At 69.3% G+C, this 56353-nt stretch carries 54 protein-coding genes, 1 tRNA gene, 2 pseudogenes and 1 riboswitch (2 of these 58 only partly in view); of the genes and pseudogenes, 27 read left to right on the top strand and 30 right to left on the bottom strand.

The window, feature by feature from the left end; all coding sequences use genetic code 11:
- The 6 genes and pseudogenes from N1032_RS02915 to pstB all read left to right on the top strand — a co-directional run.
- Nucleotides 1–1265: the 3' portion of an RNA degradosome polyphosphate kinase gene (locus N1032_RS02915; RefSeq protein WP_259537330.1), read on the top strand. Its footprint begins 916 nt before the window's first position; only the last 1265 of its 2181 coding nucleotides appear in the window; its start codon lies off the left edge, out of view; it ends in the stop codon at nucleotides 1263–1265.
- Nucleotides 1262–2191 carry an NUDIX hydrolase gene (locus N1032_RS02910; RefSeq protein ID WP_259537328.1) on the top strand — a complete coding sequence of 310 codons (930 nt, stop codon included), beginning with the start codon at nucleotides 1262–1264 and terminating at the stop codon, nucleotides 2189–2191. The genes N1032_RS02915 and N1032_RS02910 overlap by 4 nt, the downstream gene beginning before the upstream one ends.
- A gap of 182 nt (nucleotides 2192–2373) precedes the next feature.
- The gene (gene pstS / locus N1032_RS02905) at nucleotides 2374–3507 is read left to right on the top strand and encodes a phosphate ABC transporter substrate-binding protein PstS (protein WP_259537327.1); all 1134 of its coding nucleotides are present in this window, start codon (nucleotides 2374–2376) and stop codon (nucleotides 3505–3507) included.
- Between the two features lie 142 nt (nucleotides 3508–3649).
- Nucleotides 3650–4612, top strand: a pseudogene (gene pstC, locus N1032_RS02900) (phosphate ABC transporter permease subunit PstC); the annotation flags it as partial.
- A 194-nt stretch (nucleotides 4613–4806) separates the two neighbouring features.
- On the top strand, nucleotides 4807–5910 hold the full coding sequence (gene pstA, locus N1032_RS02895; RefSeq protein WP_259537326.1) for a phosphate ABC transporter permease PstA: 1104 nt from the start codon (nucleotides 4807–4809) through the stop codon (nucleotides 5908–5910).
- A 29-nt stretch (nucleotides 5911–5939) separates the two neighbouring features.
- Complete coding sequence (gene pstB, locus N1032_RS02890) at nucleotides 5940–6719, top strand: phosphate ABC transporter ATP-binding protein PstB (protein WP_259537325.1); 780 nt, start codon at nucleotides 5940–5942, stop codon at nucleotides 6717–6719.
- 102 nt (nucleotides 6720–6821) lie between these two features.
- Here pstB and N1032_RS02885 read toward each other — a convergent pair whose 3' ends face one another.
- The 3 genes from N1032_RS02885 to N1032_RS02875 all read right to left on the bottom strand — a co-directional run bounded on the left by N1032_RS02885 (nucleotide 6822) and on the right by N1032_RS02875 (nucleotide 9180).
- On the bottom strand, nucleotides 6822–7739 hold the full coding sequence (locus N1032_RS02885; protein WP_259537323.1) for an anti-sigma factor: 918 nt from the start codon (nucleotides 7737–7739) through the stop codon (nucleotides 6822–6824).
- Entirely contained in the window at nucleotides 7736–8335 is a 600-nt protein-coding gene (locus tag N1032_RS02880) for a sigma-70 family RNA polymerase sigma factor (RefSeq protein WP_259537322.1), read from the bottom strand. The genes N1032_RS02885 and N1032_RS02880 overlap by 4 nt, the downstream gene beginning before the upstream one ends.
- 212 nt (nucleotides 8336–8547) lie before the next feature.
- Entirely contained in the window at nucleotides 8548–9180 is a 633-nt protein-coding gene (locus N1032_RS02875; protein WP_259537321.1) for a DNA-directed RNA polymerase subunit beta, read from the bottom strand.
- A 135-nt stretch (nucleotides 9181–9315) separates the two neighbouring features.
- Here N1032_RS02875 and N1032_RS02870 point away from each other — a divergent pair.
- A tRNA-Lys gene (locus N1032_RS02870) sits at nucleotides 9316–9388 on the top strand.
- Between the two features lie 64 nt (nucleotides 9389–9452).
- A complete protein-coding gene (locus tag N1032_RS02865; RefSeq protein ID WP_259537320.1) occupies nucleotides 9453–9680 on the top strand; it encodes a hypothetical protein in 228 nt (75 codons plus the stop codon).
- Nucleotides 9681–9732: 52 nt separating this feature from the next.
- Here the strand turns inward: N1032_RS02865 and N1032_RS02860 are convergent, their stop codons facing one another.
- Nucleotides 9733–9891 (bottom strand): hypothetical protein, encoded by a 159-nt coding sequence (locus N1032_RS02860; RefSeq protein WP_259537319.1) that lies wholly within the window; start codon nucleotides 9889–9891, stop codon nucleotides 9733–9735.
- A 141-nt stretch (nucleotides 9892–10032) separates the two neighbouring features.
- Here N1032_RS02860 and N1032_RS02855 point away from each other — a divergent pair, with 141 nt between their 5' ends.
- Complete coding sequence (locus N1032_RS02855; RefSeq protein WP_259537318.1) at nucleotides 10033–12396, top strand: arylsulfatase; 2364 nt, start codon at nucleotides 10033–10035, stop codon at nucleotides 12394–12396.
- Nucleotides 12397–12434: 38 nt separating this feature from the next.
- On the opposite strand, the gene N1032_RS02850 is transcribed toward N1032_RS02855, so the two are convergent.
- The 3 genes from N1032_RS02850 to N1032_RS02840 form a co-directional block, all read right to left on the bottom strand.
- Entirely contained in the window at nucleotides 12435–13403 is a 969-nt protein-coding gene (locus N1032_RS02850; RefSeq protein ID WP_259537317.1) for a DUF4436 domain-containing protein, read from the bottom strand.
- Between the two features lie 30 nt (nucleotides 13404–13433).
- Complete coding sequence (locus N1032_RS02845) at nucleotides 13434–13736, bottom strand: DUF7882 family protein (RefSeq protein ID WP_259537316.1); 303 nt, start codon at nucleotides 13734–13736, stop codon at nucleotides 13434–13436.
- 153 nt (nucleotides 13737–13889) lie between these two features.
- The gene (locus N1032_RS02840) at nucleotides 13890–14225 is read right to left on the bottom strand and encodes a DUF7882 family protein (protein ID WP_259537315.1); all 336 of its coding nucleotides are present in this window, start codon (nucleotides 14223–14225) and stop codon (nucleotides 13890–13892) included.
- A gap of 124 nt (nucleotides 14226–14349) precedes the next feature.
- Here N1032_RS02840 and N1032_RS02835 point away from each other — a divergent pair, with 124 nt between their 5' ends.
- The 4 genes from N1032_RS02835 (at nucleotide 14350) to N1032_RS02820 (ending at nucleotide 19170) form a co-directional block, all read left to right on the top strand.
- On the top strand, nucleotides 14350–14943 hold the full coding sequence (locus tag N1032_RS02835; protein ID WP_259537314.1) for a TetR/AcrR family transcriptional regulator: 594 nt from the start codon (nucleotides 14350–14352) through the stop codon (nucleotides 14941–14943).
- Nucleotides 14940–16676, top strand: coding sequence for an ABC transporter ATP-binding protein (locus N1032_RS02830; protein WP_259537312.1), 1737 nt, complete (start codon nucleotides 14940–14942; stop codon nucleotides 16674–16676). Before N1032_RS02835 ends, N1032_RS02830 begins: the two co-directional genes overlap by 4 nt.
- Nucleotides 16673–18652 (top strand): ABC transporter ATP-binding protein, encoded by a 1980-nt coding sequence (locus N1032_RS02825; RefSeq protein ID WP_259537311.1) that lies wholly within the window; start codon nucleotides 16673–16675, stop codon nucleotides 18650–18652. The genes N1032_RS02830 and N1032_RS02825 overlap by 4 nt, the downstream gene beginning before the upstream one ends.
- A 143-nt stretch (nucleotides 18653–18795) precedes the next feature.
- Nucleotides 18796–19170 carry a DUF4190 domain-containing protein gene (locus N1032_RS02820; RefSeq protein WP_259537310.1) on the top strand — a complete coding sequence of 125 codons (375 nt, stop codon included), beginning with the start codon at nucleotides 18796–18798 and terminating at the stop codon, nucleotides 19168–19170.
- 23 nt (nucleotides 19171–19193) lie between these two features.
- On the opposite strand, the gene N1032_RS02815 is transcribed toward N1032_RS02820, so the two are convergent.
- The 4 genes from N1032_RS02815 to N1032_RS02800 all read right to left on the bottom strand — a co-directional run bounded on the left by N1032_RS02815 (nucleotide 19194) and on the right by N1032_RS02800 (nucleotide 23692).
- A complete protein-coding gene (locus tag N1032_RS02815; protein WP_259537308.1) occupies nucleotides 19194–20120 on the bottom strand; it encodes an aldose 1-epimerase family protein in 927 nt (308 codons plus the stop codon).
- A gap of 49 nt (nucleotides 20121–20169) precedes the next feature.
- A complete protein-coding gene (locus N1032_RS02810; RefSeq protein ID WP_259537306.1) occupies nucleotides 20170–21051 on the bottom strand; it encodes a bifunctional methylenetetrahydrofolate dehydrogenase/methenyltetrahydrofolate cyclohydrolase in 882 nt (293 codons plus the stop codon).
- Entirely contained in the window at nucleotides 21048–22319 is a 1272-nt protein-coding gene (glyA, locus tag N1032_RS02805; RefSeq protein ID WP_259537305.1) for a serine hydroxymethyltransferase, read from the bottom strand. The genes N1032_RS02810 and glyA overlap by 4 nt, the downstream gene beginning before the upstream one ends.
- A 43-nt stretch (nucleotides 22320–22362) precedes the next feature.
- Nucleotides 22363–22446: riboswitch (ZMP/ZTP riboswitch) on the bottom strand.
- Nucleotides 22447–22453: 7 nt separating this feature from the next.
- Nucleotides 22454–23692: an MFS transporter gene (locus tag N1032_RS02800; protein ID WP_259537304.1), complete on the bottom strand. Its 1239-nt coding sequence runs from the start codon at nucleotides 23690–23692 to the stop codon at nucleotides 22454–22456.
- 215 nt (nucleotides 23693–23907) lie between these two features.
- Here N1032_RS02800 and purU point away from each other — a divergent pair, with 215 nt between their 5' ends.
- The 4 genes from purU (at nucleotide 23908) to N1032_RS02780 (ending at nucleotide 28071) form a co-directional block, all read left to right on the top strand.
- Nucleotides 23908–24765, top strand: coding sequence for a formyltetrahydrofolate deformylase (gene purU, locus N1032_RS02795; RefSeq protein ID WP_259537302.1), 858 nt, complete (start codon nucleotides 23908–23910; stop codon nucleotides 24763–24765).
- Nucleotides 24766–24831: 66 nt separating this feature from the next.
- Nucleotides 24832–26034, top strand: a complete 1203-nt coding sequence (locus tag N1032_RS02790; RefSeq protein WP_259537295.1) for a hypothetical protein — start codon at nucleotides 24832–24834, stop codon at nucleotides 26032–26034.
- Nucleotides 26035–26043: 9 nt separating this feature from the next.
- A complete protein-coding gene (locus N1032_RS02785; protein WP_259537292.1) occupies nucleotides 26044–26982 on the top strand; it encodes a linear amide C-N hydrolase in 939 nt (312 codons plus the stop codon).
- A 72-nt stretch (nucleotides 26983–27054) separates the two neighbouring features.
- Nucleotides 27055–28071: a Gfo/Idh/MocA family protein gene (locus N1032_RS02780; protein ID WP_259537291.1), complete on the top strand. Its 1017-nt coding sequence runs from the start codon at nucleotides 27055–27057 to the stop codon at nucleotides 28069–28071.
- A gap of 393 nt (nucleotides 28072–28464) precedes the next feature.
- On the opposite strand, the gene N1032_RS02775 is transcribed toward N1032_RS02780, so the two are convergent.
- The 7 genes from N1032_RS02775 to N1032_RS02745 all read right to left on the bottom strand — a co-directional run bounded on the left by N1032_RS02775 (nucleotide 28465) and on the right by N1032_RS02745 (nucleotide 36280).
- Nucleotides 28465–29253 (bottom strand): glucosamine-6-phosphate deaminase, encoded by a 789-nt coding sequence (locus N1032_RS02775; RefSeq protein ID WP_259537290.1) that lies wholly within the window; start codon nucleotides 29251–29253, stop codon nucleotides 28465–28467.
- The gene (locus N1032_RS02770; protein ID WP_259537289.1) at nucleotides 29241–30269 is read right to left on the bottom strand and encodes an ROK family protein; all 1029 of its coding nucleotides are present in this window, start codon (nucleotides 30267–30269) and stop codon (nucleotides 29241–29243) included. Before N1032_RS02770 ends, N1032_RS02775 begins: the two co-directional genes overlap by 13 nt.
- Entirely contained in the window at nucleotides 30266–31747 is a 1482-nt protein-coding gene (gene nagZ, locus N1032_RS02765; RefSeq protein ID WP_259537288.1) for a beta-N-acetylhexosaminidase, read from the bottom strand. The genes N1032_RS02770 and nagZ overlap by 4 nt, the downstream gene beginning before the upstream one ends.
- Complete coding sequence (locus tag N1032_RS02760) at nucleotides 31744–32592, bottom strand: carbohydrate ABC transporter permease (protein WP_259537287.1); 849 nt, start codon at nucleotides 32590–32592, stop codon at nucleotides 31744–31746. Before N1032_RS02760 ends, nagZ begins: the two co-directional genes overlap by 4 nt.
- Nucleotides 32589–33578 (bottom strand): carbohydrate ABC transporter permease, encoded by a 990-nt coding sequence (locus N1032_RS02755; protein WP_259537286.1) that lies wholly within the window; start codon nucleotides 33576–33578, stop codon nucleotides 32589–32591. The genes N1032_RS02760 and N1032_RS02755 overlap by 4 nt, the downstream gene beginning before the upstream one ends.
- Before the next feature lie 124 nt (nucleotides 33579–33702).
- Entirely contained in the window at nucleotides 33703–34983 is a 1281-nt protein-coding gene (locus N1032_RS02750; RefSeq protein WP_259537285.1) for an extracellular solute-binding protein, read from the bottom strand.
- A 76-nt stretch (nucleotides 34984–35059) separates the two neighbouring features.
- Nucleotides 35060–36280, bottom strand: a complete 1221-nt coding sequence (locus tag N1032_RS02745; RefSeq protein WP_259537284.1) for an ROK family transcriptional regulator — start codon at nucleotides 36278–36280, stop codon at nucleotides 35060–35062.
- 140 nt (nucleotides 36281–36420) lie between these two features.
- Between N1032_RS02745 and N1032_RS02740 the strand changes: the two genes are divergently transcribed.
- The 5 genes from N1032_RS02740 (at nucleotide 36421) to N1032_RS02720 (ending at nucleotide 39833) form a co-directional block, all read left to right on the top strand.
- A complete protein-coding gene (locus N1032_RS02740; RefSeq protein WP_259537283.1) occupies nucleotides 36421–36750 on the top strand; it encodes a DUF7882 family protein in 330 nt (109 codons plus the stop codon).
- Complete coding sequence (locus tag N1032_RS02735; RefSeq protein ID WP_259537282.1) at nucleotides 36731–37690, top strand: bacteriorhodopsin-like; 960 nt, start codon at nucleotides 36731–36733, stop codon at nucleotides 37688–37690. The genes N1032_RS02740 and N1032_RS02735 overlap by 20 nt, the downstream gene beginning before the upstream one ends.
- 32 nt (nucleotides 37691–37722) lie before the next feature.
- Entirely contained in the window at nucleotides 37723–38076 is a 354-nt protein-coding gene (locus N1032_RS02730) for a YrdB family protein (RefSeq protein WP_259537281.1), read from the top strand.
- A complete protein-coding gene (gene nagA, locus N1032_RS02725) occupies nucleotides 38073–39230 on the top strand; it encodes an N-acetylglucosamine-6-phosphate deacetylase (protein ID WP_259537279.1) in 1158 nt (385 codons plus the stop codon). Before N1032_RS02730 ends, nagA begins: the two co-directional genes overlap by 4 nt.
- Nucleotides 39231–39323: 93 nt before the next feature.
- Nucleotides 39324–39833, top strand: a complete 510-nt coding sequence (locus N1032_RS02720; protein WP_259537278.1) for a hypothetical protein — start codon at nucleotides 39324–39326, stop codon at nucleotides 39831–39833.
- 15 nt (nucleotides 39834–39848) lie between these two features.
- Here N1032_RS02720 and N1032_RS02715 read toward each other — a convergent pair whose 3' ends face one another.
- The 6 genes from N1032_RS02715 to N1032_RS02690 form a co-directional block, all read right to left on the bottom strand.
- Nucleotides 39849–41327: a dynamin family protein gene (locus tag N1032_RS02715; RefSeq protein WP_259537277.1), complete on the bottom strand. Its 1479-nt coding sequence runs from the start codon at nucleotides 41325–41327 to the stop codon at nucleotides 39849–39851.
- Entirely contained in the window at nucleotides 41314–43425 is a 2112-nt protein-coding gene (locus tag N1032_RS02710; RefSeq protein WP_259537276.1) for an Hsp70 family protein, read from the bottom strand. Before N1032_RS02710 ends, N1032_RS02715 begins: the two co-directional genes overlap by 14 nt.
- 24 nt (nucleotides 43426–43449) lie before the next feature.
- A complete protein-coding gene (locus tag N1032_RS02705) occupies nucleotides 43450–43980 on the bottom strand; it encodes a hypothetical protein (protein WP_259537275.1) in 531 nt (176 codons plus the stop codon).
- Complete coding sequence (locus N1032_RS02700) at nucleotides 43980–45311, bottom strand: cysteine peptidase family C39 domain-containing protein (protein ID WP_259537274.1); 1332 nt, start codon at nucleotides 45309–45311, stop codon at nucleotides 43980–43982. The genes N1032_RS02705 and N1032_RS02700 overlap by 1 nt, the downstream gene beginning before the upstream one ends.
- Before the next feature lie 84 nt (nucleotides 45312–45395).
- A complete protein-coding gene (locus tag N1032_RS02695) occupies nucleotides 45396–47246 on the bottom strand; it encodes a dynamin family protein (RefSeq protein ID WP_259537273.1) in 1851 nt (616 codons plus the stop codon).
- Between the two features lie 18 nt (nucleotides 47247–47264).
- Nucleotides 47265–47624, bottom strand: coding sequence for a hypothetical protein (locus N1032_RS02690; RefSeq protein WP_259537272.1), 360 nt, complete (start codon nucleotides 47622–47624; stop codon nucleotides 47265–47267).
- A 130-nt stretch (nucleotides 47625–47754) separates the two neighbouring features.
- On the opposite strand from N1032_RS02690, the gene N1032_RS02685 reads away from it, so the two are divergent.
- Nucleotides 47755–48279, top strand: coding sequence for an RNA polymerase sigma factor (locus N1032_RS02685; RefSeq protein WP_259537271.1), 525 nt, complete (start codon nucleotides 47755–47757; stop codon nucleotides 48277–48279).
- Nucleotides 48280–48422: 143 nt separating this feature from the next.
- Here N1032_RS02685 and N1032_RS02680 read toward each other — a convergent pair whose 3' ends face one another.
- A complete protein-coding gene (locus tag N1032_RS02680) occupies nucleotides 48423–49640 on the bottom strand; it encodes an NADP-dependent isocitrate dehydrogenase (protein ID WP_259537270.1) in 1218 nt (405 codons plus the stop codon).
- Between the two features lie 127 nt (nucleotides 49641–49767).
- Here N1032_RS02680 and N1032_RS02675 point away from each other — a divergent pair, with 127 nt between their 5' ends.
- The 3 genes from N1032_RS02675 to N1032_RS02665 are packed head-to-tail and all read left to right on the top strand — an operon-like array spanning nucleotide 49768 to nucleotide 51002.
- Complete coding sequence (locus N1032_RS02675) at nucleotides 49768–50220, top strand: GNAT family N-acetyltransferase (RefSeq protein ID WP_259537268.1); 453 nt, start codon at nucleotides 49768–49770, stop codon at nucleotides 50218–50220.
- Nucleotides 50221–50232: 12 nt separating this feature from the next.
- Entirely contained in the window at nucleotides 50233–50595 is a 363-nt protein-coding gene (locus tag N1032_RS02670) for an MGMT family protein (protein WP_259537267.1), read from the top strand.
- Nucleotides 50592–51002 (top strand): hypothetical protein, encoded by a 411-nt coding sequence (locus N1032_RS02665; protein WP_259537266.1) that lies wholly within the window; start codon nucleotides 50592–50594, stop codon nucleotides 51000–51002. The genes N1032_RS02670 and N1032_RS02665 overlap by 4 nt, the downstream gene beginning before the upstream one ends.
- 36 nt (nucleotides 51003–51038) lie before the next feature.
- Here N1032_RS02665 and N1032_RS02660 read toward each other — a convergent pair.
- Nucleotides 51039–51728 (bottom strand): annotated as a pseudogene (locus tag N1032_RS02660) (ABC transporter ATP-binding protein); the annotation flags it as partial.
- Here N1032_RS02660 and N1032_RS02655 point away from each other — a divergent pair.
- On the top strand, nucleotides 51625–52623 hold the full coding sequence (locus N1032_RS02655) for a hypothetical protein (RefSeq protein ID WP_259537265.1): 999 nt from the start codon (nucleotides 51625–51627) through the stop codon (nucleotides 52621–52623). The pseudogene N1032_RS02660 and the gene N1032_RS02655 sit on opposite strands and share 104 nt — an antisense overlap.
- A gap of 74 nt (nucleotides 52624–52697) precedes the next feature.
- Here the strand turns inward: N1032_RS02655 and purH are convergent, their stop codons facing one another.
- The 4 genes from purH to sucD all read right to left on the bottom strand — a co-directional run.
- On the bottom strand, nucleotides 52698–54335 hold the full coding sequence (purH, locus tag N1032_RS02650) for a bifunctional phosphoribosylaminoimidazolecarboxamide formyltransferase/IMP cyclohydrolase (protein ID WP_259537264.1): 1638 nt from the start codon (nucleotides 54333–54335) through the stop codon (nucleotides 52698–52700).
- Nucleotides 54332–54925, bottom strand: a complete 594-nt coding sequence (purN, locus tag N1032_RS02645; RefSeq protein ID WP_259537263.1) for a phosphoribosylglycinamide formyltransferase — start codon at nucleotides 54923–54925, stop codon at nucleotides 54332–54334. The genes purH and purN overlap by 4 nt, the downstream gene beginning before the upstream one ends.
- A gap of 2 nt (nucleotides 54926–54927) precedes the next feature.
- Nucleotides 54928–56205 carry a cell division protein PerM gene (locus N1032_RS02640; protein ID WP_259537262.1) on the bottom strand — a complete coding sequence of 426 codons (1278 nt, stop codon included), beginning with the start codon at nucleotides 56203–56205 and terminating at the stop codon, nucleotides 54928–54930.
- Nucleotides 56206–56316: 111 nt separating this feature from the next.
- Nucleotides 56317–56353: the final stretch of a succinate--CoA ligase subunit alpha gene (sucD, locus tag N1032_RS02635; RefSeq protein WP_259537261.1), read on the bottom strand. Its footprint extends 866 nt past the window's final position; 37 of the gene's 903 nt are visible here — the last part of the coding sequence; the start codon falls outside the window, past its right edge; it ends in the stop codon at nucleotides 56317–56319.

Raw genomic sequence — 56353 nt, 5'->3', positions numbered from 1 at the left:
TCGTGCGCGAGCTCGACATCACCGAGCAGGAGGTCTACCGCCTGCCGGCGCCGCTCGACCTCGGCGGCCTGTTCGATCTCACGCGCATCCCGCGGCCCGACCTCAAATACCCCAAGCACGTTCCCACCACGGCGGTGGCGCTGCTGCCGCCCGAGCCGAACGCGAAGCCCGACATCTTCAAGGCCATCTCGCGCGGCGACATCCTGCTGCACCACCCCTACGAGTCGTTCGCCACGAGTGTGCAGGCGTTCCTCGAGCAGGCGGCCGCCGACCCGCACGTGCTCGCCATCAAGCAGACGCTCTACCGCACCTCGGGCGACAGCCCGATCGTCGAGGCGCTCATCGACGCGGCCGAGGCGGGCAAGCAGGTGCTGGCGCTGGTCGAGATCAAGGCGCGCTTCGACGAGCAGGCCAACATCTCGTGGGCCCGCAAGCTCGAGAAGGCCGGCGTGCACGTCGTCTATGGGCTGGTGGGCCTCAAGACCCACTGCAAGCTCGCCCTCGTCATCCGGCAGGAGAAGGGCCGGCTGAAGAGCTACAGCCACATCGGCACCGGCAACTACAACCCCAAGACCTCGCGCATCTACGAAGACCTGGGCCTGCTGACGGCCGACGACCAGGTGGGCAAGGACCTCACGCGTCTGTTCAACGAGCTCTCGGGCTATGCCATCGAGAAGAAGTTCAAGCGTCTGCTCGTGGCTCCGCTCCACCTGCGCAAGGGGCTGCTCAAGCGCATCGCGGTCGAAGAGGAGAACGCCCGCAAGGGGCTGCCCTCCGGCATCCAGATCAAGCTCAACTCCATCGTCGACGAGGCCATCATCGACGGCCTCTACCGGGCGAGCCAGGCCGGCGTTCCGATCCAGCTCTGGGTGCGGGGCATCTGCGCCCTGAAGCCGGGTCAGGAGGGGCTGAGCGAAACCATCACGGTGCGCTCGATCCTCGGCCGCTACCTCGAGCATTCTCGCATCTTCTCGTTCGTGAACAACGGCGACCCCCAGGTCTACATCGGCAGCGCCGACATGATGCACCGCAACCTCGACCGCCGGGTCGAGGCGCTCGTGCGGCTCGTCGACCCCGACCACCTGGCCGAGATCGACAAGCTGTTCGCCCTGGCCATGAGCGACGAGGTCACCTCGTGGGCGCTCGACCAGACCGGCCAGTGGACCAGGCGGGTCGTCGACGCCGAGGGCGACCACCTGATCGACCTGCAAGACCAGCTCATGCAGCAGATCAGCCGCCGCAAGCGACCGGGCACCACGCGGTGACGGTCTTCGCCGCGGGGGCGGTGTGCTGGCGGATCGTCGACGGCAAAGTCAACGTTCTCGTCATCCACCGGTCGGCGCACCGAGACGTGTCGTTGCCGAAGGGCAAGGTCGACCCCGGCGAGACCCTGCCCGAGACGGCCGTGCGCGAGATCTCCGAAGAGACCGGTCTGCGGGTCACCCTCGGGGTGCCGCTCGGCATGACGAACTACACCATGCCCAACGGGCGCGAGAAGGTCGTGCACTACTGGGCGGCCGAAGCCACCGATCAGGCCGTGCTCGCGTCGACCTTCCTGCCCAACGGCGAGGTCGCGGCGCTCGAGTGGCTGCCGATCAAGAAGGCGCTGGCGGCGCTCACCTACGAGCGCGACGCCGAGATCGTGGAACGGTTCCGCATGCTCGTCGACGAGGGGGTCACCCGCACCTTCGCGATCATCGCGCTGCGGCACGCCAAGGCGACACCGCCCTACCAGTTCTCGGGCCCGGATGCCGCCCGACCGCTCACCGAACGCGGCCGCAACGAGGCCAAGAGCATCGTGCAGAGCCTTCGCGCCTTCGGCCCCGAGAAGATCTTCAGCAGCACCGCCAAGCGCTGCCTGCAGACCGTGGAGCCCGTGTCGAAAGCCCTGAAGCTCTCGGTGCGCGAGACCGACCTGATCAGCCAAGACGCCTGGGAGTCGGGCGAGAGCGGCGTGCGCGAGATCATCGGCAAGCGCATCCGCAAGCGTGTGACGGCCGTGGTCTGCAGCCACGGCCCGGTGCTGCCCGACATCGTGCGCGAGGTCGCGCTGGCCACCGGCACCGTGCCCGCCGCCACCGTCTCGCGGGCCGGCGATCTGCCGGTCGCGGGTTTCTCGGTGCTTCACCTCTCGGTCGATCGACCGGGGTCGGGAATCATCGCGATCGAGACGCACGCGCCCATCGCCTGAGCCCGGCATCGCGGCGATCGATGCGCGTCGTTAACCTTCCGTTCACCTTCGTGCGGGTCACTCGTTAAGCACCCCGCTTAGTCTCCTTGTCGGGTCAGCACCGACCCGACCTGCGCGCGCCTGTACCGATGACTCGAATTCACTGAGGGCGTCGCGGGAGAACCTCATTCGAAGGGAACACAGTGAAGCTCAAGAACGTGGCAGCGGTGGGCAGCCTTGCCCTCGTGACCGCCCTCGCGCTCTCCTCCTGCGCGAGCAGCGGCGGCGACGCCGGGAGCACCGACTCGGCGACCCCCACTTCGGCCGCACCGACGATCGACTTCGCGTCGCTCTCCGGCACCATCACGGCCGGTGGCTCCAGCGCCCAGGCCAACGCCGAGGCGGCGTGGATCACGGCATTCACCGCTCAGGCCAAGGGTGTCACCATCAACTACGACAAGTCGCAGGGCTCGGGCGGTGGCGTCACCAACTGGCTCGCCGGCAGCTACGACTTCGCGGGCTCCGACTCGCCCCTGAAAGACGACCAGATCACCCAGTCGCAGACCCTCTGCGGCCCCGGCGGCGCCCTCAACCTGCCCGTCTACCTCGACGGCGTCGCGGTCATCTACAACCTCGCCGGCGTCACCGACCTGAACCTCTCGTCGGCCACCATCGCGAAGATCTTCTCGCTGCAGATCACCACCTGGAACGACCCGGCCATCGCCGCCGACAACCCCGGCGTGACCCTGCCGTCGACCCCGATCACCACCGTTACCCGTTCCGACGGCTCCGGCACCACGACCAACTTCACGAACTACCTCTCGCAGACCCAGCCTTCGATCTGGACGAACGCACCGGGCAACGCCTGGCCGATCGCCGGCTCGAGCGCCCAGCAGGGTGGCTCCGGCGTCGTGAACACGGTCAAGGCCGGCGACGGCACGATCGGCTACGCCGACCACAGCGCCATCGGTGACCTCACCGCGGCCAACGTGCAGGTGGGCACCGGAACCGACTTCGTGGCGTTCAGCGCCGAGGGCGCCTCGAACGCGTTCACGGCTGCGGCCACGACCGTCGACACCGGCGTCGAGGGCGACCTCGCGCAGAAGATCGACTACACGGCGATCACCGACGCTGACGCGTACCCGATCCCGCTGATCTCCTACCAGATCCTCTGCACCACCTTCGCCGACGAGGCGCAGGGTGAGCTCACCAAGGCGTTCGTCAGCTACGTCGCGAGCGACCAGGGCCAGCAGATCTCCGCGAAGAACGCCGGCGCGGCTCCGATCCCCGCCGACATGCTCGCGCAGATCGCGACCAGCCTCGAGCTCGTCAAGTAACACCCCCTTCACAAACCCGTTGCCGTCTGGCTCGTCTACGCCAATACCCTTGAGAAAGAGTGCAGTGAGCGAAAACACAGCTGTTCGATCCGCCGCAAGGAACAACGGCGGAGACGACCAGACGGCAACCGGTAAGGACACGATGAGCAAGCCCGGCCCCTCGAGCCCCCAGCAACGCGCCCCGAAGGGCATGCGGGCCAAGGCCCGCCCCGCCGACCGCATCTTCCTGGGATTGAGCACCGGCTCCGCCGCCTCGATCATGGTGATCCTGGCCGGCGTCGCGCTGTTCCTCATCATCCAGGCCGTGCCGGCCATCATGGCCGACTGGCAGAACAACCCCGAGCTGAACGAAGGCCCCACCAGCGGTTACGCCAACTTCTGGACCTACGTCGGCCCCCTCATCTTCGGAACGCTCTTCGCCTCGGCGATCGCGCTCATCATCGGCGCCCCGATCGCCATCGGCATCGCGCTGTTCATCTCGCACTACGCACCGCGCCGCCTCGCCGGCATCCTGGGCTACCTCGTCGACCTGCTCGCCGCGGTGCCCTCGATCGTCTTCGGCCTCTGGGGCATCATCGTCATCCGCCCGTTCCTGCTGCCCCTGTCGGACTGGCTGAACACCTACCTGGGCTGGATCCCCTTCTTCGGCGGAACCGTGTCGACCACCGGCTCCACCATCCTCGCCGGCGCCGTGGTGCTGGCCGTGATGATCCTGCCGATCATCACCTCCATCTCGCGCGAGATCTTCCTGCAGACCCCGCGTCTGCACGAGGAGGCCGCGCTGGCGCTCGGCGCCACCAAGTGGGAGATGATCAAGATGGCCGTCTTCCCCTACGGCCGCTCCGGCGTCATCAGCGCCACGCTGCTCGGACTCGGACGCGCGCTCGGTGAGACGATGGCGATCGCCCTCATCATCTCGCCCGCCATCCTGGTGTCGGTGCGCATGCTCACCGAGGGTGAGAACTCGCAGACCATCGCCGCCAACATCGCCCTCAACTTCCCGATCGCCACCACGCTCCAGCGTGAAGCGCTGATCGGCACCGGCCTGCTGCTGTTCGTCATCTCGCTCGCGGTGAACATGCTCGCGCGGATCATCGCCGGGCGCGCGGGCAAGAGCGCGCTGAAGAAGCGCAAGAAGATGCTCGCGCAGCTGCCGCCCTCCGACCCCAGCACCGTTCTGGCCGTCGACGACGTGCTCGCCGGCCGCGCCACGGCCGCCCAGGCCACCACCGGGGCTGCGGCCGCCATCGACGGCGACGAAACCGAAACCAGCAAGGAAGAGCGAGAGGGAAACGACGCGTGAGCGCCACGATCAGCCCCACGAGGCAGCCCACCGGGCCCATCGCCAACTCCCTGACCTCGGGTCAGCTCCCCCGCTTCGTCGAGTGGTACGTGCTGGCCGGCTCGCTCGCGCTGAGCGCCGTGCTCCTGCTGCTCATGGGCTTCAACATCGCCGGCTGGCTCGTGCTGGCCGCCGTGATCTACCTGATCGCGCTCGGCATCCTCTCGATCGTGGTCGAGAACCGCCGCAAGGCCACCGACCGGGTGGTGCGCGGTCTCGTCACCGTGGCCTTCCTGCTCGCGCTGGCACCGCTCATCTCGACCCTGTTCACCGTGGTCGCGAACGGCATCGGCGCGGTCAACTGGAACTTCATCACCCAGACCTCGGGTTCGACGTTCAACGCCGACACCCTCGAGGTGACGCAGCAGGTCGGCGCCCTTCAGGCCATCGTCGGCACGCTCATCATCACCGGCATCGCCGCCCTGATCTCGATTCCCATCGGCATCCTGACGGCCATCTACCTGGTCGAATACGCCAAGCCGGGCAACTGGATGGCGCGCACCGTCACCTTCCTCGTCGACGTCATGACGGGCATCCCCTCGATCGTCGCCGGTCTGTTCGCCTTCTCGCTGTTCACGCTCATCGTGGGCCCGAAGGCGTTCAGCGGGTTCTCGGCATCCGTCGCCCTGTCGGTGCTCATGATCCCGATCGTCGTGCGGTCGTGCGAGGAGATGCTGCGGCTCGTGCCCGGCGACCTGCGCGAGGCCTCTTACGCCCTCGGTGTGTCGAAGTTCTCGACCATCACCAAGATCGTGCTGCCCACCGCCATCGCCGGCATCGTGACGGGCATCATGCTCGCCATCGCCCGCGTCATCGGCGAGACCGCGCCGATCTTCATGGCGGCGAGCTTCACCGACAACTTCAACGCCAACCCCTTCGAGGGCCCGATGCAGACCCTCCCGGTCATGGCCTACACCGGCTACAAGTTCCCGGGGCAGGACATCGCGGCCTCGAACGACTCCGCCTGGGGCGCCGCCCTGCTGCTCGTCATCCTCGTCGTCATCCTCAACCTCATCGCCCGGGTCGTCGCGAAGGTCTTCGCGCCCAAGGGCTCACGGTAACCCGAACCACCCACCGAAAAGGACCTTTCGTGTCGAAGCGCATCGAAGTCAACGACCTCAACGTCTACTACGGCGATTTCCTCGCCGTCGAAGGCGTCAACATCAACATCGAACCGCGCACGGTGACCGCGTTCATCGGCCCGTCTGGCTGTGGCAAGAGCACCTTCCTGCGCACACTCAACCGCATGCACGAGGTCATCCCGGGTGCCTACGTCAAGGGTGAGGTGCTGATCGACGGCAACGACCTCTACGCCCCCGGTGTCGACCCGGTGCTCGTGCGCCGCCAGGTCGGCATGGTGTTCCAGCGGGCCAACCCGTTCCCCACCATGACCATCAAGGACAACGTGCTGGCCGGGGTGCGCCTCAACAACAAGCGTCTCTCGAAGAGCGACGGTGACGACCTGGTCGAGAAGTCGCTCAAGGGCGCCAACCTCTGGGAAGAGGTGAAAGACCGCCTCAACCTGCCGGGCTCCGGACTCTCGGGCGGTCAGCAGCAGCGCCTGTGCATCGCCCGCGCGATCGCGGTCTCGCCCGACGTGCTGCTGATGGACGAGCCCTGCTCGGCGCTCGACCCCATCTCGACCCTCGCCATCGAAGACCTGATCGAGGAGCTCAAGCAGGAGTACACGATCGTGATCGTGACCCACAACATGCAGCAGGCCTCGCGCGTGAGCGACAAGACGGCGTTCTTCAACATCGCCGGCACCGGCAAGCCGGGCAAGCTGATCGAGTTCGACGCCACGACGAACATCTTCAGCAACCCCTCGGTTCAGGCCACGGAAGACTACGTCTCCGGCCGCTTCGGTTGATTCTGCGCCGCACTGGCGGCATCGTCAGACCGCACCAGGTCTGACCGCTCTCAGGTCCGAAAAGCGACGTACACGCCGCCGCTTTTCGGGCCTTGGTCGTTCCTAGGCCGTCTCGCCCACGATGATCGGGGTGGTGGTGGGGGCCGGTGAGCCGCCCGCCGGTTCGACGGTGACGCCGATGGTGTCGCCGGGGGTCAGGGCGCCGTCGAGCACGTGCCACGAGGTTCCTTCGGCCGCGGCGGCGAAGGTGCCCGCCGGGGCAGCGCCGTCGGCGTCGATGTACCAGGCCTCGTAGACCTTGCCGTCGGGCAGGGTCGGCAGGCCGTCGACGAGCACCGCCGAGCGGCCGAGTTCGTTCGACCACACGAGCGTGGCGGTGCCGCCGCCGTCGACGGCGACCGTCTGGCGCGCCACGTCGTCGGCCGCGGCGATCTCGGCGAGACCCGACGCGGAGGCATCGGTCACCACCGGGGCACCGGGCTGGTCGGTGAGGGCACTGCCCACGAACCCGCCACCCACGAACAGCGCGGCGGCCGCGGCGACACCGGCCACGAAGCCGACGGGTCGCGAGAACCAGCGGGCACGGGCGCGGGATTCGACGGGACCGGCGAGGGCGGGAGCCGCCTCGGCCGGGGAGACGGTGGCCGGCACCTCGGCCGGGATGACCTCGGCGACCGACGCGGCGGGTGAGTGCGCGGCATCCGGAGCCTGGTCGAGAGACTCGGGGGCATCCGTCGCCGCGTGCCGGGCCGAACCGGCGCCCGAGAGCGGCAGCTGCGGGGTCGACGAGAGCTTCGCCATGAGGTCGGCCTTGAGTCGCGTCGAGGGGGTCACCGGGGTGGCGGCGAGTCCGAGCAGCGTCGCGGTCTCGACCAGTCCGTCGGTCTCGTCGCGCAGGGTGGCCGACGAATCGGTCGCCTTCTCGAAGCTCTCGGCCTCGGTCGCCGAGACCGCGTCGAGGGCGTAGGCCCCGGTCAGCAGGCGGGGGTCGAGGTCGTCGTCGCTGCGTGTGCCGCTCATGAGTGCACCCCCAGTTCGTCTCGAAGTCTGATCATGCCGTCGCGCAACCGCGTTTTCACGGTGCCGACGGGAATGGAGAGGATGCCGGCGATCTCGCTGTGGCTGTAGCCGCCGTAATACGCGAGGGAGATCGCTTCGCGCTGCAGCTCGGTCAACTGCGCCATGGCTCTCTTCACCCTCTCGTGTTCGATGCGGATCTCGACGGATTCGCTGACCTGGTCGTATTCGGGCTCGATGTCCCGCAGGCCGATCCGCTCGTCGCGGTCGTGGCCCGCTTGCGAGGAACGCACGCGGTCGACCGCTCGGCGGTGCGACATGGTGAGGATCCACGACATCGCGCTGCCGCGGTGCGACTCGAACTTCGACGCGGTCTTCCAGATCTCCAGAAAGACCTCCTGGGCGACCTCTTCGGACTGCGCGTGGTCGACGAGCACCCTCTTGACGAGACCGAGCACGCGCGGGGCGGTTCGGTCGTACAGCTCGGAGAAGGCTTCCTGGTCTCCTCGCGAGATGAGTTCAAGCAGGCTTTCGAACGTCACAGCGGCTTCGGCACTCTCTGTGTCCGGCCCTCGGTCGGTGGTCACGAGTTCAAGCATGACAGGTCACACTTGCAAACGGTCGATCACCGTGGGTACTGCGGGTTGCGGTCACATCACGTATTCGGAGCGCACGCCTCGGCGGATTGCCTGGCAACGGATGCCGCGGCGTGAGAACCGGGTCGCGGAACGCCTCTCGGCGGAAGGCCGCTCGTAGCGGCGAATATTGGAGCCCGGGGTTACCGCGACCCGGCTTGATCCATTTTACGCGATCAGTCGAGGTTGTCGTGCCGCCAGAGCGTCGCCGACTGGCTCAGGTCGTCGCCGATGGTCTCGAAGCGCAGCGCGCGGGTGGTGAGGGTCGACGCCGTGTCGGGGGCGCCGAGCTCGGCCTCGTCGGCGATCGCGGCGCATCCGTGGGCCATGATGCGGCAGAACGCCGAAGCCCGATCGAGGGCGATCGCGAAGTCGCCTGTGAAGAGGCCGCGAAGAATCTGATCGGCGAGCTCGGTGATCTCTTTCGGCCCGGTCGGCGACTCTGCGCCGGCGACCACGGGGTCGATGCCCGGGATGCCCTGCGACCCGCGCTCGAAGAAGTAGGCGGCCTGCTCGGGGTCTTGCAGGATGAGGGCGCGCAGCAGGTAGATGCGCCATAGGCTGCCGGGCAGGCTGTGGGCGCTCGCCCGCGACCAGAGTTCGGCGATGGCGTCGATGCCGTGGTCGTCGGTGAAGGCGAGCAGACGATCGATCACGGCGGGATCGGGGTCGTCACGAACGCGGCTGAGCAGCGCGCCGGCGGTCTCGTGGGCCACCCGGTTGATCTTCGCCGGGTCTTCGCCGCCCTGGAAGGCCTCGAAGGCCGAACCGTCGAAGAGTGCCGGCTTGTGGTGGAAGTCGTTGCTCATGCCATCCATTCTGCGCCTGATCGCGTGTCACCCACCTCAACGCCCGGTGGCGGCATCCGTTACCCGCTCCGCTGACGCGCAGAGCGAACGCCCGCGGCTCCGGGGCCGCGCAAATAGCGCTAGATTGGATGCCGAGGGCCTGTAGCTCAGTTGGCAGAGCATCGGACTTTTAATCCGCGGGTCGAGGGTTCGAGCCCCTCCGGGCCCACCTCATCGGGAGTGTTCGCCTGGCGTTCGCTGCCCGTTCGCCTGCGGCGGCTAGCGTTCGCCGCATGGACTTGGTGAATCTGGCCGCCTTCGGCGTGATCGCGTGCGTCATGACGGCGCTGGCGCTCGGCTTCGTGGCCATCGACTCCCGAAGCGACCCCGAGGTGCGCGAGCGCTTCGAGCGCGACCGGATGCGGGTGCAGCATGCCTTCTCGCACGGGCTCACGGTCGACGAGATCGCCGCCGACACGGCGATGGGCGTGCGCCGCGTGCGGAAGCTGCTCGTCGGCTGAGGTCGGGCGCCCCGAAGGCCCCGGACGAGCGGGGGCGCCTCGCGGGCTGAGGTCAGGCGCCTCGGCGGATGTAGCGGATGATCGCCGCGATGACCGCGAGGATCACGATGACGAGCCCGACCCAGAGCAAGAACTTCGCCGCCTCGACGAAGACTCCGATGAGGAGAAGGACGATTCCGATAACGAGTGCGCCAATGGCCAATCCGATCATGGGTCCACTCTGCCATACGGCGGCGACTCCGCCCGCCCGGCAAATCACCCGGTTCGGGTGGAGCATCACCGGCGCCGACCTTCTTGGATGGCAGGAGGGCACGGTCGTCGCCGGGGCGGCCGCCCGAGCCGGAGGACGACCATGACCGAGACCCCGAACGACTGGCAGCGTTCCAGCCTGCCCATTCCCGACCTCGCCTACACGGGCACGGTCACCTACGACGCCACCTCACCCGACACGCACTATCCGCCGATCACGCAGGTGCGACCGCCGGCCGGGGCGCCGAACGTGCTCGTGGTGCTGATCGACGACTGCGGTTTCGGGGCGACGAGCGCGTTCGGCGGGCCGGTGCACACGCCGAACTTCGAGCGCGTGGCCGCCCAGGGCATCAAGTACACCCGCTTCCACACCACCGCGCTCTGCTCCCCCACCCGCGCGGCGCTGCTCTCGGGGCGCAACCACCACACCGTCGGCATGGGCGGCATAACCGAGATCGCCACCAGCGCCCCCGGCTACAACTCGCTGCGCCCCAACAACTGCGCCCCGCTGGCCGAGACGCTGAAACTCAACGGCTACAGCACGGCCCAGTTCGGCAAGTGCCACGAGGTGCCGGTGTGGGAGACCAGCGCCGTCGGCCCGTTCGACCACTGGCCCCACCCGGGCGGCGGCTTCGAGTACTTCTACGGTTTCATCGGCGGCGAGACCAACCAGTGGTACCCCGCGATCTACGAGAACACCTCGCCGGTCGAGCCCTGGGGCACGCCCGAACAGGGCTACCACTTCATGGCCGACATGACCGACAAAGCCATCGACTGGACGAAGCAGCAGAAGTCCCTCGCCCCCGACAAGCCGTTCTTCACCTATTTCGCGCCCGGCGCCACCCACGCCCCGCACCATGTGCCGGTGGAGTGGGCCGACAAGTACAAGGGCCGCTTCGACCAGGGGTGGGACGCCGTGCGGGAAGAGACCTTCGCCGCCCAGAAGCAACTGGGGGTGGTGCCACCGGATGCGGTGCTCACCGAGCGCAGTCGCGGCATCCCGTCGTGGAACGAGATGAGCGACGACATCAAGCCGACCCTGGCGCGCGAGATGGAGGTCTACGCCGGTTACCTCGAGTACGCCGACCATCACGTGGGCCTGCTGCTCGACGCGCTCGACGAGATCGGCGAGCTCGAGAACACGCTGATCTACCTCATCATCGGCGACAACGGCGCGAGCGCCGAGGGCACGATGACCGGCACCACGAACGAGGCCTTCACGATCAACCACATGGAGGACATCGAGACGGATGCCTACAAGATCGCCCACAAAGACGACCTCGGCACCCCGCGCAGCTACAACCACTACGCGATCGGCTGGGCGCACGCCATGGACACGCCCTACCAGTGGACCAAGCAGGTCGCCTCGCACTGGGGCGGCACCCGCAACGGCACCGTCGTGTCGTGGCCGGCGGGCATCCAGGCGCGCGGCGAGGTGCGCAACCAATTCGCGCACGTGATCGACGTGGCGCCGACGGTGCTGGCCGCCGCGGGCATCCCCGAGCCGCACACCGTCAACGGCGTGACGCAGCGCCCCTACGAGGGCACACCGATGAACTACAGCTTCGACGACGCCGAGGCGCCCGAGCGGCACACCACCCAGTACTTCGAGATGCTCGGCAACCGCGCCATCTTCCACCTGGGGTGGACGGCCGTGGCCAAGCACAAGGATCCGTGGCTCGCGTCGTCGCACGGCCTCGACGACGACGTCTGGGAGCTCTACAACGTCGAGGAGGACTGGACGCAGTCGCAGGACCTTGCCGCCGCCGAACCGCAGAAGCTCGCCGAGCTGCAGCGGCTGTTCCTCATCCAGGCGGCCCGGTTCAACGTGTTGCCGATGGACACGCGCTCGGCCGAGCGCTTCAACGGCGAGCTGGTCGGCCGGCCGGAGCTCGTGAAGGGCACCTCACAGACCTTCTACTCCGGCATGAAGCGCATGAGCGAGAACTCGGTGGTGAACGTCAAGAACAAATCGTTCACCGTGACCGCCGCCGTGACACTGCCCGAGGGCGGAGGAGCCGGCGTGATCATCGCCCAGGGCGGCTCCTACGGCGGCTGGAGCTTCTATCTCACCGATGGCCGGCTCGCGTTCGCCTACAACCTCGGCGGCGTCGCCACCGAGTACGTGCGGGCGGATGCGCCGCTCGGCGCGGGCGCGCACGAACTGCGGGTGCACTTCGCCTACGACGGGGGCGGGCTCGGCAAGGGCGGCACGGTCACGCTCTTCGACGGCGACACGTCGCTCGCCTCAGGGCCGATCTCGCGCACGCTGCCGTTCTTCTTCTCGATGGATGAGACCGTCGACATCGGCTCCGACCTCGCGTCGCCGGTGTCGGCGGACTACGGGCCGACGGGCAACGAGTTCACCGGCCGCATCACATGGGTGCGACTCGACGTGGGCGACGACGACCACTCGCACCTGGCCGACCCCGATCACCTGATGCAGATCGCGATGACGCGCCAGTAGGCGGCGCGGGCGCGGCGCGGTGTGCGGGGCGCGCCCGGTCAGGAGCGGGTCGGCTTCACGGCCGGCCCGTTCCACCGCACCCACGCGGCGACGTAGATGACGAGACCGGTGACGAGGGCGGCGATCACCCAGAGCACGATCAAGAAGTCGATCCAGGATCCGATCGGCGGAGACCCGGGCAGGAAGGTGCGCAGCGGGATGGTGGCGAAGAGCATCGCGCCCATCCAGCTCATCAGCGTCGCCTCGACCTTGCGCCGGCCGGTGAAGGCGAGGATCGCGACGGTCAGCACGAGCGCGGGCATCACCACGAGCAGCCCCAGCAGCAAGAAGCCGAACGCCATCGTGCTGCCCGAGCGCGACGCCGTGAGGTCGATGACGTCGAGATTCTGACGCCCGTCGGGCCCGACGACGTAATAGTCGCTGGGGCGCTCGATGGCGCCGAACGACCACCCCGAGACGTAGCCCTCCATCTCGACGACGGTGCGGAGCGGCATCTTCTCACCGTCGACGACCGTGTAGGCGAGAACGACCAGCTCGCTCTGCTGGTAGCGGTCGAACGGCCAGTTCTCGATCGCCCCGGGGGTGTTCACCTCGACGGTCGTGCTCGACGGGATCGCCCCCTCTTCGAGCTCGATGCTCTGGGCGCCGGCGACCGGCGAGATGATCACGCTGAGCGGAGCGTTCAGGGTGATGTCGTCTTTCGTGATGAGCTTCTGGGGCGCCGCGATGTCGACGTCCATGACGATGCGTTCACCCGGTCCGTTCACCGACTGCGGAGCGAGCCGCACCGTCACGACCGACGGGTCGGCGTCGCGGTCGGCGTTCAGCGAAACGGGCCGACCGCTCGCGGCGTAGAGCAGCACCACCACGACGTACACGACCACGGCGAGCGCGATGAGCGCGATCACGGGCCCTCGGAACCGCCAGTGGCGACGCGCGCTCTGCGCCCCGCGCGAGGCGTCGGCCTCGGGCTCGGGGCGGGGTTCCGGTGACGATGCGGCGCTCACGCTCCGAGCATAGCGAGCGCGACCGTCGCCTCAGCCCTCGTCGGGCTCCGGCATGATCCGCAGGTCTCCCCGGCTCGCCGCCGTGCTCATCAGGTCGATCCAGGCCCGGTTGATCGCCGGCGGGCGGCTGCCGAAGAAGCGGAACCGCAGCGGGATGGCCGGATGCACCCAGAGCGACTCGCGACCGCTGCCCCGGTCGGCCTCGACGGTCCACGACAGGGCGAACGACTCCTGGTTGCGCATCTTCGACACGATCACGAGACGCAGGTGCGCGAGGAGTCGGTCGTCGAGCTCGATCTCCGATGAGTTCGGACCGTAGATCAAGAGGCCCAAGCCGATGCTCCCCGCGTGTTCCGGGGCCGATCGGCTCCCGGTTGGGAGCTTAACCGAGCACAAATCACGGCCAAAATCGCGCATTGGGGGTTGACAACGAGGGAGTGGATTCCGAAAAGTCCGGCCGATGGATGCGCCGCGGCATCCGTCGATTCAGCTGAAGTCGGTCAGCGGATGCGGCACCTGCTCGCCCGACGGCGGCTCGGTGCTGAGGCGCAGATCGCCGCGGTTCGCGGCGCGGGCGAGCTGGTCGAGCCAGGCCCGGTTGAGCTGGGGCGGGCGGCTGCCCGAGAAGCGGAAACGGAGCGGGATGGCGGGATGGATCCAGATGGTCTCGCGGCCACTGCCCTGGTCGGGGTCGATGTCCCACGAGATCGTGAACGACTCGGAGCGCCGCAGCTTCGACAGCATCACGACCTTGAGATGGGCAAGCAGCCGGTCGTCGATGTCGATCTCGCTCGCACTCGGCCCATACATCAGCACACCCATACGAACCGCATCCTCGTCTCCTGGCACGCCCTCAAACCCGGCTCGCCAATCCTACGACACCGCCCTCGCACAGGGTCGCCGGATTCGGTTGCGAGTGAGTGCTCACTCAGGTAGTGTTCCGCGCGTGACCACAACCACCTCCGGGCGCCGAGCGCCGGCCCTGCCGCTGCACGATCGGCGAGCGATGATCGTCGATGCGGTGATCCCGTTGATCACCGAGCACGGCGCCGATGTGACATCGCGGCAGATCGCCGACGCGGCGGGTGTGGCCGAGGGCACCATCTTCCGTGCCTTCGGCGACAAGGAGTCGCTCATGCTCGCGGCCGCCGAGAAGTTCTTCGACCCCGAGACGGCGCTCAACAAGCTGCGGGCCATCGACCCCGACGACCCGCTCGAGGCGAAGATCGCCCAGTTGATCGAACTCTTCCGTGGGCGGTTCAAGGGCGCCATGAGGGTGATGGCGGCGGCCGGCCGGCGTGAGCCGCCGAGGGCTCCCGATCAGCAGGCCTACGACACCATCGTGACGCAGATCTTCGCGCCCGAGGTCGCTCGCCTGCAGCTGACACCCCGTCGGGTGACGCACCTGCTGCGGTTGCTCTCGATGGCCTCGGCCCTGCCGGGGGTCAGCGACGCCGACACGCCCTTCACCACCGACGATCTCACGCACATCGTGCTGCACGGCATCCTCCACGACGAGAAAGCAGTCCTCTCCGCATGACCCTCCTGAAACTGCTCGGGCACTACCTGCGGCCGCACTGGAGGCCGATCGTGCTGGTCGTGCTCTTCCAGCTCATCCAGTCGATCGCCTCGCTCTACCTGCCCACGCTCAACGCCGACATCATCGACGACGGGGTGGCGAAGGGCGACACCGCGTTCATCATGACGACGGGCGCCTGGATGCTCGCGATCACCCTCGTGCAGGTGGCCGCCTCCATCACAGCGGTCTACTTCGGGGCGAAGGTCGCCATGGCGCTCGGCCGCGACCTGCGCGCCGCGATCTTCCATCGCGTCAGCGGCTTCAGCGAGCGCGAGGTGTCGGCGTTCGGCGCCCCCTCGCTGATCACCCGATCCACCAACGACGTGCAGCAGGTGCAGATGCTCGCGCTGATGACCTTCACGCTGCTGGTCTCCGCGCCCATCCTCGCGATCGGCGGCGTGGTGCTCGCGCTGCAGCAAGACCTGGAGCTCTCGTGGATCATCGCGGTCAGCGTTCCGGTGCTGCTGATCGCCCTGAGCGCGATCATCGTGCGCATGGTGCCGCAGTTCCGGCGGATGCAGACGCGTATCGACGCGGTCAACCGCGTGCTGCGCGAGCAGCTCACCGGCATCCGGGTGGTGCGGGCGTTCGTGCGCGAAGACGTCGAGACCGAGCGGTTCGCCCGGGCCAACCGCGACGTGACCGATTCCGGGTTGCGGGCGGGCCGGCTGATCGCGCTGATGTTCCCCACCGTGATGCTCATCCTCAACGTCTCGAGCGTGGCTGTGATCTGGTTCGGCGCCTTCCGCATCGACCAGGGCTCGATGCAGGTCGGCACCCTGATCGCCTTTCTCAGCTACCTCGTGCAGATTCTGATGGCGGTGATGATGGCCACGTTCATGGCCATGATGATCCCCCGCGCCTCGGTCTGCGCCGACCGCATCACCGAGGTGCTGCAGACCGACACCTCGGTCGTGATGCCCGCCGACCCGGTGCGGCAGCTGCGATCGCACGGCGTGGTCGAGCTGCGGCACGCCTCGTTCGCCTACCCCGGTGCCGAGCAGCCGGTGCTTCGCGACCTCGACGTGCGGGTGGAGCCCGGTCAGACGCTCGCCATCATCGGCTCCACCGGCGCCGGCAAGACCACGCTCGTCAACCTGCTCCCCCGGCTGTTCGACGCCACGGCCGGCTCGGTGCTGATCGACGGCGTCGACGTGCGCGACCTCGACCCCGATCTGCTCTGGAGCCGCATCGGCCTGGTGCCGCAGAAGCCCTACCTGTTCTCGGGCACGGTGGCCACGAACCTGCGCTACGGCAAGCCCGACGCCACCGACGACGAACTCTGGCACGCCCTCGAGGTGGCGCAGGCCGCCGACTTCGTGCGCGCAATGGACGGCGGCCTCGACGCCCCCGTCGCGCAGGGCGGCACGACGGTCTCGGGCGGTCAGCGACAGCGGCTCGCCATCGCCCGCGCGCTCGTGAAGAGGCCCGAGATCTACGTGTTCGACGACTCGTTCTCGGCCCTCGACCTGGCGACCGATGCTCGGTTGCGGCAGGCCCTCCGAGCGGATGTCGGCGGCGCCACCATGGTGATCGTCGCCCAGCGCGTCTCGACCATCATCGACGCCGACCAGATCGTGGTGCTCGAAGACGGGGCGATCGTGGGGCGCGGCACCCACGACGAACTCCTCGAGTCGTCGGAGACCTACGCCGAGATCGTCGCGTCACAACTCACCGCGGAGGAGGCAGCATGAGCGGCCAGACCACTCAGAACCCCAACCGCGCCGGCATGATGCGCCGTGGGCCGGGCGGCGGAGGCGGCCCGTTCGGCGGAGCGGGCATGCCGACCGAGAAGTCGATGACCTTCGGCCCCTCCGCGCGCCGGCTGATCGGCCGGCTCAGCCCCCACCGCATCCCGGTCGTCGTGGTGATCGTGCTCGGCATCATCAGCGTCGTCTTCACCGTGCTCGGCCCCTGGCTGCTCGGCCAGGGCACGAACATCATCTTCGCCGGCGCCATCGGCCAGACGCTGCCGGCGGGAATGACCAAAGAGCAGGTGATCGAGAACCTGCGCGCCTCGGGCCAGAACATGCAGGCCGACCTGTTGAGCGGCATCGACCTCGTGCCCGGCCAGCACATCGACTTCGACGCCCTCGCGATGGTGCTCGGCACCGTGCTCGTGCTCTACGTTGCGGCATCCATCTTCTCGTGGCTGCAGGCCCGCCTGCTCAACACCGTCGTGCAGCGCACCGTTTTCTCGCTGCGCGAAGAGGTCGAGGCGAAGATCAACCGCCTGCCACTCGGCTACTTCGACCGCATGCCGCGAGGCGAGCTGCTCAGCCGCGTCACCAACGACATGGACAACGTGGCCCAGAGCCTGCAGCAGACCCTGAGCCAGTTGCTCACCTCGGTGCTCACGGTCGCCGGCATCCTGGTGATGATGTTCGTCACGTCGCCGCTGCTCGCCGTGATCTCGCTCGTCACCATCCCGCTGACGATCGGCATCACCGCCGTCATCGCCAAGCGGTCGCAGAAGCTCTTCGTGGCGCAGTGGTCGCACACCGGCGCGCTCAACGCCCAGGTCGAAGAGAACTTCACCGGCCACGCGCTCGTGAAGGTGTTCGGGCGGCAGCGCGAGGTCGAAGAGACGTTCCGGGCCAAGAACGAGCAGCTCTACCAGGCGAGCTTCGGCGCCCAGTTCGTGTCGGGCATCATCATGCCGGCCATGATGTTCGTCGGAAACCTCGTCTACGTCATCATCGCCGTGGTCGGCGGGCTGCAGGTGGCGACGGGCGCGTTGAGCATCGGTGCCGTGCAGGCCTTCATCCAGTACTCGCGCCAGTTCACGCAGCCCCTCACCCAGCTGGGCTCGATGGTCAACCTTCTGCAGTCGGGTGTGGCGTCGGCCGAGCGCGTGTTCGAGCTGCTCGACGCCGGCGAGCAGACTCCGGATGCCGCGCCCGCACAGTCGCCCAGCGCCAGCCAGGGGCGGCTCGTGTTCGAGAACGTCTCGTTCCGCTACACCCCCGACAAGCCGCTCATCGACGACCTGTCGCTCGTGGCGGAGCCCGGCATGACCGTGGCGATCGTGGGGCCGACCGGGGCGGGGAAGACGACGCTCGTCAACCTCATCATGCGCTTCTACGAGCTCGACGGAGGTCGCATCACGCTCGACGGCGTCGACATCGCCCAGATGACGCGGCGCGACCTGCGCTCGCGCACGGGCATGGTGCTGCAAGACACCTGGCTCTTCGGCGGCACCATCCGCGACAACATCGCCTATGGCCGGCCGGATGCCACCGACGACGAGATCCTCGAGGCCGCTCGCGCCACCTACGTCGACCGCTTCGTGCACTCGCTGCCCGACGGCTACGACACGGTGCTCGACGACGAGGCGTCGAACGTGAGCGCCGGCGAGAAGCAGTTGCTCACCATCGCGCGGGCGTTCCTCGCGAAGCCCAGCGTGCTCATCCTCGACGAGGCCACCTCGTCGGTCGACACCCGCACCGAGCAGCTGGTGCAGAAGGCGATGTCGGCGCTACGGGCCGACCGCACGAGCTTCGTGATCGCGCACCGCCTGTCGACCATCCGCGACGCCGATCTCATCCTCGTGATGGAGGCGGGCAGCATCGTCGAGCAGGGCACCCATTCCGAGCTGCTCGCGGCCGGGGGCGCCTACTACACGCTCTACAACTCGCAGTTCGCGTCGGCGCTGATCGACGAGGGGTGATCGGCGTGGGGGCGGGGCTGATCGGCGGAGGCCGGGGCTGATCGGCGGAGGCCGGGGCTGTTCGGGGAGCGCTGACCGGCCGGGGCTGACGGCACGGGCTCGATCGCATCAGACCCCCAGGTGCGCGGGATAGATTCGACCGCATGAGCTTCCTCCCGTCGTCGGGCGCCGTCCCCGCAGGGTGGTATCCCGACCCCGAGGCAGCCGATGTGCTCCGGTGGTGGGACGGCTACCGCTGGACCGACGACTTCGCTCCCCCGGTGATCGACCCGGCCGACAGCCGCAACGGGTATGCCACGGCGTCGCTCGTGTTCGGCATCATCGCCGTCGGTTTCAACCTGCTGTTCCTGCCGAGCGTTCTGGCGCTCGCGTTCGGCGGCGCCGGCCTCGGCAAGGCCCGCCGCATGGGCGAGGGTCGCGGCATGGCCATCGCCGGGCTCGTGCTCGGGGTGGTCGGCGTCGTGCTGATGATCGCGCTCATCGTGATCGTGGTGGTCGTCGGCATCCGGTCGCGCTGACGAACCCGGCGGCGCCCGCGTGATCAGTTCGCGACGTAGCGGATGCCCCACGAGAGCCGCCAGCTCTCGCCCGGGCGCAGCCAGCGCAGTCCTTCGCCCGAGTTCAACGCGTTCGCGGGCGCCGTCATCGGTTCGATCGCCACAGCCCGACGGGGGCCGCCCGGCGCCTGGAAGTTCGTGGGCGTGAACACCTGCACGAAACCGAAGTTCTCGTCGGCCCACAGTTCGACCCGGCGCCCGTCAGGCGCTTCGAGCCGCTGCACGCTGCGGCCGTTCGTGGTGACCACTCCCCCGAAGCCGTGGTCGATCGACACGTCGCCCACCCGGCGCCCCTGCGTGAGATCGAAGTCGGTGCCGGCGACGGGCTCTTCGGAGACCGGGATCTGGTGGTCGTCGGTGAGGAAGCGGGTCGACGCGTCGACCATGAGCACGAGGTCGCCGATCGGCACGTCGCCGAGCGCGAGGTAGGGATGCGCGCCGACGGCGACCGGTGCGGCCGTCTGCGAGCGGTTGACGATGGTGTGAGTCACGGTCAGGCCGTCGTCGACGAGCGCGTGCTCGACCTCGGTCTCGAGCAGGAACGGGTAGCCGTGCTGCGGATAGACGGCCGCCGCCTGCACCACGCGCTGCGGTTCGTGCAGCACGAGCGCGTAGCCCGTGTTGCGGAGCAGGCCGTGGATGGCGTTGCCCTGCTTCGGCTCGGTGATGTCGAGCTGCTGGGCAGCCCCGTCGAGCTGCCATGCCCCCTGGGCCACCCGGTTCGGCCACGGCACCAGCACGATGCCGGCGGCGCCCGGGGGCGTGGATGACTCGGGGAACGTCTCGACGAGCGCCACGCCGTCGACCTCGAGTGCCCGAAGGCCCGCCGCCACCTGGGTGACCACCGCGGTCACCGTGCGGCCGTCGGCCTCGAGTCTCAGCGGGTACTGGTTGCCGGTGGGTGCATGCACGGCTTCAGCCTACCGATGCGGGTTCTGCCGCCGGACAGTCTGCGCGGCGTCAGCCGGCGGCACGCTCGGCGGCGTCGACCACGTTCTTGAGCAGCATCGCGCGGGTCATCGGCCCGACGCCTCCGGGCACGGGCGAGAGAAAGCCCGCGACCTCGGCCACTCGAGGGTCGACGTCGCCCACGAGGCGCGCCTTGCCGGTCTCCTCGTTGACGATGCGCGTGATGCCCACGTCGAGCACGGCGGCGCCGGGCTTCACCCAGTCGGGCTGGATGAGCGCGGGCACGCCGACCGCCGCGACCACGACATCCGCTCGCCTCACCTCGGCGGCGAGGTCGCGCGTGCGGGAGTGTGTGAGCGTGACCGTCGCGTCGACGCCCTTGCGGGTGGCGAGGAGGCCCAGCGGGCGCCCGACCGTGAGACCGCGTCCGACCACCACCAGGTGCTTGCCGGGCAGGGTCACGCCGTAGCGGGTGAGCATCTCGATGATGCCGGCCGGGGTGCACGGCAGCGGCGAATGCAACTCCCCCTCGACCCCGAGCACGAGTCGGCCGAGGTTGGTGGGGTGCAGCCCGTCGCTGTCTTTGGCAGGATCGATCAGCTCGAGCATCGCGTTCTCGTCGATGCCCGCCGGCAGCGGCAGCTGCACGATGTAGCCGGTGACCGCGGGATTGTCGTTGAGCTCGGCGATCGCGGCGCGAACATCCGCCTCGGTCGCATCATCCGGCAGGTCGACCCGGATCGACTCGATGCCCACCTCGGCGCAGTCGCGGTGCTTGCCGGCGACGTACGAGATGGAGCCCGGGTCGGAGCCCACCAGCAGCGTTCCGAGGCCGGGCACGATACCCCGCGCGCGCAGCGCGGCGACGCGTTCGGCCACCTCGGCCTTGATGGCCTTGGCGGTGGCGACCCCGTCGAGCGTGACGGCTGTCACTGCGCCAGTCCCGGGTAGAGCGGGAACGCGTCGGTGAGCGTCAGCACGCGGGCGCGCAGCTCGGCCACCTCGGGCGCGGGCTTCAGCGCGGTGGCGATGATGTCGGCCACCTCGGTGAACTCGGCGTCGCCGAAGCCGCGGGTGGCGAGCGCGGGCGTGCCGATGCGCAGGCCCGACGTCACCATCGGGGGGCGCGGGTCGAACGGCACCGAGTTGCGGTTCACCGTGATGCCCACCTCGTGCAGGATGTCTTCGGCCTGCTGGCCGTCGAGCTCCGAGGTGCGCAGGTCGGCGAGCACGAGGTGCACGTCGGTTCCGCCGGTGAGCACGTCGACGCCGGCCTCACGGGTGTCCGCCGACGTGAGGCGCTCGGCCAGGATGCGCGCTCCGCTCAGCGTGCGCACCTGGCGGTCTTTGAACTCGTCGGTCGCGGCGAGCTTGAACGCGGTCGCTTTGGCGGCGATGACGTGCATGAGCGGGCCGCCCTGCTGGCCCGGGAAAACGTTGGAGTTGAGCTTCTTCGCCAGCTCCAGGTCGCGGCTCACGATGAAACCCGACCGGGGGCCGCCGATGGTCTTGTGCACGGTCGACGACACCACGTCGGCGTAGGGCACGGGCGACGGATGCAGACCTGCCGCCACGAGTCCGGCGAAGTGCGCCATGTCGACCCAGAGCTTGGCTCCCACCTCGTCGGCGATCTCGCGGAACGCCGCGAAGTCGAGCTGGCGCGGGTACGCCGACCAGCCGGCGATGATGACCTGCGGCCTGTGCTCGAGGGCCTTGTCGCGCACGACGTTCATGTCGACGAGGAACGTCTCGGGGTCGACGCCGTAGGCGACCGCGTTGTAGAGCTTGCCCGAGAAGTTGAGCTTCATGCCGTGCGTGAGGTGGCCGCCGTGCGAGAGCTCGAGGCCGAGGATGGTGTCACCCGGGGTGGCGATCGCCGAGAGCACGGCGGCGTTCGCCGTGGCGCCGGAGTGGGGCTGCACGTTGGCGTAGGCCGCGCCGAAGAGCGACTTCGCGCGGTCGATGGCCAGCTGCTCGGCGATGTCTACGAACTCGCAGCCGCCGTAGTAGCGGCGGCCCGGATAGCCCTCGGCGTACTTGTTGGTGAGCACGGAGCCCTGCGACTGCAGCACCGAGCGGGGCACGAAGTTCTCGCTCGCGATCATCTCGAGCGTGCCGCGCTGGCGGCCCAGTTCGAGCTCGAGAACTTCGGCGATCTCGGGATCGACCTCAGCCAACGGGGCATTGAAGGTGTCGGACATGGCGGGCTCCTTTTCGGCGTGACGGACTAGAGAATACGGGATCCGTATCGACCCAGGCGCGCGGCCGAATCCCTGTCCGTCGCTTCCCGATGGTGACCCCATCTGAACGCCAGTTGCGACGCGGTCAGCTTACCTCAGGAGCGCTGTGCGCGGCGAGTGAGAGCCGGGGTCACGGCGAGCAGCGCGATGCCCAGAACGAGGCCGATGAGGTAGATCCAGGGCAGCGACGTGAGCCCGAGTGCGTCGAGGAAGAACCCGCCGACGAGAGCACCCAGGCCGATGCCGGCGTTGAACGCGGTGGAGTAGAACGCACTCGAGGTGTCGCGGATCGCCGGCGACGCCTCGCGCATCAGCTGCGTCGGCAGCAGGGTCGGGATGACGCCGAAGGCGACCCCCCACACGAAGAACGCGGCGATGGCGATCACGGGGTTCGCGGCGAACAGCGCGAGGGCGAGAACGGATGCCCCGGTCACTCCGAGCGCCACCAGCAGCCCTGTGGCCGGCCGGCGCCCGAAAGCGGCTCCCGCAGTCAGCACGCCGATGGCACCGGCCACGCCGTAGACGAGCAGCAGCAACCCGACCTGACCCTCGGGAACACCCATCTCGCCGATCAGGAACGGGGCGATGTAGGTGTAGAACGCGTAGTTGCCGATCATCACCACGGCCACCAGGATGCAGATGAGTGCCACGACCGGGATGGTGGGATCGAGCGGGCCCTTGCGACGCTGGGCCCGGATCGCGGCGGTGCTCGTCGACACCGGCAGGTGCTTGCGGTGGTCGACCCGCGGCAGCAGCAACCAGATGAAGACGGCCCCTACCAGCGCGAGCGCGCCGATGCCGAGGAACGGCGTGCGCCAGCCGAAAGCGTGGCCGACCGTGGTGGCGAGCGGCACGCCGAGCACGAACGCGAGCGTTCCGCCGCCGGTGGTGATGGCCACCGCGCGGCCGATCTGCTCCTTGGGCACGAGGTGCGCCGAGTAGGCGCCGACCACGCCCCAGAACACACCGTGCGCCATCCCGCCGAGCACGCGCGCGCCGGCGAGCACCTCGAAGCTCGGCGCGAGACCGCCCACGATGCTCGAGGTCGCGATGACCACGAGCACGCCGATCACCAGGCGGTGCCGCGGCACCCGGCGGAAGAGGAAGGTCAGCGGCACGCTGGTCAGCACCACCGCGAACGCGAAGAAGCTGATCAGCAGTCCGGTCTGCGACTCGGAGACACCGAGGCTCGAACTCATCTCGGGCAGCAGGCCGGTGGGGATCATCTCGGCGGTCACCGAGAGGAACACGGCGGTGGCGAGAACGATCATCCCGCCCCAGGGAAAACGCGTGACGACCGGCTGGGATCCGGTCTGCGGCAAAGTTGTGGTCACAGAGTGCGCACCATTCGAAGACAACTCGAAATTCGGCGGACAGAGGAGGCTCGAGTGCCTGTCCTGACGACCTGAAGCACCGTGGCGGGTTCGATCCTCAGATCGCGGACTCGCAAGACGGTGACGACTTCGTACATGCCCGTGGCCGAACGATACCCGCGCGACCACTGACTATTCTAGCTGAGAAGCCCTCGCGGGCAAGAGGAGGTTCGCTCGTGGCGTTGCCGCGCAATCACTGGGTGCTCACGTTCGTCTGCGCCGATCTGCCGGGAATCGTGCACGCGGTGAGTGGTGCGGTCGTGGCATCCGGTGGCAACATCACCGAGAGCCAGCAGTTCTCGTCGGCCGACACCGGCCGCTTCTTCATGCGGCTGCAGGTGGAGTCCGAGGCCTCGCGCGGCGAGTTCGAAGCGGCTCTGGCACCGGTGGTCGAGCGCTACGGCATGACCTGGCAGCTCGACGTCGTGGGCCGCCCGCTGCGCACGCTCGTGCTGGTGTCGACCGCCGCGCACTGCTTGAACGACCTGCTGTTCCGGCAGCGGGCCGGTCAGCTGCCGGTGCAGATTCCGCTCGTGCTCTCGAACCACGGGTCGCTGCGCGATCTGGCCGGGTTCTACGACGTGCCCTTCGAGTCGCTGCCGGTGACGGATGCCGCCTCCAAAGCGGCCTTCGAGCAGCGTGTCATCGACGCCGTCGACGAGCACGACATCGAGCTCGTGGTGCTCGCGCGCTACATGCAGATCATCTCGCCCGAGCTGTGCGACCGCCTGGCCGGGCGGCTGATCAACATCCACCACTCGTTCCTGCCCGGCTTCAAGGGGGCGAACCCCTACAAGCAGGCTCACGCCCGGGGCGTGAAGCTCATCGGCGCCACCGCCCACTTCGTCACCAGCGACCTCGACGAGGGCCCGATCATCGAGCAGAACGTGGTGCGCGTCGACCACACCCGCACGCCCGCCGAACTCGTGGCCATCGGGCAGGACGAGGAGAGCCGCACGCTCACCCAGGCCGTGAAGTGGTTCGCCGAAGACCGGGTGCTGCTCGACGGCGCCCGCACCATCATCTTCCGCTGACCGCGCCCGCCCATACGGCCCCATCCGATACTGCATTGCCTCGAGGGCCCTACGTAAGTGGAGTCGATGTCCGTCAAGGACTCCTTCCCGGACGGTACCGTTTTCGAAGCGCATGCCGGACTGACCTCATTTCCCGGCCGCGGAGAGATCGAATTGGCACACAGACGCCGAAAGGATCGCCGAAGCGCGCGAAAGGTCGACCGCCAGCCGGTCCGGCTGCGCAGCAATGATGCGCCCGTGGCCGAGGTCGCCTTGGGTGCCTCTACTCGCATCCGGCTTGTAACGGCGGCTGCCCTGAACGCGCTCGGGGCAGCTACCTTCGTCGCAGCGGACAGATTCCTCGCCTCTCCACCGGCTGCCGTCCTCTCCACAGCTAAGCAGGGGGACGTGGCAGGAATCGAGGCCGGCCGAATCGAGATCAGCTCGTCGACGCGGAAATCCCTCAAGCTCGACTTCGCCTTGGAGATGCATCTGACGGGTTCCCACCGTGAGGCATATGTCCTCGAGGTGCGGGCACCGAAGACGGGATACGTGGACTGCGGAACGGATTGCGAGGCGGATCCGTTGATTGTGCAGCTCGCGTTCAGCGGGTCGGCCGATGGCTCGAACTTCGACATCGCCACCCGGGACCTCAGCGGTGGACCCGATCCTCTGGTCCGGGCCGCCTTCACCTCCTCGACCGGCGCGACCGCGACCATGCTGGAGGATGAATCGCCGACCTCACACGACGACCGTGGTTTCCCGTCAACATCCGGCGCCTCCGTCGTGCAGCTGGAGTTCCTGGAGACCCTCTTCATCACACATCCGGCTGACGCTGGATGGACTGTTCCAGTCGCCCGGATCACGGTCGCGGTCGACGAGGACAACGCTGCGCAGTCAGGCCCTTATTTCGCCGTCCAAGCACCTTCGGTTGCGACGACTGGGAGCAATACCTCTCTGATAGCGTTCACCCCGTTCGCTCTGAACGGCACGGTCGTTCTGGGCGCGATCCCCGACTTCAGTGGGCTGATGGGCGTTGTCGACGAGACAGGCGCAGCGATCCTGACGGGCGGCCTCGAGAGCGAGAGCACCTGGCGCATCAATCCGGGTCTGCTTACCGAAGGGTTCGGACCAGTCGTGTCGTATGTCGATCATCGACTGCTGCAGAAGGCGGAATTCTGGCGACAAGGGCTGGCTCCTGGTCTCGGCGACATTGGTCGGGGCGTCCTTTGGCGTCGTCGCGGAATTGGTCCTCAGCCGACGCCGGGTTCCTCACCGATAGACGGGTAGATTGACCGCATGTGCACCCGAATCTTCTGGAATGACAACGCCGTCGCCAAGACGGTGAGCCGCTGCATGGACTGGGCGGTGAGCGACGAGCCCGAGCTGTGGTTCGTTCCGCGCGGCACGGATCGCACGGGCAACGCCGGCGAGCGCTCGCTCGCGTGGACCTCGCGGTACTCCAGCGTCTCGGTGAGCATGTGGGGCATCGGCACGGTCGACGGCCTCAACGAGAAGGGCCTCGCCGCTCACGGTCTCTACCTCGATCTCGACGAGGTCGAATACCCCGCGCCCGACGAGCGCCCGGTCATCTCGAACGCGATCTGGGTGCAGTACCTGCTCGACAACTTCGCCACGGTGGCCGAGGCCGTCGCCGCCATCGACACCGTGCGCATCCACTCGCAGCAGCTGCGCGACCAGGAGATGGGGGTGCACATCGCGCTTGAAGACGCCTCGGGCGACTCCGCGATCATCGAGCCGATCGGCGGGCGGCTCGTGGTGCACCACGGCCCGGAATACACGGTCATGGCGAACTCGCCGTCGCTCGACAAGCAGCTCGCGAACCTCGCCGAATACCGCCCGTTCGGCGGCGAGCTGCCCCCGCCCGGAGACATCTCGAGCCTCGACCGGTTCGTGCGGGCATCCTATTTTCTGCACTATCTGCCCGAACCCGAGAACGAGGTCGAGGCGGTGGCCGGCGTCTTCCAGCTGATCGCGAACGTGTCGCCCTACGGCGCGCCCTACTCCGACGGCGGCGTCTACCCGACCTGGTGGCAGTCGGGCGCCGATCTCACCAACGGCGTCTACTACTTCGGTTCGACGCGGAGCCCGAGCATCTTCTGGGTGCCGCTCGCCGAGATCGCCGACGGCACCGAGGTGCTGCGCCTCGACCCGCGCGACGTGTCGCTCGTGGGCGACTCGTCGTCGATGCTGCAGCCGGCGACGCTGCCGTATTGACGTCATCCTCTTGTGCAGTGGCACTGAATCTGTAAAGTGACTGTTCACAGATCGAGTTCACAAGGGAGTGACATGACCAACGACGAGCCATTGCGCATCGGGGTGCTGGGAGCCGCGCGCATCAACGACATGACGCTGTTTCCGGCCGCGCGCGACATCGGCGCCCGGGTCGTGGCGGTGGCCGCTCGCGACCGCGATCGGGCTGAGGTCTACGCGCGTGAGAACGGCATCGAGCGCGTGGTCGACGACTACGCCGCGCTCGTCGCCGACCCCGAGGTCGAAGCGGTCTACAACCCCCTGCCGAACGGGCTGCACACCCCCTGGAACCTCGCCGCGATCGCCGCCGGCAAGCATGTTCTCGGCGAGAAGCCGTTCGCGAGCAACGCGGCCGAGGCGGAGCAGGTGCACCTGGCCGCGCAGGAGCATCCCGAGCTCGTGGTGTTCGACGGGCTGCACTACCGCTACCACCCCGTGTTCCGGCGGCTGCAGCAGATCGTGCAGTCGGGTGAGATCGGCGACGTGCAGCACATCCGCGCGGTCATGTCGGTGCCCGTGCCCGACATCTCCGACATCCGCTGGTCGTATCCGCTGGCGGGTGGGTCGCTGATGGATCTGGGGGTCTACTGCATCGACGTGATCCACACGCTCGCCGCCGACCTCGGTGGGGCACCGCAACTCGCGACGGCGAAGACCGGTCACCTCGACGGCACGCATCCCGAGGTCGACGCCTGGTCGGAGCTGACCTACGAACTCCCCGGAGGCGTAGCCGCCACCGCCGAGATGAGCCTGATCGGGCCGCAGCACTTCGTGATCACGGTCGTGGGGTCGAAGGGCACGGTGCACCAGCCGAACCTCAGCTACGTGCACACCGACGACCGCATCATGGTGTTCACGCGCGACAGCACCCGCGTCGAGGAACTTGGCCGCACCAGCAGCTTCATCTACCAGATGCGCGCCTTCGCCGACTCGGTGCGCAACGGCGCCCCCTACGTGACCACCACCGCCTCCGCCCTCACCGACATGCGCGCCATCGACGCCGCCTACGACCTGGCCGGCCTCTCCCCCCGCCCCTCCGCCCCCATCGACTGAACCCACCAGCGGCGCGCCAACGAGCTCGGTGGTGCGGGCGCCGCGAGCCATACCCGCCGGCACTACGCGACACCCGGGGCCGCGAGACGTCAACATTCGGCGCAAAACGGGGCCGAATGCAACGAACAGTGACTTCTCGGCGCGGGATGGGGCACGCGGGGCCAAACCCGCCGACACCGCGAGACACCTGGGCCCGCGAGACGTCAACATTCGGTGCAAAACGGGGCCGAACGCAACGAAAAGTGACTTCTCGGCGTGAGCTGGGGTCGGGTGCAACGGAAAGCAGATCGCGGCGACCACGCTCGTCGCGATCGGCGAAGGGAGCGCAAAACACCCCGACCCCGACTCACCTCACCGCAAGGCACGCCGCAGAGGCGGCGGCGTGCAGTCCGACTACAGCACTACGGGATCCCATACCGGCTTCTGGGCGAACGCCTCGCGGTAGTAGTCCAGCTCGGTGAGCATGCTGGCGGCCTCCTCGTCGACCACGACGGTCGCGCGCGGGTGCAGTTGAATCGCGGATGCCGGCACGCTCGCCGTGAGCGGGCCCTCGACCGCGGCGGCCACCGCGTGTGCCTTTCCGGCGCCGAAGGCGAGCAGCACCAGGCGCTTGGCGCGCAGGATCGTGCCGAGCCCCTGCGTGATGCTGTGCACCGGCACGTCGTCGACCGAGTCGAAGAACCGGGCGTTGTCGTCGCGGGTCTGCCGGGTGAGGGTCTTGACGCGGGTGAGCGACGCGAACGACGAACCGGGCTCGTTGAAGCCGATGTGACCGTCGGTTCCGATGCCGAGCAGCTGCAGGTCGATGCCACCCGCGGCCACGATGGCGGTCTCGTAGCGCTCGCCCGCGGTCTCGATGCCGAGCGGGCGGCCGTCGGGCACGTGCACCGCCGACGGGGTGAGGCCGAGCGGCCGCACCACCTCGCGGTCGATCACCGAGTGGTAGCTCTCCGGGTGGTCGAGGGCGATGCCCACGTATTCGTCGAGCGCGAATCCGCGCACCCCCGACAGGTCGAGCCCGGCCTGAACCCGCTCGGCGAGCGCGCGGTAGACCGGCAGGGGCGTGTCGCCCGTCGCGAGGCCGAGCACGGCATCCGGCTTCGTGGCGACCAGGCGCTCGATGGCCTCGGCGACCAGGGCTCCGGCGGCCTGACGGCTGCTGACGACGATCACTTCTGCCACGTGGCGACTCTCTCCTCTTCTCGGCCGGCTTCTGACCGGCGCCCGGCGTCGCCGTCCAGCTCGGCACCTTCGTCTCGGCCGCCCGACGACGAGCGCACGGCCTCGGTCGGCGCTCCGACGAGCGCGGCGCCCACGGCCGCGGCCGGGAAGCCGGCCGGAACCAGCTGCACCCTGCCCTCGAGACCGAGCGACGCGAGGAAGGGCGACTCCTCAGCCCAGGATGTCAGAACCCGTCGCACCTCGTCGAGGAGCCAGGCTCCGAGGTTGCTGAGTCCCCCGCCGATCACCACGAGCTCCACGTCGACGGTCAGCACGAGAACCCGCACGGCGGCCGCGATGTTGTCGACCAGCAGCGTTCGCACGGCCAGAGCCGCGGGGTCGCCGGCATCCGCCGCCGCCAGCAGCGCGCGCACCGGAATCGGGTCGTCGGTGGGCCACTGCCGCGCGATCGCCGACCCCGACGCCACGGTCTCGAGGCAGCCGCGCTGCCCGCACGGGCACAGCACTCCGCCCGGGTCGACCGGGATGTGCCCGATCTCGCCCGCGGTTCCTCGCGCCCCCCGCCACAGGCGCCCGTCGATCACGAGCCCGGCGGCGAGTCCCGTGCCGACGTTGAGGTAGGCCATCGAGCTCGCCGGCAGTCCCGGCCCCGTCGTCATCAGCCGATACGCGCCGAGCGCGGCAGCCTTGACGTCGTTCTCGACCTTCACCTCGCGCCCGAGCAGCTGTTCGAGACGATGGCCGAAGTCGAGTTCGTCGAAGCCGAGGTTCACGGCGTGCGAGACGCTGCCCGTGACGGCGTCGACCTGACCGGGGATGCCGACCCCGATCGACTCGAACCGATCGGGCGTGCAGCCCGTGGCCTCGGCGATGCGGCCGATGCCCTCCATGGCCGTGGCGATGACGGCGTCGGCCCCGAACCCGGTGGCCAGACGCACGCGCTCGACGATGGTCCCGTCGTCGTCGACCGCCACCGCGTCGGTCTTGGTGCCGCCGATGTCGAGCCCGAGCTTCACGAGCGCACCCCCTTCCGCGCGAGCAGGCCGGCGAGGGCCTCGCCGACGAGAGCGGATGCCCCGAACGTGGCGATCTGGGCGTAGGCCGGATCGTCTCCCGGCCAGCCCATGTCGACGGTGACCATCCGCGGCTGGCGGGCGCGGAGGGCGTCGATCAAGGCGACCACCTCGGGCCGCCTCTGGTTGTCTTTTCCGATGACGAGAACGGATGCCGCTTCGGGAATATGCCCGATGCTCTCGCGCCACGACCTCTCGTCGACCTCGTGCACCGGCAGGTCTGACCCGGCCTCGACCAGCGCCCGGAACGGCCCCCACGGCACGACCCCCACCGCGATGTTGGCGATCGTGTCGACCCGCACGACGTGCCACCCGGCCCCGCCCAGATCGGCGTCGGCCGCCACGTCGATCGCGAACGCCTCCGCCACCCGGTCGGCGTCGGGCAACGCGCCGTGCTCCCCCGCGCCCGCAGCCGACGCTCCCACCGCCGCCACGAGCGCCCTCAGCCGCGCGTTCGCGTCGGCGATCCGCGACGCCTCGAGCTCCCCGCCCGCGACGGCCGCCTCGACCCGCTCCACGATCTCGTCGAGCTGCTGCTCGGTGTTCTTCGTGCCGATGCACAGCAGGTCGCACCCCGCGGCGAGCGCCCGCACGGCGGCCGCCGGAATGCCGATCACCCCGCTCGCCCCCACCATGTCGAGCGCGTCGCTCACGATCACCCCGTCGAACCCGAGCTCGTCGCGCAGCACCCCCTGCAGCACCCGCGGCGAGAACGTCGCCGGCTGCTCGGGGTCGAGCTGCAGCAGCAGGATGTGGCTCGTCATCACGGTCATCGCCCCTGCCGCCACCGCCGCGGCGAACGGCCGCAACTCGCGGGCGCGGAGCGTCTCGAGCGGCACGTCGACCGTCGGCAGGGCGAGGTGCGAGTCCTGCGCGGTGTCTCCGTGACCCGGAAAGTGCTTGATGCTCGCCGCCACCCCGTGCCGCTGCAGCCCCATCACCCAGGCGGCGCTGTGCCGAGCGACGAGGTCGGGCGAGTCGCCGAAGCTGCGGATGCCGATGACCGGGTTGCGCGGGTTCGAGTTGATGTCGACATCCGGAGCGAAGTCGACGTTCACGCCCACGGCGCGCAGCTCCGCCCCGACGGCCGACGCCACCGCGGTGGTCGCCGCCAGGTCGTCGAGCCTGCCGAGCACGGCATTGCCGGGGAACGGTGACCCCCGGTCGTAGAAGAGCCGGGTCACGTCGCCGCCCTCTTCGTCGATCGCGATCAGCGCGTCGGGGTTCGCCCGGTAGACCGCCGCGGTCAGCGCGCGCACCTGATCGGGCGACACGACGTTCTCACCGAACAGGCACACCCCGCCGAGCCCCTCGCGCAGCATCCGCTCGACCCACTCGGGCAGCGTCGTGCCCACGAACCCGGGCAGCAGGGTGCTCAGGATGTCGCGGCGCACCGGCAGCGACCGAACCGACCAGCTCATCCCTTCACCGCCCCGCTCACGAGCCCCGAGGTCATGCGCCCCTGCACCAACAGGAAGAACACGATCACGGGAATGGCCATGAGCGTCGAGCCGGCCATGATGGCCGCCCAGTTCGTGGTGCCGGTGGTCTGCTGGAACGTGCGCAGCCACACCGGCAGCGTCATCATCTCGGGCCGCGAGTTCACCACGAGAGCCAGCAAGAACTCGTTCCAGGCCTGGATGAACCCGAACACACCGGTGGCCACGAGCCCGGGGGCGAGCAACGGGAACGTGATGCGCCAGAACGCTCCGGTGCGCGAGCAGCCGTCGATCATGGCCGACTCCTCGAGCTCGACCGGCACCCCGTTCACGAAGCCGCGGAGGGTCCAGATGGTGAACGGCAGCACGGTGGCCACGTACACCAGCGTGAGCCCCGCGATCGTGTTGAGGAGCCCCCAGCCGTCGAGCACCCGGTAGGTCGACACGATCATGGCCTCGGCCGGGATCATCTGGATGATGAGGATGGCGAAGATGAAGGTCTTGCGGCTCTTGAACCGGTAGCGCGTGACGGCGAGCGACGCGAGGAACGCGAACACGAGCGCGACGACGACGGTCGACACGGTGACCATGAGCGAGTTGCCGAGCGCGGGCAGGAATTGCGCCCGCGACGGCTCGAACAGCACCGTCTCGAAGTTGGCGGTGGTGAGGCTCTTCGGCACGAAGTTCGGCACCGTGCCACGGATCTCGTTGTTCGGCTGCAACGACGTGTTGACCATCCAGTAGACGGGGAACACCGAGAACGCGAAGACGACGACGGATGCCGCGCCGAGCAGGATGCCGGTGGTGCGCTTGCGGGAGAGCTTCATGACTCCTCCTCCTTCAGGCTTCGGCGCACGTAGAAGATCGAGATGGCCACCATGAGCAGCACCATGATCACGGCGATCGCGCCGCCCGTGCCGTAGTCGCCCTTGCCGAGCGAGGTCTGATAGATGTAGACGCCGAGCGTCGAGGTCTGCTCCTTGATGCCGCCGATGCCCTGCAGCGCGAAGATCTGGGTGAACACCCGGAGGTCCCAGATGACCTGCAGGATGATGACCACCACGAAGATGGAGCGCAGGTAGGGGAAGACGATCAGGCGAAAACGCTGCCAGGCTCCCGCGCCGTCGAGCTGCGAGGCCTCGAGCACCTCGTCGGGCACCTGCGTGAGACCGGCGAAGATGGTGAACGCCACGAACGGCACCGCGCCCCAGGTGACGATGATGGTCGCCACCACGAAGAACGAGAACGGGTCGATCAGCCACGAGTGGTTGGTGAAGTCCTGGCCCGACACCGCTTCGAGCAGGTAATTCACCACGCCGTACTGCGTGTCGAACATCCACCCCCACACGATGGTGGCGGTCAGGGCAGGCATCGCCCACGCGAGCAGCAGCCCCACCGACACGAGCACCTTGAAGAACCTGTTGACCCTGTTCATCAAGAGCGCCACGAGGGTGCCGAGCACCATCGCCGTGACGACGTTGGCGAGGCAGAACAGGATGCTGCGCACGAGCACCGCCCAGAACTGCGGGTCGCCGAGCACACGGGCGTAGTTGTCGAACCCGACGAACGGGGCATCGGCGCCGAACACCTGGGCCCGGCCGAACTCCTGGAACGACATGACGAACAGCTGGATCAGGGGCCACCCGATCACCACGGCGAGGATGACGAGGGCGGGCAGCAGCAGCACCCCGGGCGTGAACCGGCCGGCCTTGGCCCGGGACGGGCCGCGTTTCTTCTTCGGCCCGGTCGAGAGCGGCAGCTCCTGAACCCCGCCGGATTCGTGTTCCCGAACGAGCATCACAGACGAGGTCATGCGAGGTCTCCCATTACGATTGCGGTGTGCTCACCACCTTCCTAGGGCGATGGGCATCTGGGCTGACGGTGGCCGTGTTCGCGCACGGCCACCGTCAGGTTGTTCTCTCGGCGGCGCTCCGGCTCTAGGAGTTGAGGATGCCGTCGATCTTGGCGTCGAGCTCCTTCGCCAGGCTCTTCACGTCGCCGCCCTGGGCGATCGACACGAAGAAGTCCTGCAGCGCTCCGGATGCCTCGACATCCGCCCACTTCGGCGACGCCGGGGTGAGCTTCGCGTTCGCGGCCGCCTCGGCGATCGCGGTGGCGACGTCATCGGTGCCGAGGGTCGAGGCGAGCGACACCTTGGCCGGCACGAGGCCGTTCTCGCCGAGGATCGTCTGGTAGTCGTCGCTCAGCATGATCTCGAGGGCGTCGGTGGCGAGGTCGGGGTGGGCCGACTTGGCCGCGACGGCGATGTTCGAGCCGCCGGCGAAGACGTGGGCCGCGCCGCCGTCTTTACCGGGCAGCGCGTAGACGCCGAGGTTGGCCTCCTGGTCGGGGCAGCCGGGCGCATCCGAGTCGGCGGGGGCGAGGATCGAGCCCTTCACCCAGCTCGGCGCCGAGAGGTTGGCGACGGTTCCCTCGCAGAACGGAACCTGCGGGTCGGTCTCGTTGCCGTCTTTCGGGGCCACCGAGGCCTGGGTCATGACCTCCTGCACCTGCTCCAGGCCGGCGATCGACTCGGGGCTCGAGAAGCTCGACGTCCAGGTGTCGCCGTCCTGCGTGGCGATCTCGCCGCCGTTCTCCCAGATGTAGGGAAGGGCGTTGTACCAGTCCTGGCCGGGGAAGTAGATGCCCGAGACGCCGGGATTCGCTTGGGCGAGCGCGACGCCGTTGGAGATGTACTGGTCGAGCGTGGTGGGCACCGTCAGGCCGGCGTTCGCGAGCAGGTCCTTCTTGTAGAACACCAGACGCGCTCCCGAGTAGTAGGGCGCCGCATAGAAGCTGCCGTCGTACGTGCCCGCCTCGACGAAGCCGGGCAGCAGGTCGTCGCCGCCGAGCTCGTCGTACTTGTCGGTGAGGTCGAGGAACGCACCGGCCGACGTGAACGCCGCCGCCTGGGTGTTGCCGACCTCGACCACGTCGGGGCTGTCCGACCCCGAGAGGTTGGTGGTGAGCTTGTCGACGAGCCCGGTCCAGAACTGCTCTTCGATGGTGAGGGTGGAGCCCGGATGCTCCGACTCGAACGTGGTCTTCAGGTAGTCGCGTGCGGCATCCGGAGTGTCGGTGCCGTTCAGCCAGACGCGGATGTCGGCGCTGTCCGACGAACCTTGGTCCGACCCCGACGAGCTGCCTCCGGCGCACCCGGCGAGCGCGAGAGCCGCCGTGACTCCGAGGGCGGTGACAGCGAGTGTCTTCTTCCTCATTGTTTTCTACCTTTCCTAGGGCGATGGTTGCCGGCTGGGCACCGGCTGAGTGAGGTGCAGGTGGTGCGAGGGCCGCTTACGAGACCCCGAGTTGTCCGGAGAGGACCATGACGGCCGCGCCGCGCAGAACGATGTCCTGCCCGAGCGTGGTCATCCGAAGCGTCAGAGAGCCGTGGAATTCGGCCATCGTGCGCTGTCGCAGTGTCTCGACGGTCGCTTTCGCGAGCGGTCCGTCGAGGAGTTCGGTGGGCCCGCTCAGAATGACCTCGCCGAGGTCGAGAGCGCCCACGACCGGGGCGAGGGCGATGCCGAGGCGCTGCCCGGCCTCGCGCAGCACGGCGTCGCGGTCGGCGTCGCCGGCGTTCTCGGGCCGTTCCAGTCGTTCGATCAGGTTCGGGATGCTGAGCCACGTCTCGAGACAGCCCCGCTTTCCGCAGGCGCAGACCGCTCCCCCGTCGGTGCCCACGACGACGTGGCCGATCTCGCCGGCCGCGAACCGGCTGCCGAACAGGGGCGTGCCGCCGAGCAGCAGGCCGGCACCGACACCGTGGCCGATCTTGATCAGCATGGCGTCGCTCTCGGCGCCGCCGAAGCTGTGCTCAGCGAGGATGGCGGCGTTCGCGTCGTTCGCCACGACCACGGGAAGACCGAAGCGGTCGGCCAGGATGCTCTGCAGCGGCATCCCGTTCCAGCCGAGGTTCGGCGCCGAGAGCACGACGCCGCCGAGGTCGACGACACCGGGCGACCCCACACCGATGCCGAGGATCGGCGCGGTGGCCAGCTCGACGAGCTGCTGGGCGAGAGCGAGCACCTTCTGCACCGCGTCGTCGCCGGTGCTGCCGGCCAGCTGCACCTCGGCGCGGGCGCTGATGGCGCCGTCGAGGTCGAGCAGGGCGCCCGAGAAGGTGGCGTGCTCCGAGAGGTCGAGGCCGACGATCACGAAGGCGGCGCGGTCGAGGTCGAGCAGGGTGGCGGGTTTGCCCGGGCGGGTCTCTTCGCGCTGACCGAGCTCGACCACGAGCCCGTCGGCGATGAGGTCGGCGACGAGGGCCGAGACGGTCACCCGGGTGAGGCCGGTCTGCCGGGCGATGTCGGCGCGGCTGCGGCGGCCGTCGCGGTAGAGGGTCTGCAGCACCAGGGAGCGGTTGTGACCACGGGCGTGTTCGGGAAGCACCTTCGCACTCGGCCGCAGCACGCGTGTCTGGGGGGCTTTTCCGTGTGCGAAGCCCTGGCCGGTCGTCAGCGGAGCCGACGGGTCGGTGCGGGAAGAGCTTCGCTGCACTTCCGATGCAGTCATGTTTGTTAGTAAAGCTTACGAACATACCGGGCACAAGATGCTCGAGCGATTTGCGAGCAGTCTTTACAAACTCGAAACATTGCCGTTTGGTCGGTGACGCCGGCCAGCGCGAGTAGGGTGGCCTTAATCAAGGAGCCCCCATGGGCACATTGCTTTACGGCAGCCCGAGCATGGAGATCAGCTTCGATGACCGCGCCCTGGCGCATCTGCAGATCGTCATCACGGCGAAACTGCGCCGGCGCGAGAGCTTCGTCTTCTCGTGGAACGACTCGGTCGACGTCGGCAGCGGGCGCAGCACCATCTGGCTCGACACGAGCAGCACACTGTTCTACCGCTTTCTCGGCAGCCGCGCGCCCGTGATCAACCGCGAGTGGATCGACGTGCTGATGAAGTCGGCCAACAGCGGCGGCGGCCTGTTCTTCACCGCGGAACCCGGAACGAAGGAGCGCAGTGCTCATCGCCAACCTTGAGCCGCCGTGGACCGTGGGCCTCACCGCCGGCGAGCACCAGCTCGTCGTCTACGTGCTCGTCGTCGCCGTGCTCGCCTTCACCGCCGGGCTCATCCGCAGCTGGGTGACCCGCAACGAGGTCGGATCGCGTTACCGCACCGCCGTGACGGCCCGCATAGGAATGCTCGCCGTGGCCCTGCTGACCTACCTGCTGCTCACGGCCACCTTCTTCGCCGCCTACGACCCCGTCGACGCGGGCTGGATGCCGAACGGCAGTGCGATCGACGTGTTCGCGGCGCGTTACATGGGCTGGACGGTGAGCGTGCCCCTGCTCACCATGGAGCTGCTCGCCGTCTGCGGCATCGCCGGTTCCGTCTCGCGTCGAAGCCGCGCGATCGCCCTGGTCTCGTCGGGCGCCATGATCTTCTGCGGGTTTCTCGGCGCCATCGTGATCGACGACGGCACCGGCATGCTGCCGTTCGTGCTCTGGGCGCTGGCGGGAGTGGCGTTCGGCGCGGTCGCGGTGGCGGTGCTGCTGCGGGCGGTGCGCGAGTCGCGGGCGGTGCTGACTCCCGAGGCCCAGGCGCTGCTGACCCGGGCGACTCTCGTGCTGCTCACGGGCTGGGTGGTCTACCCGATCGTCTATTTCCTCCCGTTGTTCGGGGCGAGCGGCGTGCTCACCACGGTGATCATGATCGTGCTGACGGCGACCGACGTCACCGTCAAGCTCGGTTTCGCCAACCGCATCCACCGGGTGGCGAAACTGCGCACCGCCGAAGACGTGCGCGCCGGCGTCGACGTGCACCCGGAATCCATCTGGATCTCGTCGGTGAAGCAGTCGGATGCCGGGCTCCCGCGCGAGATCAACCTCGCCACCGGCGCCGCCATCCACGAGCGCCGGCCCCGCCCACCCATCAGCACCGCGACGGCGTCGCCGGAACCCGACTCGACCGACTTCTGAGCGGAGCACGGGGCTGCCCTACCATTGACTCCGTGCAAGAAGAACCCCCCGACACCCGGCTCGGCTTCAACGACGTGCTGCGACTGCTGCTGGAGTTGTTCGCCTTCTTCACCTTCGCGTTCTGGGGCTTCGTGGCGTGGCCGTTCCCGTGGAACATCGCGTTCGGCATCGCGACCCCGTTGTTCGCCATCGTCGTCTGGGCGGTGTTCCGCTCCCCCCGGGCCGTCATCCACATCGACGCCTTCGGCAAGGCGCTCGTCGAGATCGTGGTGATGGGCTCGGCCGCGCTCGCCTGGCTGATGCTCGAGCAGCCGATCATCGCGCTCGTGTTCGGCGTGCTCGCGGTCGTCAGCGGTGTGATCGCCGGCCGCAAGGAGTTCCGGTGACCACCGTCGTGCACGGCGCCCGCAAGGTCGACGGCGACGGCGTGGTGGAGCGGTTCTGGGTGCTCTTCGACGGCGACGTGATCGGCGAGGTCGGTACGGGCGACTCCTGGCGGAGCCGCGTGGTCGCCGGCACGACCGTGGTCGACGCGGCCGGGCGATGGCTCACCCCCGGCTTTCTCGACCTGCATTCGCACGGCGGCGGCGGCTGGTCGTTCGACGACGGTCCCGACGCGATCAAGGCCGCCCTCGCCATGCACCGCGGCCACGGCACCACCCGCTCGGTGATCTCGCTGGTGGCCAACCCGCTGCCGTCGCTGCTCGTGAGCCTCGAGACCATCGCGACGCTCGCCGAGGCCGACCCCCTCATCCTCGGCGCCCACCTCGAGGGCCCCTATCTCGCCCGCAACCACCGTGGAGCCCACAACCCCGACTTCCTGCGTTCGCCGACGGCCGCGGACGTGGCCACCATCCTCGCCCGCGCGCACGGCCGCCTGGTGCAGATCACCATCGCGCCCGAGCTGCCCGGCTCGCTCGACGCGATCGACGCGTTCGTCGACGCGGGGGTCGTGGTGGCCATCGGGCACACCGACGCCGACCTCGCGCTGACGAAAGAGGCGTTCGCGCGCGGCGCCACCCTGCTGACGCACGCCTTCAACGCCATGCCCGGCATCCGGCACCGCGAACCCGGACCGGTGGTCGCCGCGTTCGACGACCCCCGCATCGCCCTCGAGCTCATCGTCGACGGGTTCCACGTGCATCCGGATGTCGTGAAGATGGCGTTCCTCATCGCCCCGCACCGCATCGTGATGATCACCGATGCCATGGCCGCCGCCGGCTCCAGCGACGGCCACTACCGCCTCGGCTCGCTCAACGTCAGCGTCAGCGATGGTCGCGCCCTGCTCTCGGGCACCTCGACCATCGCGGGTTCCACCCTCACGCAAGACGCCGCGCTGCGCTGGGCCGTCGAGGTGTCGGGCGTCGACCCCGTGCTCGCGGTCGCGGCGCTCACCGCGACACCCGCGCGCGCCATCCGCCGCGACGACGAGTTCGGCTACCTGCGGCCCGGCTTCGCCGCCGACGCCGTGCTGCTCGACGACCAGTGGGTCGTGCACGAGGTCTACGCGGCCGGGCGACCGGTGCACGGCCGCTCCTGACGCAGGCTCCGAGCCGGCGGGAACATATCGCGGCGTCGGTGCATCTCATCACTGTGCGAATGAGCGCGCAGCTCGATGAGAACGGAGAGAACGATGACCGATTACGAACGGCTCGGCTTCGATGCAACCGGTGACGGCATCGCCGACCCCGGCTTCTTCGACCAGAACGGCGACGGGGTGGCCGACACCGTGCAGCTCGACACCGACGGCAACGGGGCGATCGACGTCTACGCGCTCGACCTCGACCAGAACGGCGCGGTCGACGTGATCGACCTCGACACCGACGGCAACGGCACCTTCGAGACCTTCTCGAGCGATCGCAACGGCAACGGCGTGATCGACTCGGTGTCGATCGACGACAACGGCGACGGCGTGTTCGACCGGCAGATCGACGACGTCGACGAGAACGGCGTGCCCGACCCCGCCTTCGTCACGGTCGTGGGCCCGGCCGCCAACCCCGATCCGCTGCTCGACGAGCGGCTCTGGAACGATCCGGGCAACGGTGCCATCGTGAACGACATCTACAACTCCCAGGAGGTCACCGGGGGCGTGTGGCTTCTGCCCGACGGCTACCACTACGAAGAGGTCGGCGACGACTACTGAGCGCGGCGGGCGCGATCACGTCATCCGCGGCACCGAGGTGCCCGCGGCCTCGAGCCGCTCGAGCACGAGGGTGAACGAGCGCGACCGCACCCGTTGCACGCTCACGATGAGCGAATCGCCCGTCAGCGCGGCCTCGCGTTGAGCCTGCGACGCCAGGGCCAGCGCGGCGCCGCGCACGTCGGCCGGCGCGGAACCCGGGGCCACGCCCACGAGCGCCGCGTCGTCGCGGGCCTCCATCATCCGCTCGAGCTCGCCCACGAGGGGGTGCCCCGGATGCCGCGCGACGAGGGCCTCCCAGGCCTCGAGCTCGTTCAGCAGATGCAGCTCGGCGTCTGACCGCGCTCCGTCGATCAACCGCAGCAGGTCGAGCCGCTCGGCGGCTCCGACCGGCGCGTCACGCAGCTCGTCGAGCGCCTGGCGCGCTTTGAGTTGGGCCTCGCGGCGCACGTACCGATGCTCGAGCGCGTGGAAGAGGGCGTCGGCACCGGAGACGTCGATCAGCCAGCGGCTCAACGCGCCGGCGCCCTGGCGCGCGCGCTCGCGCCCGAACCGCAGGCCGTAGTCGCCCACGCGCTCGCGCAGCGCGGTGATCCCGGCGTCGTCCGCCGGCAGCGGGTAGCGCAGGTCGTCGTCGGTCGCCGAGGCGAACGCGGCGAGATCGCGGGCGTTCTGCTCGGTCACGAGCCCCGCGGCGCCGGCTTCGCCCAGGTTGCCCGCCACCGCCAGCACCTCGCCGAGCTCCGCTGCTCGCTGGCGGGCCAGCCCGGCCGCGAACTCCGTGGCGTCGGCCACGGGGTCGGTGGGTCCCCACGCCCCGCTCCCGAAGGTGTCGGCGTGGCTCAAGACACCGATCGACGCCGCGGTCGAGCTCGACGCCTTGCCCGACACCGCCGCGAACTCGGCGAGGAACCTCACGTCGTCGGCGAACTGCACGTCGCTGAAGACATAGATCAGGGCATCGGCGTGCACCGAACCCCCCTCGCCCAGGATGGCGCGGCGGGTGGCGCGCTCGTTCTCGGCGGTGGTGGTCGACAGCCCCGGGGTGTCGATGAGGGTGAACCCCTCGAGCGCCCGCTCCGGCAGGTGCACGACGGCGTGCGAGACCTCGTCGACGGGCCGCCCGAGCTCGTCGGGGAGCCGTCCGTGCACGAGCCGCAACGGCACGACCTCGCCGGAGAGCAGGTGCAGCTCACCCCGCTCAGGGCTGCCGTGGCGGTAATGCGTCACGATACGGGTGCACTCCGCCTCGTCGGTCGGAGCGACCCGGCGGCCGATCAGCGCGTTGATGAGCGTCGACTTGCCGGCCTTGACCCGGCCCACCACGGCGAGCCGCAGCGGTTCGGTCAGCGACATCCGGACTCCCGACGTCGTGGCCCTCGAGGCGTTGGCGGTCAGCCGATCGGCGTCGTCGCACAACTGCTTCAGGCGCCGCCGCAGCCGGGCCACCGCATCGTCGCCCGACGGATGCCGCGGCCCGAGGTCATCGCCCGTCATCGATCGCCTGCTGGATCGAGGCGTCGTCGACGTAGCCGAGTCTTTGGTCGGCCGCCGTGAACGTCGCTCCGTCGGTGGCACCGTAGATCGCCGCGCACATCGCGAGCTTGGTGTAGCACGCGATCTGGTACTCCGACGCGTTCGCCGTGTAGGTGCCCTGTCGCAGGGTGCCGATCGGCACGTCGTCTCCGGTGAGCAGCAGATCGGATTCGGTGACACCGGTGAGGTTCGCGGCCGCGAAGGCGTCCCAGAACGCTGCGGCGTCGGCCGGTGTCGCGAACTCGCTGAGTTCGACGGTCGCGGCAATGTCGTTCCAGCTGCAGAGCTCGACGGTGACGGCTTCGGCGGCCGGGTCGGGAGCGGTCTGGCAGGCGAGCGGGAAGTCGGCGTCGGTGGTGTCGAACGCCCACTCCAGGCCCTCGGCACCGGTGACCGCCGGGCACGAGCCGGCGGGCGCGGTGGAGCCGTCCCAGCAGGTGACCTCGGGGTCGGGCGCGGGAGCCGGGGACTCGGGCGGGGCGGAGGTGCTCGGCGCTGGAGAGTCCCCGGCGGTCGAGCCCGAGCCGGCGAGGTTGACGGCCGTGACGATGATCGACACGACGACGATCAGCACCACCACCGCGCCGAGGATCGGCAGCAGGAGGAGCGGCCCGCGGTACCACGGCCGGCGGGGCGGTGGTGGCGGTGGCGACCAGACGTCACCCGGGTATTGCGGCGGCAGCGACCCGGGCGGCACCACGGCGCCCCCTCCCCCGGCCACGGCTCCCCCGGCCATGGCTCCCCCGGCGCCGCCGGCGTCGGAACCCGGATACACCGGGATCGCGCCCGATTGCGGTCGGCTCGCGTCGCTCGGCGGGGCTGTCGTCGCGGCTCCCGCAACGGCACCCGCGGCGGCGGCAGCAGCCCCGGCCCCGACCCCGGCGGCGCCCAATCCGGCGGCGGTCACCGCCCCACCGGCGCTCCCCTCGGGCGCGGTGGCGCCCCCGGCCGTCGCCCGCACGGTGCCGGCCACCGGCGTGAAGAGCGCACCCTCGGCCACCACCAGCTTCGGATCGTCGAGCGTCACCGGCGACCGCCCGATCACGGCCTCGACGGCGCGGTGCACCGCCGGCGTGCGCGACGATCCACCGGTGAGATACAGGGCCTCCAGAGCGTTCGGCGGCGTGCCGGTCGCATCGAGCACGCGTCGCAGCAGCACCGCGGCGCGTTCGACATCGGGAGCGATGAGCTGCTCGTACTCGACGCGGGTGATGGTGACCGCCGCCTCGCGCCCACCCGCACCCACCGCGATCGTGCTCGACGGATAGGCGCTGACGTCTTCTTTCGCGGCGCGCACCGCGTCTCGCAACGTGAGCCGCGCTCCGAGACCGGCGGGCGCCTCGAGGGCGGCGAGCAGCTCGGGTTCGCCCTGCTGCGACAGCTCGGCGAGCACCCACTGGTAGAGCCGGTCGTCGAAGTCGTTGCCCCCGAGGTGGGCGTCGCCGTCGGCGCCGAGGATGCGGTACTCCGAACCGGGCGTGCTGTCGCTCGTGCGCTCCAGCACGGCAACGTCGCATGTTCCGCCACCGAAGTCGAACACCGCGACCCGCGAACCGGGCGCGAGATGCATCGCCTGCGCGAAATGGTGCACCGCGGCGATCGGCTCCGCCACCAGCGTGATGGCCGCGCGGTCGAAGCCGGCGAGCACGGCGGCCTGCACCAGCGCATCGAGCTTCTCGTTCGACCAGGCCGCCGGATGCGTCAGCCACAGCCGATGCGGCATCACCTGGCCGAACTGGGCGAGGGCTTTGTCGCGCACCGAGGCGATCACGTGCGAGACCAGCAGCACCGGGTCGACCAGTTGCTCCCCGAGCAGGATGCTGGTCTCGCCGATGCGCGATTTCGGCGCCCCCTCGTAGCGCTCCGGGTGCAGCCGCCGCTGGTTCTCGGCCGCACGGCCGACCACGATCACCGATCCGGCGAGCAGAACCGCCGACGGCATCGTCGTCGAGTTGGTCTCGAGGCTCAGTGGCCGGATGCCGACCACGCCGTGCGTGGCTGCAGCCGTGTTCGACGTTCCGAAGTCGATGGCCAGTGCCCATGGTGTCGTGTCAGGCATGACGTTCCCCCCTGATCCTCGCGCTCATCGAGCGCTTCCGTTCGCGGCGTGCTGATAGACGAAGACATCGGCCTGGCGCACGAGCGTGGCGCCCGACCGGTAGCCGGGCCGCACCGTCGAGGCGACGAGGCCTTCGTGCGCGGCATCCGGAGCCGCCACGACCCCCACCACGTGCTGCCAGCCCGGCGCGAGAGGCTGATCGACGCCCGGCACCACCGGCTCCACGCCGACGCCGCGCAGGATGCGGGCGCACTGGGCGCTGACGGCCGGTGTCGTCGACAGGTCGGCCAGGGCGATCAGGTCACGCACCAGCCCGTCGGGCACGGATGCCGCGACCGCCGCCGGTGGGGCCGCCGACGCTGCCGGGCCCGAAGCGGGCGCCTGGGTCGGCGCCGGCACCGCGGCCCGCGACTGCCCGGCCCGCTCCTGCGGCGAGCGGCTGGAGGCGCGGGCCAGCAGCACGGCGAGCACCACGGCCACGACGAGCAGCACGACGGCGACCGCCGCGGTCACCGCGCTGCGCGGGTCGCCGAGCAGCCACGCCAGCGCATCCATCAGCGTTTCCGCGCGACCGCGGCGGCCGCCGCACCGGCGCCGAGCACGATCGGCAGCAGGATCCACGGGGCCGTGTGCACGACGGTCGAGATGAGGTTCGGCTGCGGCACCGTGCCCGAGAGCACGTCGTCGAGCGGGGAATCGACCGGCTCCGCCGCAGACCCGTCGGTGCCGGCATCCGTCAGCACGTCGATCACCGGGTTCGCCTCGCCGGCGCCGGTGTCCGACCCCGCAGTTGTGGCATCGGGCTCGTCGAGCGGCGGAGCGTCGGTCGCAGGCTCGTCGAGCCCTTCGTCGCCGGCAGGCAGGCCGGCCTCCTCGAGGCGCAGCTCGCGCTGATCCTCCTGGAACTCCTCCGGCGTCTGGTCACACACCAGCATGGTGTTGCCCGACTGGGCCCAGGCCGCTTCGAAGTCGTCGATCGACACGCGCAAGGCTTCGCCGGTGTCGGTTCCGGTGTCGTTCAGATACACCACGCCCTCGTCGAGGTTGATGCCCGTCACCGTCACCGCGTGGTCGGCGCCGTCGCCGTCGGTGTCATCGACCTCCCAGTACTTACCCGAGTCGACGTAGACGAGCGGGCGGTAGCCCTCGGCGAGCGCCGTGGTGAGACCGTCGACGTCGGAGACCGTCTGCGTGGTGGGGATGCCCTCCGAGGCGAAGATCGTCTGGGCGTCTTCGAGGCTGAGGCTCGGGGTGCCGTCGGGAGCGACGTTCCACAGGCCCAGGGCGTTCACGTCGTCGACGAAGTGCTGGTCGTCGGGTTGCACGCCGAGGTACTCCGAGAGGATCTGGGCGACGCTCGCCGGAACGCACGAGCCGTTGAACGACTGCTCGAACCAGGTTCGCGAGGCCTCGAACGGGTCGCCGATGATCTCGCCGTCCTGGATGTCGATCAGCTCGTCGGCGGTGGGATCGGCGAGGTCGCCGAACAGTGCGTAGACCTCCGGCATCTCGGAACGCAGCGCGGTGATGGGCACGTACTCGTCGATGTCGCCGCCGGTGACGTGGAAGTCACCGCCGGAGCGCTCGACCGTGAGGTCGGCGAAGCCGTCTCCGTCCAGGTCGATGAGCACCGTGTCGGGGTGGGCGTCGCCGTCGTCGTCGAGCACCGTGTAGGGCACACCCGTCGAGAGCAGGCCCGAGAACGAGGTGGCGGCGGAGGCCGACGACGCATCGCCGCCTCCGTCGGCCGGGTAGCCCGGGTCGGTGGGGTAGGTGCCGTCGGTGTAGGGGTCGGTGGTCGGGTAGTCAGCGGCATCCGATTCCGGCAGAGCGGCATCGGTCTGCGTGTCGGGGGTGTCGTACTGGTCGTCGTTCCAGGAGTCCATCGTTCTCGCCTTTCTGGCCGTGTGACAGTGAGATGCACGGCCGGGGCGGAATGTTCCCCGTGGTTCGATCTCGGGCAGCAGAGGTCAGTGCGACAGGCGCGCGAGCTCCGCGTCGAGCACGGCGATCAGCCGCTCGCCGGTGTCGATCTGGTGCTGGATCGACTTCTGGCGATCGCGGCGCTCCTCGAGCGAGCTCTGCCCGGCGCGGCGGGCTGCTTCGGCCTGCTCGGTCGCCTCGCGGATGGCGAGACGGAGGGCCTCGTCGAACTCGCGCTTGGCCCGGAAGCGCAGCGCCGAGAGCAGCCGCTGGGTGGTGTCGCCGAGGTGCTCGCGCAGCTCGCCGGCGGCCCGGGCGACCTGCGCCTGCACCGATCGGCGGTTCGCCTCGGCGGCGGTCGAGCGCATGCCGACGGCGAGCCCGGCCAGCGCGACCCCCATGCCGAGGCCGCCCACCAGCGCCAGAGGTCCGCCTCCGACGATCGCGGGCAGCCCCAGCAGCACGGCGCGGGCGCCCGAGGTCACCTGGCTGACGATGCGGCCGTCGAGGGCGTCGGCGGTCGACCGGGCGGAGTAGTCCACTCGCGACTCGGCTCCGAGTGCCGCGATCAGGGCGACGCTCGGTTCGATCGCCGCGGCGGCGAAACGCTCCACCACGAGGTCGGTGCACCGGGCGAGCAGGGTGCGGCGCAGGTCGTCGTCGAGCACCCCGACCTCGGAGATCATCTGCACCACGAGCTCCTGGGCCGCGGCCTTGCGGCCGATCGGGGCGGCGAGGATACGGTCGGTCCAGGCGTCGCTGAAGCCCCGCACCGCGCTCCGCACGAGCTCGTCGCAGGAGCGCCGGATGTCGTCGATGCGCTCGTCCCAGTCCCACCGGGCCTCGTCGAAGCTGCGTTGCAGGTCGTCGCGCTCACGCCGTCGGGCCTCGAGGGCGGCGATCGCCTCGGGCGTGCCCGACGCGGCCAGCAGGTCGCGGCCGAGGCTCGCGATGATCTGCTGCACGCCGGTGCGACCGAGCCTCAGCGCGTTGAGTGCCGGCAGGCGGTCGACGCGTTCGAGCGGGATGCGAACGGCCGCGAGCAGGTGCTCCAGTCTGCTGGCCGCCAAGATACGCTCGGCTACCGGCGAGTCGCCCCGAGCCTGGGCGTCGAGTGCGGTCTGGGCCGAGACGGCCACGACCGGCACCTCGGCGAGCCGGGGGTCGACCTCGGCGATCACCCGGCGGTTCTCGGCGACGACGGTCGACCACTGCCGCTCGGTCTTGGTGTCGATCTTGTTCACCACCACCACGACCGACTCCACGTAACGGGCGCAGTGGGCCAGGAACTCGGCGGCGTGCCGGGTCATCACCCCGTCAGCATCGGTGACCATGAGCAGGATGCCGGCCCGCTGCGCCCGGGCGATGGCGAGTCGCGCGTGCTGTTCGTTGAGCCCCCCGGTGCCGGGTGTGTCGGTGATGACGAGCTCGGGCAGATAACGGCTCACGACCGCGACATCCGCCCCCAACGGCGGATTCGAGCCCGCCGCGGCGAGCTGGCGGCCGTCGACGCAGACCCAGTTTGCGAGGTCGCCCGGGTCGATCGGCCGCCGCGACCCGTCGGCGAACTCGATGCGCGCCGAACCGGCAGGCAGGTCGTCGGTCGGCGGGCGCAGGTTCAGAAAGGCGCCCGTGGTCTCTCCGTGACCGACGGGCGACACCTCGCCGTCGCCGACCAGCGCGTTGACGAGCGTGCTCTTGCCGCGGCTCACCTCGCCCACCACCACGATGGTGACGGGCTCGCGGCTCGACGCGGCCAGGCGGGCGGTGATCGACTCCATCTCGTCGACCCGCTGCGCCTGCGAGAGGAACGACCGGAGCAGCCTCAGCGCTTCGGAGGTCTGCGCGTCGAGTGGGGTGCCGATCGGCGTTCTGACACTTCGCTCGGGTCGCTCCATGCGCAGTCCTGTCGGCCGTCAGTCGTCGGTGGGGTCGTCGGTGTCGGAGGCGTCGGAGTCGTCGCCGAACAAGTCGTTCGCGTGCTCGCTCCAGTGGTCACCGGCACCGTGCTCCGGCGAGGAGTCCGGATGCTCCGGCGCGAGCGAGGAGTCGTCGCCGAGGTCGTCGTCGGTGGAGCCGGCGTCAGCGCCCTGACCCGCTTCGGCGAGCAGGTCGTCGTCGAGGGCGTCGGGGCGCTCATCGGCCGGCACCAGAGCGGCGAGCTCTGCCGACGGCTCGGCCTCGAACGCGGTGGTGAGCGCGGTCGCCCAGACCGCGTCGGGCATCGACGGCGGCGGCCCCAGCACGGGGTCGTCGGAAGGTGTGTCGGTGGTCATTCCCGCCCTCTCACGGTGGCATCGCCTCTCGAGTCTACGGATTGCCCCGCTGCGACCCGTGCCGTGGCGCGTTTCCTGCCGTAGTCTGTGCTCACCCATGCTCCCGCGTGACCCAGCGAAGAGAGCCACATTGGAAGACCCGTCCGACGAGCGTCGACTCATAGATCGAGCACGCGAGGGAGACACGCGCGCCTTCGATCAGCTGCTTTCGCCGCATCGCGACCGCCTCTGGGGCGTCTGCCTGCGCATCACCGCCAACACCGCCGACGCCGACGACGCGGTGCAGGAGTGCCTCGTCGCCGTGTGGCAGAACCTCGGCTCGTTCCGCTCCGAGTCGCGCTTCTCGACCTGGCTGTTCCGCATCGCCTCGAACGCCGCTCTCGCCGTGGTGCGGCGTCGGCGCGAGTTCGCCACCGAAATCGCCGAGTTCGCCGACGAACGCCAGAACTTCGCCGACGACCTCGCCGAACGCGATCGCATCCAGCGGGCCATCGAGCTCGTGCCCGAGGAATTCCGCGTCACGCTCGTGCTGCGCGAGTACGGCGGCCTCAGCTACGACGAGATCGCCGCGCACCAGGGAATCCTCGTGCAGACGGTCAAGTCGCGCCTGCATCGGGCGCGCGCGGCGATGCGCGACGCTCTGGCGGAGGTCTGACCTCGGGTTAAGGATTCCGGTCACACGGTTCTGATGCATCCGTCGGCCCGATTGTTCCCGACACTCCCAAATCATTCGAACCGCGTGAACGACGAAGGCCCCGACCGATGCGGTCGAGGCCTTCGTGTGCGGTGCGCGGGAGGTCAGGCCCCCATGCGCTCCTTGAGGTTCTCGTCGAGGGTCGCGAGGAACTCCTCCGTGGTCTGGTAGGGCTGGTCGGGGCCGACGAGAAGAGCCAGGTCTTTCGTCATCTTGCCCGACTCGACCGTCTTGATCACGACGTCTTCCAGCGTGAGCGAGAAGTCGATGAGCTCCTGGTTGCCGTCGAGCTTGCCGCGGTGGGCGAGCCCACGGGTCCAGGCGAAGATCGAGGCGATCGGGTTGGTCGAGGTGGGCTTGCCGGCCTGGTGCTGGCGGTAGTGGCGCGTCACGGTGCCGTGCGCGGCTTCGGCCTCGACGACCGATCCGTCGGGAGTCGAGAGAACCGAGGTCATGAGGCCGAGCGAGCCGAAGCCCTGGGCCACGGTGTCGCTCTGCACGTCGCCGTCGTAGTTCTTGCAGGCCCAGACGTAGCCACCCTCCCATTTCATGGCCGAGGCGACCATGTCGTCGATGAGGCGGTGCTCGTAGGTGAGGCCGGCGGCGTCGAACTGCTCCTTGAACTCCGTCTCGAAGATCTCCTGGAAGATGTCTTTGAACCGGCCGTCGTAGGCCTTCAGGATGGTGTTCTTCGTCGAGAGGTAGACCGGGTAGTTGCGGGTCAGGCCGTAGTTGAGCGAGGCGCGGGCGAAGTCGCGGATCGAGGCATCCTGGTTGTACTGCACCTGGGCGATGCCGTCATCCGGAGCGTCGTAGACGTCGAACTTCAGCGGCTCGGAGCCGTCTTCGGGGGTGAACTCGACCGTGAGCTTGCCCTTGCCCTTGAAGACGAAGTCGGTGGCGCGGTACTGGTCGCCGAACGCGTGACGGCCGATGATGATCGGCTTGTTCCAGCCGGGCACGAGACGCGGGATGTTCGAGATGATGATCGGCTCGCGGAAGATGACGCCGCCGAGGATGTTACGGATGGTGCCGTTGGGCGACTTCCACATCTTCTTCAGGCCGAACTCCTCCACACGCGCCTCGTCGGGCGTGATGGTGGCGCACTTGACGCCGACGCCGTGCTTCTGGATGGCGTGGGCCGCGTCGACGGTGACCTGGTCGTCGGTCGCGTCGCGGTGCTCGATGCCGAGGTCGTAGTACTCGAGATTCACATCGAGGTAGGGGTGGATAAGCGTGTCTTTGATGGCCTGCCAGATGATGCGGGTCATCTCGTCGCCGTCGAGTTCGACGACCGTGCCTTCAACCTTGATCTTGGACAATTCTCACTCCTCAACAGCCGCCGGAAATGGGCCGTCCACCAGTTTACCCGTTTTCTCAACTATCTCGACGTCGAGACAGTTTGTGGGTGCGGTAGCGCGGCCCGACCGCAGACGTTAGCCTGAGTCCATGAGTGAACTGAGGCTCGAAGAGCTGTCGGCATCGAACATCGTGGCGGCGAACACGCTCTCCCTCAAGCCCGGTCAGGAACAGTTCGTGGCGCCTGTCTCGCACTCCATCGCCGAGGCCTACGTGAACCCCGCGACGGCCTGGCCGCGCGTGGTGCTCGAAGACGACGAGGTCGTCGGCTTCATCATGGGCAACTTCGATCCCGATGCTCAAGAAGACATCTTCCGCGGCTGCATCTGGCGCATGAACGTGGCCGCCGACGCGCAGGGGCACGGCGTGGGCCGGTTCGCCGTGCACGCCCTGGCCGACGAGGCCCGCTCGCGCGGCTTCGACCGCATCACCGTCATCTTCGAACCTGGCGAGGCCGGCCCGGCCGCGTTCTTCGAGCGCATCGGCTTCGAGGTCATCGGCGAGACGCCCTACGGAGAGACCATCGCCGCCCTCGCGCTGTGACGGTGTGGCGCTGTGACGCCTGAGGCGAGCGCTCCGTCGTTCGTCGACGACGTGCTCGACCTGGTCGACTCCATCCCGCCCGGCTGCGTGCTGAGCTACGGCGACGTCGCCGCTCTGCTCGGCACCCGGGCCGCCCGCGCGGTGGGCACCATCATGCGCAAGTACGGCCACGACCACCCGTGGTGGCGGGTCGTGCGGGCCGGCGGGCTCCCGCCGACCGGGCACGAGGCCCGGGCGCGCAGTCACTACGAGGCCGAGGGCACGCCCCTCCGAGCACTCTCCCGGCATCCGGGGTATGCAGTCGACTACGCTGTAGGTCGGTGGCAGCCGTTGCACCCGGATGCCCACGACGAGAGGACCAACCACAGCCGATGAAAAGACGCGCACTTCTCGCCGGACTCGCGGCGGCAGGTCTCGTCGCAACGCTGTCCGGATGCACGCTCGCGAACGCCATCACTCCTCCCGTCGAATCGCAGCTCTACCCGACCACGGCCGATGCCACGGGCCCGGATGCGACGATCGCCATTCCGAGTTGGGTTCCCGACGACGCGTCGATGATCCGCATCAAGGAGAACAGCCAGACCGGCGAGGCCATCATGCAGTTCGGCGACCCGGCACCCGAGCCCATCGGCACGCCGTGCGACGCCTCTCAGGCCGACAGCACCCCGGCGCTCGACGACACCTGGTGGCCGCAGTCGCTCGACACGTCGGCGCTCACCTGCCAAGACGGCTGGCACATCTCGTTCATGTACGGCTCGCAGTACTTCGCCTGGAAGCCCTGAGCCTGACCACAACCGCCCGGTCGCGTCAGGCCCGGCTCAGACCAGCGAGTCGCGCCAGGAGGCGTGCAGCTGGGCGAATCGCCCCTCACCGGCGATGAGCTGCTCGGGCGAACCGTCTTCGACGATGCGCCCGTGCTCCATCACCAGCACCCGGTCGGCGATCGACACCGTCGAGAGCCGGTGGGCGATGATCACCGCGGTGCGATCGGCCAGCAGGGTCTGCAGGGCGTCTTGCACCAGCCGCTCGCTCGGGATGTCGAGTGACGCGGTCGCCTCGTCGAGAATGAGCACCGCCGGGTCGGCGAGGAACGCCCGCGCGAACGAGATCAGCTGACGCTGACCGGCCGACACGCGACCGCCGCGCTTGTTGACGTCGGTCTCGTAGCCGTTCGGCAGCGCGCGGATGAACTCGTCGGCCCCCACCGCCCGAGCGGCGGCGATGATCTCGTCGCGACTCGCTTCCGGCTTGCCGATGGCGATGTTGTCGGCCACGGTGCCCGAGAACAGGTAGGCCTCCTGGGTGACCATCACGATGGCCCGCCGCAGGTCTTTCGGGTGCAGGTCGCGCAGATCGATGCCGTCGAGCGTCACCCGGCCCTGGGTCGGGTCGTAGAAGCGCGAGATGAGTTTGGCGAGCGTCGACTTGCCCGCGCCGGTCGAGCCGACGAGCGCGACCGTCTGCCCCGCGGGGATGTCGAGATCGAAGGTCGGCAGAATCGGACGATCGGCGGTAGCCGCGGGGCGCGAGGATCTTGCGCAGCTGCCGGATGCCGTCGGAGTTCGTGCGCCCGCCGCGGCCGACGTAGACGGTCGACCCGATCTTGAGCACGTCGCCGCCGTCGAGGGTTCCGGGCCGCTGGATGCGCACGGTCTCGAGGCCGAGCGACTCGACGCTGTCCTCCACAGCCGGGATCTCGTCGATCCGCTCGTCGGCGCCGGGGCTGCCGATCACCGCGAGTGCGCCGAACATCACGACCGCGTCTTCGACGAAGACCGAGTCGGGCAGGTCGTCGGCTGTGGGCACCTCGACCGGGTCCCAGCCGGCGCCGGTGAGGGCGGCGACATACGTCTCCCACTGCTCCTCGGCCAGCTCGAGGTCGACGTCGGAGCGGTCGATGTGCGTGACCAGACCGTCTTCGAGCGTGGCCGCCGGGCGCCTCACGAGCACGTACTTCTTGCGCAGCACCTCTTCTTGCTCGTCGATCACGATGGCGGCGTGGATGCGCCGCGCCAGCGTGACCGAGGTGACCGTGGCGGCGAGCACGAACAGCAGCTCGAGACCCACGAGGCTCTGCAGCAGCACCACGATCAGGTCGCCCGTGAGCGGGGCGCCGAGGGTCAGCTGCGCGACGCCGAGGCCCACGACCGCCGCGACCACGCCGCCGACGAGGCCCGCGATGAGCGCGGTGTACCAGCGCCGGTAGGCGCCGACGAGACCGAAGACCGACGCGAACACGAACAGGAACAGCGCCGACCAGATGTAGAAGTCGTTGGCGCTCGGAAAGATCTGCGGGTTCTGTCCCTGCCCGAGAAAAGCGGCGAGCATGCTGACCGAGTAGGCCACGGCCCCCACCGTGGCGCCCGCGGCGATCGACGCGACGAGCGATCGAAGCCGGAATGAAGACATGATTTGACCTTAGGGGATGCTGTCTGAACGATTCCGGCGAGCGAGGTGAACGCCGGCTCGGAACGAACTCAGTGGAAGAAGTGCCGTTCCCCGGTGAAGTACATGGTGACGCCCGCCTTCTGAGCAGCCTCGATCACCTCGGCGTCGCGCACCGATCCGCCGGGCTGCACCACCGCCGCGACTCCCGCGTCGAGCAGCACCTCGAGACCGTCGGCGAACGGGAAGAACGCGTCGGATGCCGCCACCGACCCGGCCGCCCGGTCGCCCGCGCGCGTCACCGCCAGGTGGCATGAATCAACCCGGTTGACCTGGCCCATGCCGACGCCCACCGAGGCGCCGTCGTGGGCGAGCAGGATGGCGTTGGACTTCACCGAGCGGCACGCCTTCCATGCGAACTCGAGGTCGTCGAGCGTCGCCTCGTCGGCCGCCTCGCCCGACACCAGGGTCCAGGCCGAGCGGTCGAGACCGTCGAACGTGTCGGGCGACTGGGCGAGGAAACCGCCGCTGATCTGGCGCAGCTCCACGCCCTCGCGGGCGTAGCCCTCCGGCAGGGTGAGCAGGCGCAGGTTCTTCTTCGTCTGCAGCAGCTCGAGGGCGTCGTCGTCGAAGGCGGGCGCCACGAGCACCTCGGTGAAGATGTCCTTCACCGTCTCGGCCATCGCGATGGTGACGGTGCGGTTGGCCGCGATCACGCCGCCGTAGGCCGACACCGGGTCGCAGGCGTGCGCTTTCGCGTGGGCGGAGGCGATGGCGTCGGCGGCATCCGGGTCGGCCACCGCGATACCGCACGGGTTCGCGTGCTTGATGATGGCGACGGCGGGCTCGGCGAAGTCGAAGGCGGCGCGAACCGCCGCATCGGCGTCGACGTAGTTGTTGTACGACATCTCCTTGCCGTGCAGCTGGATCGCCTGGGCGATGCCCCGGCCGTCGGTGCGGGTGTAGATGGCGGCCTGCTGGTGCGAGTTCTCGCCGTAGCGCAGGGTCGCGGCGCGGTCTGCGTCGACGTGCAGGCTGGTCGGGAAGCCGGCCGCGGCATCCGTCACCCCGCCGTCGGCGATGGTCGCGGCATCACCGGAGGCGAGCTGCTCGGCGAACCAGGCGGCGACGGCGGTGTCGTAGGAGGCCGTGTGCGCGAACGCCTCGGCGGCCAGCCGGCGCCGCACGTCGAGCGCCGTGCCGCCGGCGGCGAGCGCGGCCTCGATGTCGGTGTAGCGGTCGGGCGACACCACGATGGCGACGTTGGCGAAGTTCTTGGCCGAGGCGCGCACGAGGGCGGGGCCTCCGATGTCGATCTGCTCGATGACGGCGTCGGATGCCGCGCCCGAGGCGACCGTCTCCCGGAACGGGTAGAGGTTCACCACCACGAGATCGAACCCGCGGATGCCGAGCTGCTCGAGCTGATGACGGTGCGACTCGAGCCTCAGGTCGGCCAGGATGCCGGCGTGCACGCCCGGGTGCAGCGTCTTCACGCGGCCGTCGAGCGACTCGGGGAACCCGGTGACGCTCGACACCTCGGTGACCTCGACACCGGCCTCGGCGATGGTCTTGGCGGTGGAGCCGGTCGACACGATCTCGACGCCGGCCGCGGCGAGCGCCTGCACGAACGGCACGAGACCCGTCTTGTCGCTGACCGAGATCAGCGCCCGGGTGACCGGCACGGTGTCGCGGTGGGTGTAGAGGCTCGGGTCGTGCTGGGGGCCACTCATCGTGCTGCTATCTCCTTGAGATCGACTTCTCCGTTGGCGATGTCGAGCACGGCCTGCACCAGCAGCTCGCGTTCGACGGTCTTGATGCGTTCGTGCAGCTCGTGCTCGGTGTCGCCCGGGTAGACCGGCACGGCCCGCTGCACGATGACCGGCCCGGTGTCGACGCCCTCGTCGATGACGTGCACGGTCACCCCCGTCGTGTCGACGCCCGCGGCGAGCGCGTCGCGAACCGCGTGCGCGCCGGGGAACGCGGGCAGCAGGGCGGGGTGGGTGTTGATGATGCGGGGTGCGAGCGCCGACACCACCGCCGGAGGCAGGATGCGCATGAACCCGGCGCACACCACGAGGTCGGGCGACCAGCGTTCGATCTGCTCCAGCAGTTCGGCGCCCCACGCCTCGCGCGACGCGAAGGAGGTCGGCACGACGGTGAACGTCGGGATGTCGAATGCCTCGGCATGGGCGAGGCCGTCGGCGTCGGTGTCGGAGCCGACCGCGATGACCCGGGCCGGGTAGTCGGCGTCGCTCGACGCCTCGAGGAGCGCCCGCAGATTGGAGCCTCCCCCTGAGATCAGAACCAGGAGAGAGAGCACGATCACAGTGTATCGGGCGTGCCAGGGCCTCCCGTGCGGGCATCGGCGGGCTCGCGGCGCGAGGCTCCGGCGATCAACCCGAGCAGCACCGAGAGGGTGAGTTCGACGAAGGCCCAGAGCCACACGGCGCCCGCGTTCGGCCCGACATCCGCAAGCCGGCCGGGCCCCGCCGCGCCACCCGACCACAGGGCGAGGAGGGCCAGGATGCTCGCGCCCACGACCCCGGAGCCGACCGCGGTGAGGGCCAGTCGGATGCCGCGGCCGCGGCGGCCTCGCACGGCGGCGAGGTAGCCCGGCCGCAGAATCGCCGCGGTGAAGTACCCGACCGCGATCGGCACGAGGAGTCCGACGAAGCCGAGGGCCGGCGTGCCGTTGGGCAGGGCGCCGAGCACCGGCAACGACGGCACGAGTCCGAGCTGGGTGCCGAGCGGCGAGACGGCCGATCCGGTGCCGATGGCGAAGCCGGGGCCGACGAACCAGCTCGCGGTCCAGACGATGAGGTTGGGCAGCACGGCCAGTTGGGCGACGGTGAGCGAGATGCCGCCCACGAGCCCGGCCTGCAGGCTCTCGTAGAGGGCGACGATCGAGGCGAAGTTCACCACGAGGATGAGGGCCATCGCGATCGCCGAGATACCCACCACGCCGGCGGCGCTGATCGCGCCGGCGCGGAGCATCAGGCGCACGAGGCCGCGGTCGCTGGGGTCGATGGCCGCGACGCGCCCGCCGAGGCGTCTGCGCAGCCCCGAGGCCTCGCCGAGTTCGAGCGACGGCACCCGCCGGGTGGCCCAGGCGTAGCCGATGGCGAGCCCGGCCGCGTAGACGAGAGCCGGGAACACGATGCTCTGCCCGATCGAGGGCAGCGCGGCCAGGTCGCGGGCGCTCACGCAGACGAGCAGTGCGAGGGCGGCGAACGCCACGACCCCGACGACGGCCCCGGTGATCGGATAGGGCGTCGCGGTGAGTCGACGGCCCGATCGCACGCCGAGCAGCACCGTGATGACGGCGAAGCCGAGAGGGGCGAGGCCGACTTCGAACGGCAGCTGGGCGCCGTCGATGCCGAGCCGCAGCGCGAGGTCGGGATCGAGCGTGAGCAGCAGGTCGACGCCGTTGCCGAGCAACCACAGGTCGCCGGCCGCCCGCCAGAAGGCGAGCCAGTCGATCGCGAGGTCGAACTGGGCGGCCCAGAGGATGGTGAGCGGGATGAGCGGGATGCCGACGCCGATCGCGACGACGATCACCGCGTCGAGGGCGGAGAGCAGGGCGGTGACTGGGCGATTCATGCGTGGCCGAGCCTACCCGCCGCCCCCACCCATGCCCCGACGGCACGCTCGCGGCGACGAGAAAGGCCCGCGCCGGCGAACCGGCACGGGCCTGTCTCGTCGAACTCCGGGCTACAGGGCGGCGTAGACCTCGCGCAGCAGGGCCGCG

This window comes from Herbiconiux daphne (assembly GCF_024979295.1).
Classification (GTDB): Bacteria; Actinomycetota; Actinomycetes; order Actinomycetales; family Microbacteriaceae; genus Herbiconiux; species Herbiconiux daphnes.
The sequence above is the reverse complement of the archived record's forward strand: the minus strand, read 5'-3'. Positions and strand labels throughout refer to the sequence as shown.

Excerpts from the sequence above, each read along its gene's own strand:
- N1032_RS02885 (WP_259537323.1), bottom strand. The coding sequence starts at position 7,739 with ATGAGCGGCACACGCAGCGACGACGACCTCGACCCCCGCCTGCTGACC.
- N1032_RS02880 (WP_259537322.1), bottom strand. The coding sequence starts at position 8,335 with ATGCTTGAACTCGTGACCACCGACCGAGGGCCGGACACAGAGAGTGCC.
- N1032_RS02875 (WP_259537321.1), bottom strand. The coding sequence starts at position 9,180 with ATGAGCAACGACTTCCACCACAAGCCGGCACTCTTCGACGGTTCGGCC.
- N1032_RS02865 (WP_259537320.1), top strand. The coding sequence starts at position 9,453 with ATGGACTTGGTGAATCTGGCCGCCTTCGGCGTGATCGCGTGCGTCATG.
- N1032_RS02860 (WP_259537319.1), bottom strand. The coding sequence starts at position 9,891 with ATGATCGGATTGGCCATTGGCGCACTCGTTATCGGAATCGTCCTTCTC.
- N1032_RS02855 (WP_259537318.1), top strand. The coding sequence starts at position 10,033 with ATGACCGAGACCCCGAACGACTGGCAGCGTTCCAGCCTGCCCATTCCC.
- N1032_RS02840 (WP_259537315.1), bottom strand. The coding sequence starts at position 14,225 with ATGGGTGTGCTGATGTATGGGCCGAGTGCGAGCGAGATCGACATCGAC.
- N1032_RS02830 (WP_259537312.1), top strand. The coding sequence starts at position 14,940 with ATGACCCTCCTGAAACTGCTCGGGCACTACCTGCGGCCGCACTGGAGG.
- N1032_RS02825 (WP_259537311.1), top strand. The coding sequence starts at position 16,673 with ATGAGCGGCCAGACCACTCAGAACCCCAACCGCGCCGGCATGATGCGC.
- N1032_RS02820 (WP_259537310.1), top strand. The coding sequence starts at position 18,796 with ATGAGCTTCCTCCCGTCGTCGGGCGCCGTCCCCGCAGGGTGGTATCCC.
- glyA (WP_259537305.1), bottom strand. The coding sequence starts at position 22,319 with ATGTCCGACACCTTCAATGCCCCGTTGGCTGAGGTCGATCCCGAGATC.
- N1032_RS02790 (WP_259537295.1), top strand. The coding sequence starts at position 24,832 with ATGTCCGTCAAGGACTCCTTCCCGGACGGTACCGTTTTCGAAGCGCAT.
- N1032_RS02785 (WP_259537292.1), top strand. The coding sequence starts at position 26,044 with ATGTGCACCCGAATCTTCTGGAATGACAACGCCGTCGCCAAGACGGTG.
- N1032_RS02780 (WP_259537291.1), top strand. The coding sequence starts at position 27,055 with ATGACCAACGACGAGCCATTGCGCATCGGGGTGCTGGGAGCCGCGCGC.
- nagZ (WP_259537288.1), bottom strand. The coding sequence starts at position 31,747 with ATGAGCTGGTCGGTTCGGTCGCTGCCGGTGCGCCGCGACATCCTGAGC.
- N1032_RS02760 (WP_259537287.1), bottom strand. The coding sequence starts at position 32,592 with ATGAAGCTCTCCCGCAAGCGCACCACCGGCATCCTGCTCGGCGCGGCA.
- N1032_RS02755 (WP_259537286.1), bottom strand. The coding sequence starts at position 33,578 with ATGACCTCGTCTGTGATGCTCGTTCGGGAACACGAATCCGGCGGGGTT.
- N1032_RS02750 (WP_259537285.1), bottom strand. The coding sequence starts at position 34,983 with ATGAGGAAGAAGACACTCGCTGTCACCGCCCTCGGAGTCACGGCGGCT.
- N1032_RS02745 (WP_259537284.1), bottom strand. The coding sequence starts at position 36,280 with ATGACTGCATCGGAAGTGCAGCGAAGCTCTTCCCGCACCGACCCGTCG.
- N1032_RS02740 (WP_259537283.1), top strand. The coding sequence starts at position 36,421 with ATGGGCACATTGCTTTACGGCAGCCCGAGCATGGAGATCAGCTTCGAT.
- N1032_RS02720 (WP_259537278.1), top strand. The coding sequence starts at position 39,324 with ATGACCGATTACGAACGGCTCGGCTTCGATGCAACCGGTGACGGCATC.
- N1032_RS02715 (WP_259537277.1), bottom strand. The coding sequence starts at position 41,327 with ATGACGGGCGATGACCTCGGGCCGCGGCATCCGTCGGGCGACGATGCG.
- N1032_RS02710 (WP_259537276.1), bottom strand. The coding sequence starts at position 43,425 with ATGCCTGACACGACACCATGGGCACTGGCCATCGACTTCGGAACGTCG.
- N1032_RS02705 (WP_259537275.1), bottom strand. The coding sequence starts at position 43,980 with ATGGATGCGCTGGCGTGGCTGCTCGGCGACCCGCGCAGCGCGGTGACC.
- N1032_RS02700 (WP_259537274.1), bottom strand. The coding sequence starts at position 45,311 with ATGGACTCCTGGAACGACGACCAGTACGACACCCCCGACACGCAGACC.
- N1032_RS02695 (WP_259537273.1), bottom strand. The coding sequence starts at position 47,246 with ATGGAGCGACCCGAGCGAAGTGTCAGAACGCCGATCGGCACCCCACTC.
- N1032_RS02690 (WP_259537272.1), bottom strand. The coding sequence starts at position 47,624 with ATGACCACCGACACACCTTCCGACGACCCCGTGCTGGGGCCGCCGCCG.
- N1032_RS02675 (WP_259537268.1), top strand. The coding sequence starts at position 49,768 with ATGAGTGAACTGAGGCTCGAAGAGCTGTCGGCATCGAACATCGTGGCG.
- N1032_RS02665 (WP_259537266.1), top strand. The coding sequence starts at position 50,592 with ATGAAAAGACGCGCACTTCTCGCCGGACTCGCGGCGGCAGGTCTCGTC.
- N1032_RS02655 (WP_259537265.1), top strand. The coding sequence starts at position 51,625 with ATGAGTTTGGCGAGCGTCGACTTGCCCGCGCCGGTCGAGCCGACGAGC.
- purH (WP_259537264.1), bottom strand. The coding sequence starts at position 54,335 with ATGAGTGGCCCCCAGCACGACCCGAGCCTCTACACCCACCGCGACACC.
- N1032_RS02640 (WP_259537262.1), bottom strand. The coding sequence starts at position 56,205 with ATGAATCGCCCAGTCACCGCCCTGCTCTCCGCCCTCGACGCGGTGATC.